Origin of the sequence: Thiocapsa sp. C2-2m, from assembly GCF_041903745.1 — a bacterium.
Taxonomy (GTDB): domain Bacteria; phylum Pseudomonadota; class Gammaproteobacteria; order Chromatiales; family Chromatiaceae; genus Thiocapsa; species Thiocapsa roseilacustris.
Genome location: NZ_JBBWVD010000029.1, coordinates 1 through 56,705, shown reverse-complemented (window position 1 = coordinate 56,705; position 56,705 = coordinate 1). Strand labels below are relative to the sequence as shown.

General features: G+C 63.8%; 53 protein-coding genes and 1 rRNA gene (1 of these 54 running past the window's edge). 23 read left to right on the top strand and 31 right to left on the bottom strand.

Translation table 11 applies throughout. From position 1 onward, the window contains the following. Positions 1-3,370, top strand: the end of a protein-coding gene (locus tag AADX97_RS20645) for a GH36-type glycosyl hydrolase domain-containing protein (RefSeq protein ID WP_374233698.1). Its footprint begins 5,303 nt before the window's first position; only the last 3,370 of its 8,673 coding nucleotides appear in the window; its start codon lies beyond the left edge, outside the window; its stop codon occupies positions 3,368-3,370. A gap of 111 nt (positions 3,371-3,481) precedes the next feature. Here AADX97_RS20645 and AADX97_RS20640 read toward each other — a convergent pair whose 3' ends face one another. From AADX97_RS20640 to AADX97_RS20630, 3 genes are all read right to left on the bottom strand, one after another. After that, positions 3,482-3,835 carry a type II toxin-antitoxin system HicB family antitoxin gene (locus AADX97_RS20640; protein WP_374233699.1) on the bottom strand — a complete coding sequence of 118 codons (354 nt, stop codon included), beginning with the start codon at positions 3,833-3,835 and terminating at the stop codon, positions 3,482-3,484. Beyond that, positions 3,832-4,086, bottom strand: a complete 255-nt coding sequence (locus tag AADX97_RS20635; protein ID WP_374233701.1) for a type II toxin-antitoxin system HicA family toxin — start codon at positions 4,084-4,086, stop codon at positions 3,832-3,834. Before AADX97_RS20635 ends, AADX97_RS20640 begins: the two co-directional genes overlap by 4 nt. Before the next feature lie 207 nt (positions 4,087-4,293). After that, entirely contained in the window at positions 4,294-4,419 is a 126-nt protein-coding gene (locus AADX97_RS20630) for a hypothetical protein (protein ID WP_374233702.1), read from the bottom strand. 178 nt (positions 4,420-4,597) lie between these two features. Between AADX97_RS20630 and AADX97_RS20625 the strand changes: the two genes are divergently transcribed. Then, positions 4,598-5,374 (top strand): L,D-transpeptidase, encoded by a 777-nt coding sequence (locus AADX97_RS20625; protein WP_374233703.1) that lies wholly within the window; start codon positions 4,598-4,600, stop codon positions 5,372-5,374. A 68-nt stretch (positions 5,375-5,442) separates the two neighbouring features. Here the strand turns inward: AADX97_RS20625 and AADX97_RS20620 are convergent, their stop codons facing one another. The 4 genes from AADX97_RS20620 to AADX97_RS20605 all read right to left on the bottom strand — a co-directional run bounded on the left by AADX97_RS20620 (position 5,443) and on the right by AADX97_RS20605 (position 12,422). Further along, a complete protein-coding gene (locus tag AADX97_RS20620) occupies positions 5,443-6,153 on the bottom strand; it encodes a hypothetical protein (RefSeq protein ID WP_374238745.1) in 711 nt (236 codons plus the stop codon). 179 nt (positions 6,154-6,332) lie between these two features. Then, positions 6,333-6,473, bottom strand: coding sequence for a hypothetical protein (locus tag AADX97_RS20615; protein ID WP_374233705.1), 141 nt, complete (start codon positions 6,471-6,473; stop codon positions 6,333-6,335). Between the two features lie 523 nt (positions 6,474-6,996). Continuing rightward, positions 6,997-9,363, bottom strand: a complete 2,367-nt coding sequence (locus AADX97_RS20610; protein WP_374233706.1) for a putative bifunctional diguanylate cyclase/phosphodiesterase — start codon at positions 9,361-9,363, stop codon at positions 6,997-6,999. Beyond that, positions 9,360-12,422, bottom strand: a complete 3,063-nt coding sequence (locus tag AADX97_RS20605; RefSeq protein WP_374233707.1) for a chemotaxis protein CheB — start codon at positions 12,420-12,422, stop codon at positions 9,360-9,362. Before AADX97_RS20605 ends, AADX97_RS20610 begins: the two co-directional genes overlap by 4 nt. 164 nt (positions 12,423-12,586) lie before the next feature. Here AADX97_RS20605 and AADX97_RS20600 point away from each other — a divergent pair, with 164 nt between their 5' ends. Beyond that, the gene (locus tag AADX97_RS20600) at positions 12,587-13,327 is read left to right on the top strand and encodes a Crp/Fnr family transcriptional regulator (RefSeq protein WP_374233708.1); all 741 of its coding nucleotides are present in this window, start codon (positions 12,587-12,589) and stop codon (positions 13,325-13,327) included. A gap of 92 nt (positions 13,328-13,419) precedes the next feature. Here AADX97_RS20600 and pdxA read toward each other — a convergent pair whose 3' ends face one another. Genes pdxA through lptD form a run of 3 tightly spaced genes read right to left on the bottom strand, consistent with a single transcriptional unit; the run spans position 13,420 to position 18,297 of the window. After that, a complete protein-coding gene (pdxA, locus tag AADX97_RS20595) occupies positions 13,420-14,391 on the bottom strand; it encodes a 4-hydroxythreonine-4-phosphate dehydrogenase PdxA (RefSeq protein WP_374233709.1) in 972 nt (323 codons plus the stop codon). A 2-nt stretch (positions 14,392-14,393) separates the two neighbouring features. Further along, positions 14,394-15,743, bottom strand: a complete 1,350-nt coding sequence (locus AADX97_RS20590) for a peptidylprolyl isomerase (RefSeq protein WP_374233710.1) — start codon at positions 15,741-15,743, stop codon at positions 14,394-14,396. Continuing rightward, positions 15,724-18,297 (bottom strand): LPS assembly protein LptD, encoded by a 2,574-nt coding sequence (gene lptD / locus AADX97_RS20585; protein WP_374238744.1) that lies wholly within the window; start codon positions 18,295-18,297, stop codon positions 15,724-15,726. The genes AADX97_RS20590 and lptD overlap by 20 nt, the downstream gene beginning before the upstream one ends. Positions 18,298-18,488: 191 nt before the next feature. On the opposite strand from lptD, the gene AADX97_RS20580 reads away from it, so the two are divergent. Then, complete coding sequence (locus tag AADX97_RS20580; RefSeq protein ID WP_374233712.1) at positions 18,489-19,484, top strand: aminoglycoside phosphotransferase family protein; 996 nt, start codon at positions 18,489-18,491, stop codon at positions 19,482-19,484. Positions 19,485-19,545: 61 nt separating this feature from the next. Here the strand turns inward: AADX97_RS20580 and AADX97_RS20575 are convergent, their stop codons facing one another. Further along, positions 19,546-20,703: a S1C family serine protease gene (locus AADX97_RS20575; protein ID WP_374233713.1), complete on the bottom strand. Its 1,158-nt coding sequence runs from the start codon at positions 20,701-20,703 to the stop codon at positions 19,546-19,548. Between the two features lie 82 nt (positions 20,704-20,785). Here AADX97_RS20575 and AADX97_RS20570 point away from each other — a divergent pair, with 82 nt between their 5' ends. From AADX97_RS20570 to AADX97_RS20545, 6 genes are all read left to right on the top strand, one after another. After that, a complete protein-coding gene (locus tag AADX97_RS20570; RefSeq protein ID WP_374233714.1) occupies positions 20,786-21,538 on the top strand; it encodes a Nif3-like dinuclear metal center hexameric protein in 753 nt (250 codons plus the stop codon). Between the two features lie 179 nt (positions 21,539-21,717). Next, positions 21,718-22,311: a ubiquinol-cytochrome c reductase iron-sulfur subunit gene (gene petA, locus AADX97_RS20565; RefSeq protein WP_374233716.1), complete on the top strand. Its 594-nt coding sequence runs from the start codon at positions 21,718-21,720 to the stop codon at positions 22,309-22,311. Beyond that, positions 22,311-23,555 carry a cytochrome bc complex cytochrome b subunit gene (locus AADX97_RS20560; RefSeq protein ID WP_374233717.1) on the top strand — a complete coding sequence of 415 codons (1,245 nt, stop codon included), beginning with the start codon at positions 22,311-22,313 and terminating at the stop codon, positions 23,553-23,555. Before petA ends, AADX97_RS20560 begins: the two co-directional genes overlap by 1 nt. Then, positions 23,552-24,280, top strand: coding sequence for a cytochrome c1 (locus tag AADX97_RS20555; protein WP_374233718.1), 729 nt, complete (start codon positions 23,552-23,554; stop codon positions 24,278-24,280). Before AADX97_RS20560 ends, AADX97_RS20555 begins: the two co-directional genes overlap by 4 nt. Before the next feature lie 217 nt (positions 24,281-24,497). Further along, positions 24,498-25,133 carry a stringent starvation protein SspA gene (gene sspA, locus AADX97_RS20550; RefSeq protein WP_374233719.1) on the top strand — a complete coding sequence of 212 codons (636 nt, stop codon included), beginning with the start codon at positions 24,498-24,500 and terminating at the stop codon, positions 25,131-25,133. 11 nt (positions 25,134-25,144) lie between these two features. After that, a complete protein-coding gene (locus AADX97_RS20545; RefSeq protein ID WP_374233720.1) occupies positions 25,145-25,663 on the top strand; it encodes a ClpXP protease specificity-enhancing factor in 519 nt (172 codons plus the stop codon). Positions 25,664-25,840: 177 nt separating this feature from the next. On the opposite strand, the gene AADX97_RS20540 is transcribed toward AADX97_RS20545, so the two are convergent. Then, on the bottom strand, positions 25,841-26,155 hold the full coding sequence (locus tag AADX97_RS20540) for a DUF3301 domain-containing protein (RefSeq protein WP_374233721.1): 315 nt from the start codon (positions 26,153-26,155) through the stop codon (positions 25,841-25,843). Positions 26,156-26,478: 323 nt separating this feature from the next. Here AADX97_RS20540 and AADX97_RS20535 point away from each other — a divergent pair, with 323 nt between their 5' ends. Both AADX97_RS20535 and AADX97_RS20530 read left to right on the top strand, forming a co-directional pair. Then, positions 26,479-26,901, top strand: a complete 423-nt coding sequence (locus tag AADX97_RS20535) for a hypothetical protein (protein ID WP_374233722.1) — start codon at positions 26,479-26,481, stop codon at positions 26,899-26,901. A gap of 418 nt (positions 26,902-27,319) precedes the next feature. Next, positions 27,320-27,646, top strand: a complete 327-nt coding sequence (locus AADX97_RS20530) for a multidrug efflux SMR transporter (RefSeq protein WP_374233723.1) — start codon at positions 27,320-27,322, stop codon at positions 27,644-27,646. Positions 27,647-27,698: 52 nt separating this feature from the next. Here AADX97_RS20530 and AADX97_RS20525 read toward each other — a convergent pair whose 3' ends face one another. Both AADX97_RS20525 and AADX97_RS20520 read right to left on the bottom strand, forming a co-directional pair. After that, positions 27,699-28,766, bottom strand: a complete 1,068-nt coding sequence (locus AADX97_RS20525) for an AI-2E family transporter (RefSeq protein WP_374233724.1) — start codon at positions 28,764-28,766, stop codon at positions 27,699-27,701. Between the two features lie 8 nt (positions 28,767-28,774). Continuing rightward, a complete protein-coding gene (locus AADX97_RS20520) occupies positions 28,775-29,191 on the bottom strand; it encodes a hypothetical protein (protein WP_374238570.1) in 417 nt (138 codons plus the stop codon). A gap of 207 nt (positions 29,192-29,398) precedes the next feature. Here AADX97_RS20520 and AADX97_RS20515 point away from each other — a divergent pair, with 207 nt between their 5' ends. Further along, on the top strand, positions 29,399-30,604 hold the full coding sequence (locus AADX97_RS20515; protein WP_374233726.1) for a TraB/GumN family protein: 1,206 nt from the start codon (positions 29,399-29,401) through the stop codon (positions 30,602-30,604). A 38-nt stretch (positions 30,605-30,642) separates the two neighbouring features. Here AADX97_RS20515 and AADX97_RS20510 read toward each other — a convergent pair whose 3' ends face one another. Beyond that, entirely contained in the window at positions 30,643-31,269 is a 627-nt protein-coding gene (locus AADX97_RS20510; protein WP_374238571.1) for a YqiA/YcfP family alpha/beta fold hydrolase, read from the bottom strand. After that, entirely contained in the window at positions 31,266-32,258 is a 993-nt protein-coding gene (locus AADX97_RS20505) for a hypothetical protein (protein ID WP_374233729.1), read from the bottom strand. Before AADX97_RS20505 ends, AADX97_RS20510 begins: the two co-directional genes overlap by 4 nt. A 308-nt stretch (positions 32,259-32,566) precedes the next feature. Between AADX97_RS20505 and AADX97_RS20500 the strand changes: the two genes are divergently transcribed. Both AADX97_RS20500 and AADX97_RS20495 read left to right on the top strand, forming a co-directional pair. Next, on the top strand, positions 32,567-33,310 hold the full coding sequence (locus tag AADX97_RS20500) for a spermidine synthase (RefSeq protein WP_374233730.1): 744 nt from the start codon (positions 32,567-32,569) through the stop codon (positions 33,308-33,310). 137 nt (positions 33,311-33,447) lie between these two features. Further along, positions 33,448-33,582, top strand: coding sequence for a hypothetical protein (locus AADX97_RS20495; protein WP_374233731.1), 135 nt, complete (start codon positions 33,448-33,450; stop codon positions 33,580-33,582). A gap of 93 nt (positions 33,583-33,675) precedes the next feature. Here the strand turns inward: AADX97_RS20495 and AADX97_RS20490 are convergent, their stop codons facing one another. The 14 genes from AADX97_RS20490 to AADX97_RS20425 all read right to left on the bottom strand — a co-directional run bounded on the left by AADX97_RS20490 (position 33,676) and on the right by AADX97_RS20425 (position 50,401). Next, on the bottom strand, positions 33,676-34,416 hold the full coding sequence (locus AADX97_RS20490) for a sulfite exporter TauE/SafE family protein (protein ID WP_374233732.1): 741 nt from the start codon (positions 34,414-34,416) through the stop codon (positions 33,676-33,678). Between the two features lie 443 nt (positions 34,417-34,859). Further along, positions 34,860-36,062, bottom strand: coding sequence for a 2-methylaconitate cis-trans isomerase PrpF (gene prpF / locus AADX97_RS20485; protein WP_374238974.1), 1,203 nt, complete (start codon positions 36,060-36,062; stop codon positions 34,860-34,862). A 144-nt stretch (positions 36,063-36,206) separates the two neighbouring features. Continuing rightward, positions 36,207-36,584, bottom strand: a complete 378-nt coding sequence (locus tag AADX97_RS20480; RefSeq protein WP_374238973.1) for an endonuclease domain-containing protein — start codon at positions 36,582-36,584, stop codon at positions 36,207-36,209. Positions 36,585-36,794: 210 nt separating this feature from the next. Then, positions 36,795-39,401 (bottom strand): Fe/S-dependent 2-methylisocitrate dehydratase AcnD, encoded by a 2,607-nt coding sequence (gene acnD, locus AADX97_RS20475; RefSeq protein ID WP_374238669.1) that lies wholly within the window; start codon positions 39,399-39,401, stop codon positions 36,795-36,797. Positions 39,402-39,592: 191 nt separating this feature from the next. After that, entirely contained in the window at positions 39,593-40,747 is a 1,155-nt protein-coding gene (gene prpC / locus AADX97_RS20470) for a 2-methylcitrate synthase (protein ID WP_374237168.1), read from the bottom strand. Between the two features lie 207 nt (positions 40,748-40,954). After that, entirely contained in the window at positions 40,955-41,842 is an 888-nt protein-coding gene (gene prpB / locus AADX97_RS20465) for a methylisocitrate lyase (RefSeq protein WP_374237169.1), read from the bottom strand. Between the two features lie 149 nt (positions 41,843-41,991). Continuing rightward, entirely contained in the window at positions 41,992-42,675 is a 684-nt protein-coding gene (locus tag AADX97_RS20460) for a GntR family transcriptional regulator (protein WP_374237185.1), read from the bottom strand. A gap of 173 nt (positions 42,676-42,848) precedes the next feature. Beyond that, a complete protein-coding gene (locus AADX97_RS20455) occupies positions 42,849-43,463 on the bottom strand; it encodes a hypothetical protein (RefSeq protein WP_374237170.1) in 615 nt (204 codons plus the stop codon). Then, a complete protein-coding gene (locus AADX97_RS20450) occupies positions 43,441-44,073 on the bottom strand; it encodes a choice-of-anchor J domain-containing protein (RefSeq protein WP_374237171.1) in 633 nt (210 codons plus the stop codon). The genes AADX97_RS20455 and AADX97_RS20450 overlap by 23 nt, the downstream gene beginning before the upstream one ends. Before the next feature lie 27 nt (positions 44,074-44,100). Next, the gene (locus tag AADX97_RS20445; RefSeq protein ID WP_374237172.1) at positions 44,101-44,436 is read right to left on the bottom strand and encodes a hypothetical protein; all 336 of its coding nucleotides are present in this window, start codon (positions 44,434-44,436) and stop codon (positions 44,101-44,103) included. Positions 44,437-45,354: 918 nt separating this feature from the next. After that, positions 45,355-47,250 (bottom strand): propionyl-CoA synthetase, encoded by a 1,896-nt coding sequence (locus AADX97_RS20440; RefSeq protein ID WP_374237173.1) that lies wholly within the window; start codon positions 47,248-47,250, stop codon positions 45,355-45,357. A 447-nt stretch (positions 47,251-47,697) separates the two neighbouring features. Further along, positions 47,698-48,981, bottom strand: a complete 1,284-nt coding sequence (gene hemL, locus AADX97_RS20435; protein WP_374237174.1) for a glutamate-1-semialdehyde 2,1-aminomutase — start codon at positions 48,979-48,981, stop codon at positions 47,698-47,700. Then, positions 48,978-49,613 (bottom strand): thiamine phosphate synthase, encoded by a 636-nt coding sequence (gene thiE, locus AADX97_RS20430; protein ID WP_374237175.1) that lies wholly within the window; start codon positions 49,611-49,613, stop codon positions 48,978-48,980. The genes hemL and thiE overlap by 4 nt, the downstream gene beginning before the upstream one ends. Continuing rightward, positions 49,610-50,401, bottom strand: coding sequence for a hydroxymethylpyrimidine/phosphomethylpyrimidine kinase (locus AADX97_RS20425; RefSeq protein WP_374237176.1), 792 nt, complete (start codon positions 50,399-50,401; stop codon positions 49,610-49,612). Before AADX97_RS20425 ends, thiE begins: the two co-directional genes overlap by 4 nt. Positions 50,402-50,622: 221 nt before the next feature. On the opposite strand from AADX97_RS20425, the gene AADX97_RS20420 reads away from it, so the two are divergent. The 6 genes from AADX97_RS20420 (at position 50,623) to erpA (ending at position 54,341) form a co-directional block, all read left to right on the top strand. Beyond that, positions 50,623-50,787 carry a rubredoxin gene (locus AADX97_RS20420; protein WP_374237177.1) on the top strand — a complete coding sequence of 55 codons (165 nt, stop codon included), beginning with the start codon at positions 50,623-50,625 and terminating at the stop codon, positions 50,785-50,787. Positions 50,788-50,930: 143 nt separating this feature from the next. Beyond that, complete coding sequence (locus tag AADX97_RS20415) at positions 50,931-51,416, top strand: DUF5063 domain-containing protein (RefSeq protein WP_374237178.1); 486 nt, start codon at positions 50,931-50,933, stop codon at positions 51,414-51,416. Positions 51,417-51,497: 81 nt separating this feature from the next. Next, positions 51,498-51,875 carry a HesB/IscA family protein gene (locus tag AADX97_RS20410; protein ID WP_374237179.1) on the top strand — a complete coding sequence of 126 codons (378 nt, stop codon included), beginning with the start codon at positions 51,498-51,500 and terminating at the stop codon, positions 51,873-51,875. 109 nt (positions 51,876-51,984) lie between these two features. Continuing rightward, positions 51,985-53,016: an N-acetyl-gamma-glutamyl-phosphate reductase gene (gene argC, locus AADX97_RS20405; RefSeq protein ID WP_374237180.1), complete on the top strand. Its 1,032-nt coding sequence runs from the start codon at positions 51,985-51,987 to the stop codon at positions 53,014-53,016. A 92-nt stretch (positions 53,017-53,108) separates the two neighbouring features. Next, the gene (locus AADX97_RS20400; protein WP_374237181.1) at positions 53,109-53,864 is read left to right on the top strand and encodes a DUF6776 family protein; all 756 of its coding nucleotides are present in this window, start codon (positions 53,109-53,111) and stop codon (positions 53,862-53,864) included. Positions 53,865-53,990: 126 nt separating this feature from the next. After that, the gene (gene erpA, locus AADX97_RS20395) at positions 53,991-54,341 is read left to right on the top strand and encodes an iron-sulfur cluster insertion protein ErpA (RefSeq protein ID WP_374237182.1); all 351 of its coding nucleotides are present in this window, start codon (positions 53,991-53,993) and stop codon (positions 54,339-54,341) included. Here the strand turns inward: erpA and AADX97_RS20390 are convergent. Continuing rightward, positions 54,338-54,622 carry a hypothetical protein gene (locus AADX97_RS20390; RefSeq protein WP_374238774.1) on the bottom strand — a complete coding sequence of 95 codons (285 nt, stop codon included), beginning with the start codon at positions 54,620-54,622 and terminating at the stop codon, positions 54,338-54,340. The genes erpA and AADX97_RS20390 overlap by 4 nt on opposite strands. Positions 54,623-54,828: 206 nt before the next feature. Here AADX97_RS20390 and tyrS point away from each other — a divergent pair, with 206 nt between their 5' ends. Further along, complete coding sequence (gene tyrS / locus AADX97_RS20385; RefSeq protein WP_374237184.1) at positions 54,829-56,031, top strand: tyrosine--tRNA ligase; 1,203 nt, start codon at positions 54,829-54,831, stop codon at positions 56,029-56,031. A gap of 441 nt (positions 56,032-56,472) precedes the next feature. Next, positions 56,473-56,705: ribosomal RNA gene (locus AADX97_RS20380) — 16S ribosomal RNA — on the top strand; the annotation flags it as partial.

Here is a 56,705-nt window from a genome sequence, read left to right as displayed (position 1 = left end):
GGAGTCCTCGCCCTGGATGTTCCACCTGATGGTGGTGCGCGGGGCCGACTGCGGCGCGCCGTCCTACGAGACGGACCGGATGCGCTTTATCGGGCGCGATCGCACGGTTGCCGATCCGCAGGCGATGCACGGCGATGAGGCACTCTCTGGCAGCGCCGGCTCGGTGCTCGATCCCGTCGTCGTTATCCGCTACGCCATCACACTGGATCCGGATCAATCCGCCACGCTCGATCGAGTCACCGGTATCGGCGAGGATCGCGAGATGGCCGTGAGCCTGGTCGAGAAGTACCGGGATCAGCGACTCGCCGATCGCGTTTTCGATCTGGCTTGGACCCACAGCCAGGTGGTGCTGCGCCAGATCAATGCCAGCCAGTCCGACGTGCAGCTCTACGGACGCCTGGCCAGCTCGATCCTCTACGCCAATGCCTCGCTGCGTGCCGAGCCGAGCGTGCTGAGTCAGAATAGGCGCGGACAATCCGGGCTCTGGAGCCATGCGGTGTCCGGCGATGTGCCGATGGTGCTGGTGCAGATCGGCGACCCGGAGAACATCGAGCTGGTCCATCAGTTGGTCCAGGCGCATGCCTATTGGCGCCTGAAGGGACTGACCGTGGATCTGGTGATCTGGAACGAGGATCGCGCCGGTTACCGGCAGCAGCTCCAGGATCAGATCCTGGGTCTGATCGCCGCGGGCGCCGAGGCGCATGTGATCGATCGACCCGGCGGCATCTTTGTGCGCCCGGCCGATCAGATCTCCAACGAGGATCGCATCCTCTTCCAAACCGTGGCGCGAGCCATCCTCAGCGACGCTCGGGGCACCCTGGCGGAGCAGCTCGGTCGGCGCGCTCCGCGGCAAGCGCGTATCCCGCGCCTACGCCCGACCCGCGGCCGTTTTGCCGAATGGAGTCGCAGGGTCGAGCCCAAATGGGTCAGCGACGCGGAGCCGGCCGGCCGCCCGCTCCGTCTCTTCGACAACGGGCTGGGCGGCTTCGCCCCCGACGGGCGCGAGTACGTCGTCACGACCCAAGCCGGCCGGACGACGCCTGCACCCTGGGTCAATGTTCTGGCGAATGCGCACTTCGGGACGGTCGTCTCGGCGAGCGGCATGGCCTACACCTGGAGCGAGAATGCCCACGCCTTCCGCCTCACGCCCTGGCACAACGACCCGGTCGGCGACGCGAGCGGCGAGGCCTTCTATCTGCGCGACGAGGAGAGCGGACACCTGTGGTCGCCCACGCCGCTGCCCGTCGGCGGTGCGTCTGAGTACACCAGCCGGCACGGTTTCGGCTACAGCGTCTTCGAGCACAACGAGGACGGCATCGCCTCGGAACTGTGGGTCTATGTCGCGGTGGACGCACCGATCAAGTTCTCGGTGCTCAAGCTGCGCAACTGCTCCAATCAGGCGCGCCGGCTGTCCGCGACCGGCTATGTGGAGTGGGTGCTCGGGGATCTGCGGCCCAAATCGGCCCTCCACGTCATCACCGAGATCGACCCGATCTGCGGTGCACTCTTCGCGCATAACCCCTACAACACCGAGTTCGCGGATCGCCGCGCCTTTTTCGACGTGGACGATCCGACTCGGACCGTCAGCGGCGACCGGACCGAGTTCATCGGGCGCAACGGAACCCTGAGCGCGCCGACCGCGTTGACGCGCTTAAGGCTGTCCGGGAAGGTCGGTGCCGGGCTGGATGCCTGCGCCGCGCTTCAAGTCAACGTCGATCTGGCCGCCGGGCAAACGCATGAAATCGTCTTCCGTCTCGGTGTGGCCGGTCGGCGCGGCGCCGATGATGCCGGCACGCTGGTGAATCGCTACCGCGGGGCGTCCGCCGCCCGATCCGCGCTGGAGGCGATCCATGCACATTGGACACACACCCTGGGCGCCGTGCAGGTGGAGACCCCGGACCCCGCGCTCGACGTCCTGGCCAACGGCTGGCTCCTCTATCAAACCCTGGCCTGCCGCGTGTGGGCGCGCAGCGGTTACTACCAGTCGGGCGGCGCCTTCGGGTTCCGCGACCAGTTGCAGGACGCGATGGCGCTCGTCCATGCCGAGCCGTTACTGCTGCGCGAGCACCTGCTGCTCTGCTCGGGGCGTCAGTTTCCGGAAGGCGATGTCCAGCACTGGTGGCATCCGCCCTCCGGCCGTGGGGTGCGCACCCGCTGCTCCGACGACTATCTCTGGCTCCCCTTGGCGACCTGCCGCTATGTGCTGGCCACCGGGGATACCGGCGTGCTGGACGAAACGACCCGATTCCTGGAGGGCCGCCTGGTCAGCGGGCAGGACGACTCCTACTACGATCTCCCCGGTCAGTCCGAGGAATCGGCGAGTCTCTACCAGCACGGCGTGCGCGCCATCCTGCACGGTCTGCGGTTCGGCGAGCATGGACTGCCGCTGATGGGATCCGGCGACTGGAACGACGGCATGAACCTGGTCGGGATCCAGGGCCGGGGCGAGAGCATCTGGCTGGGCTGGTTCCTCTACGAGGTGCTCACACAGTTCGGCGAGGTGGCTCGTTCGCAGGGCGACGAGCCCTTCGTCGAACGCTGCCTGACGGAGGCCGCCCGGTTGCGCATGAACATCGAGGCGCATGGCTGGGACGGTGGCTGGTATCGGCGCGCCTATTTCGACGACGGCACCCCGTTGGGTTCGGCGAGTCTGGAGGAATGCCGGATCGATTCCATCGCGCAGAGCTGGTCGGTGCTCTCCGGGGCCGGCGACCCGAGCCGCGCACGCACGGCGATGGCGGCGTTGGACACGCGCCTGGTGCGCCGGGACGCCGGGCTGATTCAACTGCTGGATCCGCCTTTCGACACCTCCGAGTTGAATCCGGGTTATATCAAGGGGTACGTGCCGGGCGTGCGCGAGAACGGTGGGCAATACACCCACGCGGCCATCTGGGCAACGATGGCGTTCGCGCGCTTGGGCGATGCGGCGAAGGCCTGGGAACTCTTCGGCATGATCAACCCGATCAATCACGGGCGCTCGCCCGAGGACATCGCGACCTACAAGGTCGAGCCCTATGTGGTCGCCGCCGATGTCTACGGCGTGTCGCCGCATGTCGGGCGCGGGGGTTGGACCTGGTATACCGGCTCGGCGAGCTGGATGTATCGGTTGATCCTGGAGTCTCTGCTGGGGCTGCGGCTCGAGGTCGATACCCTGCATGTCGCGCCCTGTCTGCCCGCCGATTGGGACGGGTTCAAGCTGAGCTACCGCTATCGGGAGACGCTCTACCGGATCGCCGTGACGCAGAGCCGCGAGGGCGGGACGCGGATCACGTTGGACGGTGTCGTGCAGGATTCGCCGGGGATTCCGCTGGTGGACGACCGGCGGGAGCATCGGGTCGAGGTGGTTGTTCGGGGTGAGCGGTCGGGATAAGCGCCACGCGCCATGTTCCGAGGACTCTTCCTCTTCGCCGATGTTGGACTGCCGGCTCTTGGCGAATCCATAGACGAAGAAGGCGCGATGGACCTCAGACCACAGCGCCCGTCAGTCCGAGTGACCTTCACAAGCCGCCTTGGCCAGGACCCGCGCGGCCCATTGGTTGAGGTTGGTGCGGCTGCGCTTGGCGGCCTTGAGCGCGGCGGCATGAATCGCCGGATCGACACGCAGCATCAGCCGGCCCGAGGCGGGCTTGTCGGGCTCTTGTTCGAGCTTGGCGCAGGCTTCCAGGTAACTGTCGATCGATTCGCGAAAGGCTTGCTCGAATTCGCTGACCGATTCGCCATGAAAACCAATGATGTCGTCGATATCCAGTACGCGCCCGACGATGATCTTGTCGTCCGGGTCAAAGGTCATGCTGGCCTGATAACCGCGATAGTGCATCACGTTGGTTGCGCTCATGGAGTCATGCCGAGTTGTGTGAGGTATTCGCGCACCTGCTTGACGCGGTATTTGAGCGCCTCTTTGCGCGGATCCGGCCGATGAAAGTTGGCTTTACGGCCGACTTTCTCGAAGGTGACGCCCGATCCGCTGCCTTCGATCACCAGGCAGCCGACGGCGACCAGCAGCGCTTCGATCCGCGACCACTCCAGATTCCCGTTGACGGGCTCGGTGAAGATCGCCTCACGGGTCTTGCGGTGCCTGCTGTTCATGGGTAGAACGATAGCAAAAAATAGAACATATGCAATCAGTCGATGGGAGCGGCCAGGCTAGTGCAAGGGTTCAGAAATTCCGAGACCGTCCGAGATCATCTTCGTTGTCGTTGTCGTATCGATGGTCGATGGTCGATGACGACAACGACAACGAACGGTCCAGACACATCTGCCGTGCTGCACGAGGCTCAAACGGTCTCGGGATTTCTACAGCGGACCGAGCAGGGTGCAAAGCTCAGTGATGAACATTTGCAGGTTGGCGCGCTCATTGCCGCCGTAGCTGATCCCGCCGCCCCAGCGCTGGATGAATGTCTCGACGGCTTGGTCGACCATGCCCGCTGCTCCCTGAACGCGAAAAGACCGCCATTATAGGCCGGGCGTCCCTGGAAAGCCGCCCGTCGTCTCATCGGAGTCATAGACATAAGCCAAGCAGGGGATTCGCGACAAACTCATTGACCACCGGCACGACATCGCCGAGCATGGGGAGGATCTGCCGCAGGGGGAATCGAAAATGGGTGCAATAGAGCCACCAGTAGCCGGCGGCTGGCGCCAAGCGCGCGGTCGCAACAGGATTCAGGCATTCAGTCTGTGTTGCAGTCTGTTGATTGTCGGGTGCGGCCCGCGCCTGGCCACGAAGGCGGACGATGCCGCTCAGCTAGCCAACCCGATGCTCAATGCAAGCTATGCGCAAGAGGCCGAGGTTCCGTTCGTGATGGAACCGAAACCGGCCAGGCCATTGAGCTCCGGGCGGGCCAACTTTGGGTCGGAGAACGCATCGCGCAGGACACGGGAGACGGCGGATTGGGTTGTCGCTTCAAGAGACAATCTCAACATGCCGTTCGCGATCGTCGATAAGGTCAACGCCAAGGTCTATGTCTTTAGCGTGGACGGACAGCTCAAGGGCGCGGCCCCCGTGCTGCTGGGTATGGGGATCGGTGATCACGTCGCCCCCGGCATTAGCGACATGCGGATGTCACGCATCCCCCCCGAGGATCGTACAACGCCCGCGGGGCGCTTCCTGACGGCGATGGGGCGCAATTCCCATGGCAAGGAAATCCTCTGGCTGGACTACGAAAATGCCATCTCCATGCATCCGGTCGTGACGAGCATACCCGAGCAGCGCCGACCGCAACGCCTAGCCAGTCCAACGCCGCTCGATAACCGTATTTCCTATGGCTGCATCAATGTTCCACCGGAATTCTTTACGGACGTGATACATCGCCTGTTTGCGGGGACGGTCGGCATTGTCTATGTCATGCCGGAAACGAAACAGCGCCCGGCGCTTTAGGCGGTGTTCTTGGACTGGAGCAACCTCGGCAGCCTCCGTGACTGTCCGACCGGGCGCGGTTTCATCGATTAATCGATTAAAACGTGAAAATTCGTTTTGCAGAGCTCGTCGATTGAGTGCGGTGTCGAATTCAGACGTGCGAAAGGCGGGTTCCATGCCTTCTTCTTGTCGATCCAGCTCGCCAAGGGCATGACCATCGGCAGATGGCCGTTTGGACGATACCAGGAGTCAACGCTCCAAGGATGCCCGCTCTCGTTGTCGATGATGACGGCCGTCCAGTGAACCGCCGTGACATCGAAGAGACCGCGCACTTTGGGCGATGCGACCGTCCAGCCGGGCAATTCCCGAATATCCCGAAGAATATGCAGATACGTCGTGGTGTTGCTGGCGCTATCGACGCAATCCATCCTCCCCTCGACTCCCGCCTCGAAATCGTTAATGGCAAGGTCGTTCGCCAACAACGGCTGATACTTCTGTGCCAGCACCTCCATTTGCCAGATGCCGATACGCACATGCTGTAATCGATCGTGAAGACTTGTGCCCGGACAAACCGCCATATGCCTTTTTAGAAGAGCCATATCCGCGGGCGTGAAGGTCATGGTCTGTCTGCGCGCACATGACCAGTTAAAGCAAATTCGCAGCGTGACTGACCCGTCCGCGTCGATCACGTACTCTGGTGGAAGTGGTCTCGAAACCGACGATACCCGATCGTTATCCAAAATCGGCGATGACGAGGCGGCGCCAACCAAACCAGTCTGGACGACGAGTATCGTCAACACCCCGATCGCAGCGGGCCGGAAAAGCATCGATGTCGCTACACGAATCCCCAAAGGCTCTCGCCAACATGAAGCTGAAGGGCTTTATGCATCATCCGGGATTCCACCCTCGACGTTTGCTGCCAACTGGAGATCGTCGATCTCAAGGTTGACAGCAAATAGGATGGAAGACCGAGAGCGTATCAATTGCGATCGGGTTTTGGCTCATACATCGGCGCGGCGGCGGCCGGCGCCGGCTCGTGCTTCGAGGCCGTGCTGCAGGCCGAGAGCAGCAGCACCAACGTGATGGCGAGAAGAAGAGCGCTTGTCGAGATGTTGTTCATCTGTCGTTACCCATTTTGGTTTTTATTGGAAATTCACGCTACCGACAATACGGCGGCGATGTCGATGCTTGACTGCCGGCATCACCCACACACATCCGTTTGTCTGTACACGACCAGCCCAGCATCCAATCTCGATGCCTGGCGATCAGTCTAGCCGTCACGGCGCCGTTTGTCAGCGCCGGCATCACCGGGAGCTGTCGGGGACGCTGCGTTTTGCACAACCGACGTCCGATGCCGTTCACGCATCTGTACACCTGACCGGACAAAACGGGCGACCCCGCTGTCGTACACCGCGGACGACATCAGGCGAGCTTTCCGCCGGATTCACCCGGATTGCCCCTTTGTCGCGGAGCTGACTGATGGCCATCGACATCGATCCCAAGGGAAACCATCCAACTCTCGGGGTTGCCGGAGGCAGAACGGCAGCGTTAGCTGCCACGCCTGGAGCCGGTCGCGATGCCCTTGGGTCAGGTCCTCTCAGAATTTCGCCATGAGCCTCAAGGTGATCACGACGAAACCTTTCTCATGGCGGTGATCCGATCGGAGGGGACGGGTCGCTTCCGGTGGCGGGCGTGCGGCGGCGATACCAGTCGGCGAGCTCGCCACCGGTCATGGGTTCGCCCAGATAGAAACCCTGGGCCCGGTCGCAGCCCAGGTCGCGCACCGCACCGAGCTGGCCCTCGGTCTCGACGCCGATCGCGGTGACCTTGATCTGCAGTGCATGGCCGAGACGCACGATGGTCTCGACGATGGCCGGCGCGCGCACCCCGCCGTCCAAACCCTGGACCAGGGTCCGGTTGATCTCCAGAGCGTCCAAGGGCAGGTCTTCGATCTCGCCGAGGCAGGAGGGTCCGAGGCCGAAGTCGTCCAGCGCAACCCGCACTCCCAGCGCATGCAGATTATCCAGGAGGCGGCGCGATGCGGAGGTGTCCTGCAGCAGCGTGGCCTCGCCCAGGGCCAGCGACACCAGGGCCGGGTCGACCCCGCCGGTCCGAAGCGCGTCCGTGATGTGCCGCAGAAACGACTGATGACGGAACTGACGCGCCGAGACGTTCACCGTGACGGCGATCGGCGGCAATCCCTCGGCCAACCAAGCGCGATGCTGCCGCAAGACCTCCCGGAGCACCCAGGCACCGAGGTCGTGGATGAGGCCGATCGATTCGGCGATCGGCAAGAATACCAAGGGTGCGATCTCGCTGCCGTCGGCTTGCGGCCAGCGCAGCAGTGCTTCGACCCCGATGACGGCGCCGCTGCGCAGATCGAGCACCGGTTGGTAGAGGAGGCGAAACCCGTTGTGCGACATCGCCTCGCGCAGCCCGTCCTTCAGCGCCGCGACGGCGCTCGACTGCCGCTCGAGCGCGGCCGTGGCGAACTGAAACTGCCCCGGACTGAACTGTTTGGCATGGTACATGGCCAGATCAGCGCACTTGATCAGGGCGTCGAACGTCGCGGCGTCGTCCGGATAGAGGCTGATCCCGATGCTGGGCACACAGGTCAATGCCTGCTCGGCGACCGGGTAAGGGCGCGAGAGCGCGGCGATGGCGGTACCGGCGGCGGTCGCGGCGTCGTCTTCGTCCCGGATGTTGGCCAGGACGATCACGAACTCGTCTCCGCCGAGTCGGGCCACCAGGTCGTCGGCGCGGAACGACGCGCGCAGGCGTTGCGCGGTCTGCCGCAGCACCTCGTCGCCGACCGCGTTTCCGAAGTTGTCGTTGATGGTCTTGAACCGGTCCAGGTCGACGAACAAGACCGCCAGGAGTTTACCCGCGCGCCCGGCGCCGGCAAGCATCTGCGCGGCTATCGGCGCGAGCAGGCCGCGGCCCGGCAACCCGGTCAAGGGGTCGTGCTGCGCCAAGTGCAGTGCACGCTCCTCGGATTCCTTGCGTCGGGTCACATCCTGGTGAACGATCAGGACCCGATCGAGCCGGCCCCGATCATCCATGATCGGCTCCAGATAGGCCGCGAACCAGAGGAAGTCCCCGTTCTTGCTGTGTTGGCGATAGTGGATCTCGGGGGGCGCATCGCAGTCGGTGGCGAAGCGGGCGAAGGCGGCGCGGACCGGCTCGCGATCCTCCGGGTGCAGCCGGGCCAGCCAAGCGTCCAGGGTTTGCGGCGCCGCGGCGTTCTGCGCATTGCTCGTCGGCGAGTGCGCGGCGGGTGGCAGGGCGATGGCGCCGGTGCGCGGATCCCACTCCAGATAGCCGACATCGGCGATCCTCGCCACCCGTTTCAACCGCACTTGGGCGTCGAGCAGTCGCTGCTCGCCTTCTTTGCTCGCCGTGATGTCGGTCAGGGTGGCCCGCCAGTGGCCTTGACTGCCCATCCGAGACGGCTCGAGAGCGCTGTCGACACGGACCCAGCGCGCGACGCCCTGCGTCTTGCGCAGCCGCAGCTCGCAGGTCTGGGGCTCGCGCGTGTTGCGTAGCCGATGCAGGCAGCCATAGAGGATGTCCTGGTCTTCCGGAAGGATGAACCGGGTCAGTGGACGGCCGACCAGGCCGACACGTAGGGTTTCAAGCAGGGTGGCGGCGGCAAGGTTGGCCTCCCGGATCAAGCCCTCGTCGGTCAGGGTCACGTAGCCGATCGGCGCCAGATCGTAAAGATCGAAGTACCGTGACCGGGCGGTTTCCAGCGCCTCTTGGGTGCGCAGCAGCTCGTCGTTCTGCAGCTCGAGCTCGATCTGATGCACTTGCAGCTCGTGGATCAGGCGTTCGGCCTCCTCGGGTGCGAGTGCCGGGGGTGCCGGCTCGTCGGGTGTCGACAGGCGCGCTTCGGCCTCTCGACGCAGCCGTGCCGAGGTCTCCTCGCGGGAGGGCGCGCGCGGCGGGATGCCTGCGACGCCCCGCTCGCCCGGATCTTGGTTTGCTTCGAGATCATGCGGGGCGGTCATGACCGGTCCTCGGTCATCGGGGCATCGGTTGGTTCAGGTGCTCCGGGGGGGGGGGAGGTGACGTCCTCGAGTGCCAGCAGGATCATGCCGGGCTGACCCTCGCCGGGGTCGATGCGCCGGGCGTTGAGCCGCAGCGAGCGGGCTCCGATGTCCGCAAATTCCTGCTCCACCGCAAAGTCCTCGAAGCTGCCGCCTTGGGCTTGGATCCCCTGCAGGCGATCGCGCAGTGCCGGGATGTCCCAACGGTGATGGCTCAGCGTGAACAGCAGCCGGTCGCGGGTGTCCGCCTCGTTCAGTCGGAAGTGGCGGTAGAAGGCGCGGTTGGCCGAGACCACCCGTAGGTCCGAATCCAGAACGACCAGGGGCTCGCGTACCGCATCCACGATCGCCTCGGCGAAGGCTCGGGCAGCACGCATCGCGTCCTCGTTGCGCTTGCGCTCGGAGATGTCGACGAAGGTGATGACGGCGCCCTCGATGACGTTCTCCAGGGTGCGATAGGGTCCGATGCGCATCAGGTACCAGGCGCCCTGCCGGCTCTGCACCTCGTGCTCGCGAGGGATCAGATCGCTCAGAACGGCCTGCACGTCTTCGGTGAGATCGGTGTAGTTCGCCAGGTTGGAGACGATGTCGCTGACCGGTCGACCGACGTCGCTCTGGATCAGCTTGATCAGCCGGGTCGCCGTCGGCGTGAAGCGGGTGATCCGCAGTTGGTGGTCGACGAACAGGGTGGCCACGCCCGTGCCGGCGAGCAGGTTGTTCATGTCGTTGTTGGCGCGCGAGAGATCGGCGACCTTGGTCTGGAGCTCGGCGTTGACGGTGGCCAGTTCCTCGTTGACCGATTGCAGCTCCTCTTTGGAGGTCTCCAGCTCCTCGTTGGTGGATTGGATCTCCTCGTTGACCGACTGCATCTCCTCGTTGGTCGATTTCAGCTCCTCGTTGGAGGTCTCCATCTCTTCGCGTGTGGATTGCAGATAGTCATCCTTCGCACGCAGCTCGAGTTCCAGCTCGGCGATGCGTGCGTTAGGCTCCGGGTTGGCATCGGCGGTGTCCGGCGCAGTCGTACCCGGCGCGGCCGGCTGCGGTGAGGCCGTCTCCAGGACAATCAGGTAGAAGTCCGTCAGCAGGATCCCGTCCAGAAGCGTCTGCTCCGGGCGTACCGTCAGATCGACGCGGCTGAAGTCGCCGTTGGTCTTCACCCGGAGCCCGCTGCGACGCACCGGCTCGCGGTGCGTCACGGCGTGGTGCAGCGCGATCGTCAGATCGCGTCGCAAGCCATCGCGCGCCATCGCGAAGATGTTCATGGCGGCATCGCCGGGGGCGGGCTCCAGGTACTGCCCGGTGCGACCGTAGATGTGGAGGATCTCGCCGCGGCCGTTGACGAGGATGCCCGCCGGAGCACAGTGACGCAGCAGGGCTTGCTCGGTCAGCGCGAAGGCGCCGCGCGGTTGCTCCAGACGGTTGTAGAGCTTCCTTTTGCGGTCGAGCGGTGCGAACAGGGCAGGGACCTCGCCGACGGTCTCGGAGGTGCCCAGAAAGAGCACGCCGTTCGGATTCAGGGCATAGTGAAAGAGCGCGATCAGGCGCGCTTGCAGATCGCCGTTGAGATAGATCAATAGGTTGCGACAACTGATGAGGTCCATCCTGGAGAAGGGCGGGTCCTGCACCAGGTCCTGCTCGGAGAAGATCAGGAGATCGCGCACCACCTTTTGAACGCGGTAGCCCCCCTGCGGATCCTCCGAGAAGAAGCGGGCCAGCCGTTCCGCCGAGACGTCGGCGGAGATGCTGCTCGGATAGAGTCCGGTGCGGGCCTGCGCGATGGCGCGTGGATCGATGTCGGTCGCGAAGACCTGCACCTTGAACACCTGCTTGAGGGTTTCCAGATGCTCGCGCAGCAGGATGGCGATGGAGTAGGCCTCCTCCCCGGTCGAGCAACCGCAAACCCAGACCCTTACGGTCGCGCCCGCCGGCTTGCCGAAGAACAGACGCGGAATGACCTCCTCCTCCAGGGCGGCGAAGGCATCGGGATCGCGGAAGAAGTTGGTGACGCCGATCAGCAGGTCGCTGAACAGGGCCTCGATCTCCGCCGGGTCCTGCCGCAGGTAGCCGACGTAGTCGCCTTGGCAATCGATCCGATGCAGTGCCATGCGTCGCTCGATCCGACGTCGCAGGGTGGTCTCCTTGTACTGGGAGAAATCATGGCGGGTCTGGTCACGCAGCAGGATGCAGATCTTGGTCAGGGTATCCTCGGACGACGCCGACGGGGCGACCGGTCGGGTGGCTTGGCCGAAGGCCTGTGCGGCATAGGCGATGAGGTGCGCCGGCATCTCCGCCGGGGGCAGGACGTCATCGGCATGACCGCTGGCGATGAGGCTGCGCGGCATGCCGTCGTAGGCCGCCGTCTTAGGCGCCTGGGCAATGACCAGGCCGCCTTCGCCCTTGATCGCCCACGCGCCCAGGGTGCCGTCGCTGCCGGTACCCGAGAGCACGACACAGATGGCACGCTCGTGTTGGTCTTGGGCCAGGGACCGGAAGAAGAAGTCGATCGGCAGGCGCAACCCCCGCGGCGCCGTGGGCTCGAGCAGGCGCAGCGTGCCGTTGAACAGCGCCATGTCGTGGCTGGGCGGGATAATGTAGGCGCAGTCCGGCTCGACCCGCATGCCGTCCGCGACCTCCTGGACCTGCATGCGGGTGTAGCGCTTGACCAGCTCGGTCAGGATGCTCTTGTGATCCGGCGCGAGATGCTGCACCAGCACGAAGGCCATGCCGGTCTGGATATCGCGCGGAATGGCCGAAAAGAAGGCCTCGAACGCGGCCAAGCCGCCGGCGGAGGCACCGATGCCGACGACCGGGAAGGGCGGCGCGGCGCTCCGTTCGGGCGGCGGCCCCATGGCATTCGGATTCTCGGTCGTGTCGGTCGAGATCGGCGGTGCGGTGGCGGACGACGGCTCCGCGGGCTCCGTCGCATCGAGCGTTGCCGGCGACGGCTCCGTGATCTCCGGCTGCGCGACGGGAGACATGGCAGTGTGTGTACGGTTGCCCGGGGTCCTCGTCTTGGTCATGGCTTGTCTCCGCCGGATCTGATTCTCTGCTCTCGATCTTCTTGTCAAGCAGAGTAGCGGATACACCGTAAGCACTCTGTACGCTGTCGTACATAGGGCGGCGATGCCAAGTATGCTGTGCTATCTTTTCCCATGATCCAGAGTGAAGTCGCCGGAGAGCTCTCATGCCCATCGCCACTCCGAGCCCGCGCCAAAACCATCTGCTGGCCGCTCTGCCAGGGCCCGAATTTCGCAAGCTGTTGCCGCACTTGGAGATGGTTCAGCTGGATCTGGGGCAGACGCTCCACGAGTCCGGGGGGAAGTTGAATCACGTCTATTTCCCGACCACCGCCATCGTGTCCCTCCTGTATGTCATGGAGGATGGCGCATCCGCGGAGATCGCCGTGGTCGGCAATGACGGCATCGTCGGCATCGCCCTCTTCATGGGCGGGGGAACCATGCCGAATCGTGCCGTGGTGCAGAGCGCCGGGGAGGCCTATCGGCTTGGCGGCCCTCTGCTCAAGCAGGCATTCACGCGTACCGGGGGACGCCGCGCAGGGGTCTTGGCGCCGCTGTTGCTGCGTTACACCCTGGCTCTGCTGACCCAGATGGCGCAGACCGCCGTCTGCAATCGTCATCACACGGTGGACCAGCAGCTGTGTCGATGGCTGCTGCTCAGTCTCGACCGTCTGCCCTCAAACGAGCTTCACATGACCCAGGAGTTGATCGCCAACATGCTGGGTGTGCGGCGCGAGGGCGTGACCGAGGCGGCCGGAAGCCTGCAGCGTGCCGGGTTGATCGAGTACAGCCGGGGGCGGATCACCGTCCTGGATCGACCGGGCCTGGAAGCGCGGGTGTGCGAGTGCTACGAGGTGGTCAGGAAAGAATTTCAGCGCCTGCTTCCCGATGTGATTCCTCCACCCTAAGTGCGTCGCGGGGTCGCACCGCCGACGGTTGGTTGTGCCTCGCACGGCTCGGCACAACCTTCGCGCTCGGCAGAGCGGTTTCGGAATTCGCCTTACAATGAGGCCCTAACCAAAAATCGGGCCATGCCGACAGCAGCCCTCAAGCTCCCGAGATCCGCCCGATCCGTTCCGGCCAGATCCAGCGCGGTGCCGTGATCCACCGAGGTGCGGATGATCGGCAGGCCGAGCGTGATGTTCACCGCCTGACCGAAGCCCAGGTGCTTGAGCACCGGCAACCCCTGATCGTGGTACATCGCCAAGACCGCGTCGGCGTGGGCGAGCTTGTCGGGGACGAAGGCGGTGTCTGCCGGCAAGGGCCCGATCAGATGCCACCCCAGTCCGTGTAGCGTGTTCAAAACGGGCTCGATCACCTCGATCTCCTCGCGTCCCAGATGACCGCCTTCGCCCGCATGCGGGTTCAGCCCGCAGACCAGGATACGCGGCTCGGGGATCCCGAATCGGCTCGACAGGTCCCGGTGCAGGATCCGGATGACCCGGGTCAGATGCTCGCGGGTGATGGCGGCGCTCACCTCGCGCAGCGGCAGGTGTGTCGTGACCAGGGCGACGCGCAGACCGGGCGTGACAAGCATCATGACCGGCTCGGCGCCGCAGCGCTCGGCGAGAAACTCGGTATGACCGGTGAAGGGCAGCCCGGCGTCGTTGATGACGCCCTTGTGCACCGGGCCTGTCACCAAGGCCTTGAAGGTTCCCTCCAGGCAGGCGTCGCAGGCGATGCGCAGCGTGTCGAGCACGTAAGGCGCATTGGCGGGGTTCAGGCGGCCCGGGGAGACTGCGTGCCGCAAGGCGACCGGGAGGACGGCGAGATATCCGGGCTGTGCCGGAGGGAACGCATCACCGTCCTCGTAGCGCTCGATGTGCAGCGGAAGCCCGAGCCGCTGCGCACGTTCGGCCAGGAGATCCGGGTCTGCGATGGCGACCATCGGGGTGTCCGACGGCTCCTGCGCGAGACGCACGACCAGATCCGGTCCGATCCCGGCGGGCTCGCCGGGCGTGATCGCGATCACAGCTATGCGTCCTCGTCGAGTCGGATCTCCACATAGGCCTCGTCGCGAAGCTGACGCAGCCACTCCTCGGTCGCCTCCTCGGCCTTGCGCCGCTGCAGCGCCTCGCGGGCCTTGAGCCGCATGAACTCGCCCTCCTTGTCCTGGTTGCGTCGCTCGATCACCTGGACGATGTGCCAGCCGAAGGGGCTCTGGAACGGCTCGCTCACGCCGTTCGGAGGCAGCGCGTTCATGGCCTCCTCGAAGTCCGGGACGGTGTCGCCCGGATTGACCCAGCCGAGGTCGCCGCCCTTCAGGGCGGAGCCGGTGTCGTCCGAATTGGAACGGGCGAGGGTCGCGAAGTCTTCGCCGCCGACGATGCGCATGCGCAGTTGCTCCAAACGTCGTTTCGCGTCGTCGTCGGAGACCAGCTCGTTGGTCCGGACCAGGATGTGGCGGGCATTGGTCTGGACGACATCGTCCGGAGTGGCGGCCTTGATCTCGGTGAGCTTGATGATGTGATAGCCGCTGGGGCTGCTCAGTGGATCGCTGATCTCGCCCTCGGCCATGGTGAAGGCGAGCTCGCTGACCAGGCTCGGCACCGCGCCCATCTCGAACCAGCCCAGATCGCCGCCTTGCAGGGCGTTGCGTCCGTCGGACTCGGCGGCGGCGACCTTGGCGAAATCCTCGCCGCCGCGCAGCCGCGCGACCAAACGGGTGGCCTTGGCCTCGGCGGCCTGGACCTGCGCCGAGGTGGCATTCTCGGGCAAGGCGATCAGAATGTGTTGCAGTCTGACCTGCTCGCGCTCGATGAGACGGCTCGATTCGCGTTCGAGAAAACGGTCGATCTCCTGGTCGGTGATCTGGATCTTGTTGACCACCTCCTGGTTCTGGAGACGGCTGGTGACGATCTGGGAGCGGGTATCTTCGCGGAAATCGGCGAAGCGAATCCCCCCGGCCTCGAGTGTGGTCTGCAGCTCTTCGAGACTCAGCCCGTTGCGCTGGGCGATGTTGGTCAGTGCCTCGTTGAGCGTCGACTCCTCGATCTGGATCCCGAGCTCGCGCGCGCGCTGTGCTTGCAGGCGTTTGAGGATGAGCCGGTCGAGCACCTGTTTTTCGAGCTGAGGACGCGGCGGCGGGGCGGTGCCGGCCTTCTGCATCTGCGGGAGGACCAGGTCGATCTCGGTGTCGAGCTCGCTGCGCACGACGACATCGTCGTTCACTACGGCGATGATGGCGTCCAGCTCTTGAATGGGTGCCTGGCTCGACGCCGGCGCGGCCCCGATCAGCAGGCAGGCGAGGAGTGAGACGACGGTGATGCGGCGGCGCCAGGCGCTTGCTCGATGGTGCCCGCGTCTAGTTCGAGTGATAACCATAGATGCCTCGTTCCAGGAGTGTGTCGATCTGGTTTCCGAATGAGCCGAGTCCGGCAAGCTCGATCTGCAGCATCAGGCTGGTATTGCCGCTGTCGTTGCCGGTTTGCAGATGTTGGCCGAGTACCCGCAAACGCCAGCAGCAGCGGCCGAATTCGATGCCGGCGAAGGCCTCGACGGTCTCCTCGTTGAGCATCGAGTAAAGCCAGCGCCCGACCAGCTTCACCTGTGAGCCGATCGGCACCTGCAGTGAGAGGTCGGTGTCCTCGTAGCGCAGGTCCGGCTGGTCGCCGTAATTGAACCGGTAGGCGAGGTTCAACCGGCTGCCTTCGGTCGGCGCGTATCTCAGTTGCAGGACCCGTTTTTCCCAGGGTGCTTCGGTGTCGTTGGGGTTCCACTGCAGGCTCGCCCGCGCGCTCCAATCCTCGCTGATCCGGGCCGCGAGCTCGCCCGCGACGGAGGATCGGACATCCTCTTCCACCGAGTCGCCGGTCAACTGAACACGACGATCCTCGAAGTAATAGATCTGACCGAGGCTGGCTCGAAAGAGCTCCTGCCCGGTCTGATTGGCGATGGTGCGAGAGGTCAGGCCGAAGGTCAGCCGGTTCTCGTCGCCGATCCGGTCGTACCCGGTGAAACGGTTCGGACGAAACAGGCTGGCGAAGGTGAAGTCCAGCGGGGTGGTGTCGAACAAGGGTGCGTTGGACTGATCTTCAAACGAGGTCAGCACATAGTAGACCCGCGGCTCCAGGGTCTGGAGTGTCTGCGTGCCGAACCAGGCGGTGTCGCGCTCGAAGACCAGGGTGCCGTCCAGGTCGAAGCTCGGGATCGCGTAGGATTGGCGCGATGGCAGGCCCTCGGCCTGCTCGAGCAAATCGTAGCCGGTGTAGTAGAGACGTGCCCTCGGGATGATGTGTCCGAAGCTGCGACGTAGCGGCATGCGCAGGGTCGGAACCGCGACCAGTCGATTGCCGTGGACGCGCGCCGAATTGTCGAAGAAGTCGTACTGACCCTTGAGGTCGTACTCGATCAGGTCGTTCCAGCGTCGGGGACGAAGGTCCAGCTCGACGTGGGGCAACTGTCCGTAAGGGCGGTTGGCCGGCGCGATTGCGGCGTCGATGGTTTGGAACTGCTGTACGCGGGCGAGTGCGCGCCAGCCCTTGCCGGCGTAGGAGACGTCGCCGCGCTGCACCAGGTTGCGCAGGCTTGTGGCATCGAGGCGATTGCCGAAATCCCGCAGATACTCATCATCCGAGACCGATGCGAAATCGATCGCGCTCGACCAGCGCGGGCCGAGCCGCCCCTTTTGCTCGATGCGCACCGCACCGCGCGTGCCGAGCTCGGTGGCCCGGCGGTCCTCGGGGAGGACCTCGGCGTTGATCTCCACCTGCTGAAAGCGATCGAGATAGCGCAGCTGGGTGCCCATCATCAGCCCGCGGGTGCTCATGATGCGCGGCGTGATGGTCGCGTCGATGTTCGGGGCGATGTTCCAGTAGTAAGGGATACTGATGTCGGTGCCGGTCGTATCGGACGAGCCGAAACTCGGGATCAAAAATCCGCTGCGGCGTCGATCGTCGATCGGGAAAAAGATGTAAGGCGTGTAGATCACCGGAACTTGGCCGATGCGGATCCGGGCGTGATGGGCGTAGCCCATGCCGCTTTCCTGATCGAGCTTGAGATCGCGTGCCTTGATCGACCAGTCCGCGTTGCCGGGCGGGCAGGTTGTGTAGGTGATGTTGCGATAGCGGCTCTGCTGCTCGGAGAGGATCTCGGCCTCCTCGGCGGTGCCGAGCAGATTTGCACTGCCCGAGAGACGATAGCGTGCGGCGTCGATCGTGCCCTGTCGGGTCAGGACGTTGTAATCGGCTCGATCGCCTTGGATGCGCAGTCCACGGGTCTCCAGGAAGACATCTCCGCTGGCATCGAGCCGACCGCTGCGACGGTCGTAGGTCGATCGATCGGCCCGCAGCCGTTGCTCGGTCTGCACGACGTCGACCCCGCCGCGCAACTGGATGACCTCGGTGTTGCGATCATAGTCGACGCGATCGGCGACGATCTGGACCGGGATGCCTGCACTGCCCGTCGGGGCTGCGGGGCCGGTGAACCCGGCCGCGCCGGAGCGTGGTCCACAGAACTCCCAGGGGAGATCGGCGTGCAGTCGCGGGTCCCAGGCATCCGGGAGCTCGAGTGCGCGCGGTGCGAATTCGACGGCCGCTGCCTCGGCCGCCGGATCATCGGGGGACACGAGCAGCGGCAGGACGTTATCGGAGCTGCCCTGCGGATCCCGGCGGTCGAGGTCCTGCAGCACGCCGCCCGGCGCATCCGGTATCAGAGGCTGCAGCGGCGGCAGGGTCACGGGAACGGCGACGGTTGCACCGCTCGAGGTCGGCGCGTTCGGATCACCGATGTCGCCATCGGACTGGCCCGTCGGATCCGGGGCCGGCTGCGGGCTCGCGGCGACCTCCGGTCCAGCGGTCGTCTCGCCCGCCGGGCGGTCTTCGGCGCCCGCGGTCGCGGCGACGGCACAGAGGATAATGGCCAGTGAAACGATGCGCACGTTGGATGTCAGTTCCACTCAAGCCGGCGGCGGTCCAAGGTCGGGGTCTCGGATCGGTGGACGGGTTCGCATTAACCTGTAACCATGGCACATCTGTAGAATCTCAGCAATCTTGAACCTGTCGCGGGACCGGTCGGTCCGCGGCGCCGACGCGACTGATCGGGGTGTCCTTGTCTGATCGATATGAGTCTATGCGCCGCTGGGCGGCGGGGATCTTGGGGTCGGAGGACTTCGGGCTCGCGCCCGCCTCGTCGGACGCGAGTTTTCGGCGCTATTGGCGGCTCTTTCATGGCGGCATCACGTGGGTGCTGATGGACGCGCCACCCGATCTCGAGGACTGTGGCCGCTTCGCGGATCTGTCGCGACGGTTTCGCGCAGTGGGGCTGAACACGCCGGAGATCCACGCGGAGGATCGCGCCGCCGGTTTTCTCATGCTCACCGATTTCGGCGATCGGGTGTATCTCGGCGAGCTCACCGAGGAGACGGCCGACCGCCTCTACGGCGACGCGCTGGGCGCCTTGGCGATCATCCAGGCGAGCGGCCCGACGGATGGTCTGCCGAGCTACGACGATGCCTTCTTGCGCCGGGAGCTGGGTCTGTTTCGCGAGTGGTTTCTGACATCGCTGCCGGGTCTCGCGCTCTCGCCGGAAGAATCCGCCGCGCTCGCGCTCGTGGAGGATCGGCTCGTGGCGAGCGCCCTGGAGCAGCCGCGGGTCTGCGTTCATCGCGACTATCACTCGCGCAATCTGATGCTGACCGAAGCCGGCAACCCCGGCATCCTCGATTTTCAGGACGCGGTGGTGGGGCCCGTCACCTACGATCTGGTCTCGCTCCTGCGCGACTGCTACATCGCCTGGCCGGACGAGCAGGTCACCGACTGGGCCTCGGGCTATTTCCATCTCGCGCGTCAGCGCGGCGTGCTCCGCGAGGACGATCTCCCCCGCTTTCTGCGCTGGCTCGACCTCATGGGGGTTCAGCGTCACCTCAAGGTCTGCGGGATCTTCGCGCGGCTGAATCGTCGTGACGGGAAATCGCACTATCTCGCCGACATCCCGCGCACCCTCGGCTACGTCCGCGAGGTGTCGAGCCGTTATCCCGAGCTCGGCGCCCTGGCGCGCCTGCTCGACACGCGCGTGCTGCCGTTGTTGGACGCCGTGGTGGCCGCGGCTGCGCCGGCCGGGGTCTGACGCTCGCTCGTTCGCCCGCGCCCCGTTGGCCGTTGCTTCGGCGGCCGTTGCTCCGGGCTCATTACTCCTCGCGGGTCGGACGGCTTTCGGTGGTCGCTCGCGTGAGGATGCGCTCACTCCCGCGCCAGACCTCCAGATCCAAGGCGGCGTGAGGGCCGGCGCCGGCGATCGCGTCGAGCAGATCCTGCACGGTGGCGACGTCTCGGTCGTCGATCCGGGTCACCACGTCGCCCGGCCGGAGACCGGCTTGCGCTGCCGGGCTGTCGCGCAGGGTCGAGGCGACCAGTACCCCGCGCGGCGAGCGCAACCCGAACGACTCGGCCAGCTCCGGGGTCACGCTGCGCCCGCTCAGGCCGATCCATCCGCGCGTGACCTGACCCTGCGTGGCGAGGGCGCGCGCCACGTCGATCGCGATCTCGGTCGGGATGGCGAAGCCGATGCCTTGGGCGGTGCCGGTTTCGGTGAAGATCGCGGTGTTGATGCCGACGAGCTCGCCTTGCGCGTTGATCAATGCACCGCCCGAATTGCCGGGGTTGATGGCGGCGTCGGTCTGGATGAAGCGCTCGATGCCGGTAATGCCCAGCTCGCCGCGCCCGGTCGCGCCGACGATTCCCATGGTGACGGTTTGACCGACGCCGAAAGGATTGCCGATCGCCAGCGCCAGATCGCCGACACGCAGGGCCTGCGCGCTTCCGATCGGTGCCGTGGGCAGCCCTTGCGCATCGGCCTTGAGCACGGCGAGATCGGTATCCGCATCGACCCCGACGGGCGTGAGCGCAAGCGAGCGCCCGTCGGCAAGCACGGCGCGGATGCGATCGGCGCCATGCACGACATGGCGATTGGTCAGGATGAAACCGTCGGACGAGAGGATGACACCCGAGCCCAGCCCGGTGCGGGAGGCGGCTGCCCCCGGTGGTCCATGCCCAGGCAGCCCATGCCCAGGCAGCCCATCGAGGTGTCCCTGATAAGGCGGCAGGACCGGTCGCGTGGTGTCGGGCTCGGTCTGAGTCGCGAAGATGGTCACGACGGCGGGAGCGACCCGTGAAACCGCCGTTGCGAAGGTCGGCAGGTCGTCACGCCGAGCCGGTACCGCGGTTCCGGTCTCTGGTGGCGGCGACACGTCCGGTGCGGGCGGGGCCAGCGACAGCGTCAGCAGGGAACCGGAGGCCCCGCCGATGACGGCTGCAATCAGAATGGCGGTTGGACCTGTCTTGATCATCCGATTAAGCTAAGCGGGGTAGCCGGCGATGGAACTGATGGAACTAGAGAATCATCTGTTTGACCGAGCGCGATTCTAAACTATGGTCGACCCTTATGCATTGGTCGCCTACTGCGATCATTTTCTTGCCGCCGCCGATTTCGACGATTATTCCCCGAACGGCTTGCAGGTTGAAGGCGAACGTTCGATCAGGCGTCTGGTCAGCGGGGTGACGGCGAGCGCTGCCTTGATCGAGGCTGCGAGCGGATGGGGTGCGGATGCGATTCTGGTCCACCACGGATGGTTCTGGAAGAACGAGGCACCCTGTCTGACCGGGATAAGAGGACGGCGGGCAAGGCGATTATTCAAGGCCGGGGCCAGCCTGATCGCGTATCATCTTCCGCTCGACGCGCATCCGCTGGTGGGCAACAACGCAACCTTGGCTGCGTACCTCGGATGGGTCGATGCCGCGCCTGTCGCGGATCGTCATGGCGTCTTGTGGTCCGGGCGTTTAGCCATCGGATGCTCGCCCGAGGCCCTCGCTGCTCAGGTCTCGGAACGCCTGGTACGCCCCGCGACCTTGATCGCCGCAGGGCGCGAGCGGATCGAGCGGATCGCCTGGTGTACCGGCGGCGGACAGGGATACATCGAGCAGGCCGCCACACTGGGCGTCGATGCCTACGTGAGCGGAGAGATCTCGGAGCAGACGACCCACGCGGCCCGTGAGCTCGGGATCGCCTTCATCGCGGCCGGTCATCACGCGACCGAGCGCTACGGGGTTCAGGCTTTAGGCGAGCACCTGGCCGAACGGTTCGGGCTGGAGCATCGGTTCATCGAGATCGACAACCCGGCCTAGGCCGAGATTCGCTCGGGGTTCGGCTGCTTTACCTTGACCGATCCGACCGGAATACAAGACAATGCCCGGTCGATTATGTAGAGAATCGGCATATTCTGATCTTCCTTATCATGACCATGCGTGAGCCGCCAGCCGATGAGCTGGTCATGGGGCTCGCGCCAGCCGGGGGTTAGTGGCTTATGAGCGCACAAGGCGTGAACAAAACCAGGCGGCGTGTGCTTGTCGCCGCGACCAGCGTGGTCGGAGCCGTCGGAGCCGGCTTCGCCCTCGTCCCATTCATTGCGTCGATGAACCCGAGCGCCAAGGCGCGTGCCGCAGGTGCGCCGGTCGAGGCCGACATCAGCCAACTGGAACCGGGCGCGATTCTGCGCGTCAAATGGCGCGGTAAACCGGTTTGGGTCGTCAGCCGTACACCGGAGATGCTCGAGGCGCTGCCGACATTGGACGGCCTGATGGTCGATCCGGCGTCAGGCGTGCCGCAGCAGCCGGAGTATTGCCAGAACCCGATGCGCTCCATCAAGGATCAGTACTTCGTCGTGATCGGGATCTGTACGCACTTAGGCTGCTCTCCGACCTTTCGGCCGGAGTTTGCCGCCGAGGATCTCGGTGCCGATTGGCGCGGGGGGTTCTTCTGCCCTTGCCACGGCTCCAAATTCGACCTTGCCGGCCGGGTCTACAAGGGTGTTCCGGCCCCTACAAATCTGGTGATTCCCGTGCACACCTACATCAACGACACCACCATCTTGGTCGGTGAGGATCGAGGAGCGGCTTGATGAGCGCAGAAAAGTCCGAGAACCTCAGCTGGATCGATAAGCGATTCCCGCTGACGGAGACCTGGAAGGCACATCTTTCAGAGTATTACGCCCCGAAGAACCTCAACTTCTGGTCGTTTTTCGGCTCGCTGGCGATCTTGACGCTGGTGATCCAGATCGTCTCCGGCCTCTGGTTGGCGATGAGCTATAAGCCGTCGGCCGTTGACGCATTCGCGTCGGTTGAATACATCATGCGCGATGTCGAGTGGGGGTGGTTGATTCGCTACATCCATTCCACGGGCGCATCCGCCTTCTTTATCGTCATCTATCTGCACATGTTCCGTGCCTTGCTGTGGGGCTCCTACCGCAAGCCGCGCGAGCTGCTGTGGATTATCGGTGTCGTGATCTATCTGGCGATGATGGCGACTGCCTTCTTCGGCTATCTTCTGCCCTGGGGACAGATGTCGTTCTGGGGTGCGCAGGTCATCGTGAATCTGTTTGCGGCGGTTCCGGTCGTCGGCGAGGACCTTGCAGTCTGGGTGCGCGGTGACTACGTCATCTCGGATACGACGCTCAATCGCTTCTTCGCCTTCCATTTCCTCTTGCCGTTCGTCTTGGCAGCCTTGGTGTTCCTGCACATCGTGGCGCTGCACCATGTCGGCTCCAACAATCCGGACGGCGTCGAGATCAAGGAAGGCCCCAAGGGTAATCGCTGGAGCGACAAGGCACCGGCGGACGGGATCCCCTTCCACCCTTACTACACGGTGAAGGATCTGGTCGGCGTGGTCGTGTTCCTCGCGATCTTCTCGGCCATCGTCTTCTACGCCCCGACCATGGGCGGACTCTTCATCGAGGCGCCGAACTTCCAGCCGGCCAACCCCTTCCAGACCCCCGAGCATATCGCGCCGGTGTGGTACTTCACGCCGTTTTACGCGATGCTGCGAGCGGTGCCGCCGATGTTCGGATCCCAATTCCCGGGCGTGGTCGTGATGTTCGCGGCAATCCTGATCCTCTTCGCGCTGCCTTGGCTCGACCGCAGCAAGGTCAAGTCGATGCGCTACAAAGGCCCGATCTTCAAGGTCATGACGGGGCTGTTCGCGATCTCCTTCATCGTGCTGGCTTGGCTCGGACTGCAACCGGTCGATCCCTTCCTGACCCTGTTGTCGCAGATCTTCACGGCCATCTATTTCGCCTTTTTCCTGCTGATGCCGATCTACAGCTCGATCGACAAGACCAAGCCCGTTCCGGAGAGGGTCACCTCATGAGAAAGCTGCTTATTGCCACCTTGGTTCTGTTGCTGCCCGCCGTAGGCTTCGCAGCGGGCGGCCATGTCGAGTTGGAGAAAGCCAATATCGATCTGAACGATCAGGCTTCACTGCAGCGCGGGGCCAAGTATTACGTCAACTATTGCATGGCGTGTCATTCGCTCAGCCATATGCGCTATTCACGCATGGCGGACGATCTGGGCATCGACGATACATCACTGCGCGAGAACCTCCTGTTCGGCGACGCCCAGCCGACCGACATGATGAAGAACTCGATGCGGCCCGCCGACGGGGAGGCCTGGTTCGGCACGGCGGTCCCCGACCTCACGTTGGTGACGCGCTGGCGCAGTCCGGACTGGGTCTACACCTACCTGAAGAGCTACTACGCTGATCCTTCGCGGCCCTATGGGGTGAACAACGTGATCTTCCCGCTGGTGGGTATGCCTCACGTCCTCGGGGATCTGCAAGGTGTGCAGGAGGCGATCGTCGAAGAGCATGCCGGTCACGAGCCGACCATTGCCGGCGTGCAGCTGACGCAACCCGGAAGCTTGGCCCCTGAGGAATACGACAATATGGTTCGGGACATCACCGCGTTTCTCACCTACGCGGGCGAGCCGAGCCAGATGGAGCGGCGCAGGATGGGTATCTACGTCCTGCTGTTCCTCGGTCTCTTCTTCATCGTGGCCTTTGCGCTGAAGAAGGAATACTGGAAAGACGTCCACTAAAGGTCGTCGAGAATCGCATCGGTTTCGATCCATTCGAGGCCGATGCGGGTCCCCATGCCTGTTGAAGGTCCGGCGGGACACACCTTCTTGCCGGCCGCTGACTCCCGCCGCACCCTTTACTCATGAGCGCAATGCTCAAGGCAGCTGACCCGGATGGTCGGCGATACCTGTTCCTCGGGCCCGGCCGGGCTTTGTCCACACGCTGACGAAGGGAAGAATGGCTGTGGCTGCGAGTAGACGATCCGTGATGACGCTATTTTCCGATCCCACCTGTCCCTACTGCCACCGAGTTCGCATGGTGCTCGCCGAGAAGGGTATCGCAGTCGACGTGGTCGACGTCGATGCGAATGACCTGCCGGACGAGGTGATGGACTTCAACCCTTACGGGACAGTGCCGACGCTAGTCGATCGGGATCTGCGGCTCTACGAGTCGCGGATTATCATGGAGTATCTCGACGAGCGCTTCCCTCACCCCCCGTTGCTGCCTGTGGACCCCGTCTCGCGCGCCAGCGCCCGGCTGTTCATGTACCGCATCGATCGCGATTGGTACACCCTGATGGGTCGGATCCGAAAGGGGAGTCCGGATGAAGCGGAGCAAGCTCGCAAGGAATTGCGCGAGAGCTTGGTGGTCACCGCGCCGGTCTTTGGCGCCCATACCTTCTTTATGAACGAAGAGTTTTCTCTGGTCGACTGCTGCATCGCACCACTCCTGTGGCGGCTTCCGGTCCTGCGTATCGAGCTACCGCCCCAGGCCGAGGCGCTGCGGGTCTACATGCGACGCATCTTTGCCTGCGATGCCTTCCGTAAGAGCCTTACCGAGGCCGAGAAGGAGATGATCGCGGACCTGTCCTGATGGATGCCCCGATGGAGAGCGAGACCGACACCATGACATCGACGAAGCCTTATCTGATCCGGGCCATCTACGAATGGATCCTGGACAACGATATGACGCCGCATTTGGTGGTGGATGTCCGCTATCCCGGCGTACAGGCACCGAAGGGGTTCGTCGAAGACGAGCGTCTAGTGCTCAATTTGTCGCCGAGCGCGGTGCGGGCTCTGGTCCTTGGAAACGAGCAGATCGAGTTCAACGCGCGTTTCGGCGGCGTGGCTCGCGACGTTTATTTTCCTGTCGAAGCGGTGCTGGGTATCTTCACACGTGAAAACGGTCAGGGAATGGTATTCCCCGAGTTGGCCTATCCGCTTCCCGGCGAGCCCGCGCCCGAGGCCGATTCGGCCGCGGAAGTCGAGCCCAAGCGAAGCAAACCAGGATCGGTCGGTCGGCCCCGGGGCATTCAGCGCCCCCAAGGATCCGAAGGTCCTAAATCGCCCTCGGGCAAAGGGAAAGGCAAGGGTGGCGGTCCGACGTTGAAGGTCGTCAAGTAAGCGCTGTTCCCGGCTTTTGCCCCTCGTTCGGGGGATCCGAATTCACACATCACCATCTTATTTACCGCGCATCTACCCGACAGACTCCAAATACTCTGAACCACGTCGGCTGCGACGTCTCGGGTGAATGCGAAGCGCAAATTCTGTGGTCGCGCGATGGGTCTCTACCGGCACGGTTCAGGCGTCCTGCGCCTGTGTCGGTAAACCGAAACTCAGATCCTCGAGCGTCATCCCCCGCATCACCAGGTAACCATTGCGGCGTCCGACGCCCTCTTCGCTGAAATCGAAACGATAGACGCGGCGCAGCCTCAAGCCTTCCGACCGCCAGGCGAGACCGAGACGCCGTATCGCGACCGTCTGATCCAGAAATTGCAGATTGCGTTGTTTGCAGGCGGTTTTGCAGACCTCCGTCGCGATCTCGCGCGCGCGCATGCTGTCGAGCCAGAACCAGCCGAGCAAGAGCAGAAAAAAGACGGCGAGCAGATTGCTCATTCAAACAGCTCCTCAAGTGTAACGGGTGGGCGGCCTCTGTGAAGACGGGTTCACGCAAGGGCGATGTTCTCCCGATGGCGGGACAGCACATGCGGTAACGTCTCCCGGCTCGGATTCCCGGCCGGGTTGCGTACGGAACCTGAACGCGTGCGCGATCCGCGCGGCCAGCGGTTCAAGCAGCTGTGCGCGCACCGGCAGGTTGAGTATACCGAGCGCGCGAGGGTTTTTCGGAAAGCAGGTTGCGCGGGACGTGCAATGCGGCGATGAAGTCAGCTGCGCTCGGTATATACTGTCGGCCCTGCGACAACCACGGAGTGACCGAGATGAAGAGACATATCCTGTCGGCCGTCGTTCTGTCATGCACGGCCATCGGGCTGGTCGCTTGCGGCCAGGACCAAGCACCGGTCGAGGAGTCCGTCGCGCCGCCCGCAGCTGAGTCGAGGATGCTCGACCAAGCGGGTGAAGTGGCCAAGGAGGCATCGGATCTTGTCGGCGAGATGGTAACCGAGGCCAAGGAGGCGTCCTCGGAAGCGGCGGCTGCGGCGATGGAGCAGGCCGAGGCGTTGCGAGATCGCGCCGAGACGGAGGCTAAGGAGATGATCGAGCAGATCAAAAGCTTCCTGGCGGAGGACAAGGAAGGGATGGCGCGTGAGTTGCTGGATAAGCTATCCGCCATGAAGGAATCGGTCTCCGACGCCTTGCGTGGCGAGATCGAGCGTCTGGAAGCCATGTTCTCGGACGCCTAAGGCGATTTCCGGGAATGATCATCCCGGCCGTGCGTGTTGCCAATGCTTACCGGGCGACAAAAGTCGCCCCTACATGTTGGTCGATGCTTTCCCGGAAATCACCTAAGCTGCGCCGCCGCGTCGCGGGAAGAGGGGTTTTGTTGTGCGGTGTTCGGGACCTCGGCTGAGCCATCCCCCCCCTCTCCCCAACCCCTCTCCCGCGAGGGGAGAGGGCTTTTTTGCGGTTAAGGGGTTCGGGCCGCTCTGCTGCACAGGTCGAGCGCCCAGGTCGGGTGTGTGTCTCGGGCTCGTGTCGTCGTCGCCGGTACGCGGCCTTGGTACCCGCCGCCGGGTTGCGGGCGGATTGTTTCATTCACACCATCATTTGAGGTTCGGCGATCGCTGTACCGTCGTGTGAAGGTGTCGGTCGGGATCGCTCATGGCTTGGCTTTATCTCGTCGTTGCCGGTATGTTCGAATGGGGTTGGCCCGTCGGCTTGAAGCTCGGGATGACGGATTCCGGCCTGCGCTGGGGCTGGATCGGATTCGCTGTCTTCTGCATCCTGGCGAGCGGTGCCTGCTTACTTATTGCGCAGAAGAGCATTCCGATGGGAACCGCGTATGCCGTCTGGACTGGCATCGGCGCCGTCGGGGCCTTTGCCATCGGGATCGTCCTCTTCGCCGAGCCGGCCACCCTGCTGCGTTTTCTCTTCGTGGGCATGATCGTGCTCGGCATCGTCGGGTTGAAACTGGTCTCCGGGCCTTAGGCCCAAGCCAGAACGGCGGCGGTGCGTGTGTGCGTGTGTGGGTCTCCGCGAATCAATCGGGAGGGCCGAGCGGGCGGTTTCGATGCGGCTCTCTGATCTCGGGCCCCAGCATGATGGCGATCGGGCGTGTCTGCGGGTTGGTGTCCAGCGCGATCTTGAGCGACATGGTCAGGGGGACCGACAGAAACATGCCGACCGGTCCCAGCACCCACCCCCAGAATACCAGCGAGACGAAGACCACCAGCGTGGAGAGCCCCAGACCGTATCCCATGATTTTCGGCTCCAGGATGCTCCCGATCAGGGTATTGACCACGACATAACCCAGCGCGACAAGCAGTGCACTCTGTAGGTCGATCTGAACGAGAGCAAGCAAGACGGCCGGAATCGAGGCCAGGATGGAGCCGATCGTGGGGACGAAATTCAGCAGAAAGGCGATCAAGGCCCAGAGTACCGCGTAGTCCACCCCGAGGATTGTCAACCAGGCCCACAGGAGTACGCCGGTTCCAAGGCTGGTGAGGCTTTTGATTCCCATGTAGCGGTTGATGCTGTCGAGGACGACATGCATCTGCCGGGTCGATGTGCCCGGCGATGTTAGAGCAGCCCGCAGCTTGGCCGGTAGCCCGGCGGCCTCGAGCAGGATGAAGACCACGGTCAGCAGGATGAGAAAGGCGTTGGCGAGCACCCCGCTGAGCCCGGACACCAGGTCTCCCGCCATTTGCAAGACGCGCGCGGGGTCGATATAGGTCTGCAGGGCCTCGCGCGAGGTATGGAAGCCGATGCCGTCGAGCCATCGCGCGAGGTCGTCGATCAGCAGCTTCAGGCGCTCCTGGTACTCCGGGAGGCTGGCCTTGAAACCGTCGAGCGATCCGGCGACCAGGATCGCAAGAATACTTCCGAGACCGGCGATCGCCAGGACGACCAGCAGCATCGCGGCCCAGTTCGGCACCCCCCGACTGCGCAGCGTGCGCAGCGGCGGCGTTGCGATGACGGCGATAAAGACGGCGAGCAGAAAGGGCGTGACCAAGGACGACGCCGCCCTCAGCCCCGCGACAATGACGATGAAGGCCGCTGCCGCGATCAGGAAGCGCGTGGCAGGGCTGAATACGGGAGTGGAGTCCATGCGTCGCGCTAGCGTGTCGCTCGCCCCGTTCCGACCGATGCGAACCTGGGTAGGCCCGAATACAGCCACCAGGTGTTCGTCACCTCGTCCCACCGCCAGACCTGTCGGTCGGTCAGTTGTTTGACGACCTGGGCGTCCTCGAACAGATAGTCGATGATGACCACCTGATTGGCGCTCCCGTCGGCCTGGATGACCGGCGGCTGGGTCACGTCATAGCCGGTCACGCGCAGCTCCGCGAATGCCTCCGGAAGCTCCCCGCTCTTGCGTTGATCCGGATGCATGAATCCGAACGCCGTATCGTAATAGCCCCAGCGCAGGGCAGATTGATAGCCGTTGGTGGCGGCCTGGAGTGCCACGGCGCGCCGGTCCTTCTCCACGACCGCACAGCCGACGCCCGACAGGCCTGTCAGGAGCACGGCAAACATCAGCAAGACGATCGAGCGCGGTATTTGCCCGGGCGCTCGCGGCCACTGCATTGATCCTTTCGGCTGAGCCATCGCGCCCTCGAAGATCGATCTCATGTCCGGACGCATGATAATCCAAGCCCCCGGCGCGACCAACGTCGGGACGAATCCGGATCTGCGGTATCATTCCGGACCGAACTTTTTGCCCCTAACCGATCTTGAAAAGCGATGCCTGAATCCATCGAGCCGAAACGCGAGATCGCCGTTGCCGATGTGCGGCTCACACTTCTCGGAACCGCCCACGTCTCGCGAGCCAGCGAGGAAGAGGTCCGCGTCCTGCTGCAGAGCGGGGAGTACGACGCGGTGGCCGTGGAGCTGTGTCGCAGTCGTTTCAGCGCCTTGATGGATCCCAAGTCGCTCTCGGAGATGGACCTCTTTTCGGTGATCCGCCAGCGGCGCGTCTACATGGTGGTCGCGAATCTCGCTTTGTCGGCCTATCAGCAGCGTCTGGCCGATCAGTTCGGGATCGAGCCCGGTGCCGAGCAGCGCACGGCGGTCCGCGTCGCCAAAGAGTTGGGCCTGCCGGTCCTGCTGATCGATCGTGAGATCGGCGTCACCCTGAAGCGCATCTCGGCCAATCTCGGCTGGTGGAAGCGCTACACCCTCTTCACGGGACTCCTGGCCGCCATGCTGACCTCCGAGAAGGTCAGCGAGGAGGAGATCGAGCGGCTCAAGGAGGGTGACGTCCTGGAGACGACATTTGCCGAGTTTGCCCATGATCGGCGGGATCTGTTCGTGCCCCTCATCGAGGAACGCGACCGTTACATGGCCGCAAAGCTGCGCAGCGAGCCTGCGCGGGCGGGCGTGAAGCGGGTCTTGGCCGTCGTGGGCGCCGGGCACCTGAAGGGTATCGCCGAGGCGTTGGAGACGGAGGCCGCCGACCCCGCCGCGGTCACGCGATCGCTCGAGGAGGTCCCCCCGCCGAGCCGTTGGCCGCGCTTCCTGTCATGGGGTCTGGTCGTATTGATCCTGAGCGGTTTCGCCTTCGGCTTTTCTCAGAGCACCAGTTTGGGGTGGGGCTTGGTCGCGGCCTGGATCGTCATCAACGGCGGGCTTTCCGCTTTGGGTGCCTTGCTCGCCGGCGGACACCCTTTGACGGTGGTGACGGCGTTTCTCGCCGCGCCGCTGACCTCGCTGAATCCGACCATCGGCGCAGGTATGGTCACGGGTGCGGTCGAGCTTTCGATGCGCAAGCCCCGAGTATCGGATTTCGGTCGGCTGCGTCTCGATGTCGTGACCTTGCGCGGCTGGTGGCACAACCGTGTCGCCCGGGTCTTTCTCGTGTTTCTCTTTAGTACCCTCGGTTCCGGAATCGGCACCTACGTTGCCGGCTTTCATATCGTGGATCAATTGTATAACGTCGGCGTTCCCTGATGGCTTGTCCGCGGCTTACGAAGACGCGACGACGGGAATCAGAATCCTGCCCGGCCGTCGAGATGGCCCCGGATCGTCTCGATCGCCTCGTCGAGGTGTTGAAATGCATGATCTCCGCCCTCCCAGACCAAGAGACGGCCGCAGCGTGCATAGATGCGCTCGGCGATACGCGCATCGATGACCTCGTCGCCGCGCTCCAGAAACAGGGTGCTCGGAGTGCCGTCGCAGGGTGCAGCGATGCCGTAGGGTCGGGTGCTCTCGATCAATGCCTCGCTGACCTGATAGCGTTCTCCGTCCGCCGTGGTCATGATCTCGCCGATGTGCTCTCGGAAGAGGCTCCAGGGCGTGAGTGCCGGGTTGATCAGGTACAGATGCGAGAACCGAAACCGGCGGGCCAGGTATTGGCCGTAGAAGCCGCCCATGGAGCTTCCGACCACGGCCGGCTCGATGCCCCCGTGCTGGCCGAGAAGCGTGGCGAAGAAGTCCGTGAGAACGGCGACGGCATCCCTCGGGCGGTGCGCCGGATAGTCGACGGCGACGACCGGATGCGGGGCCAAGCGCTCGCGAAGGCGCTGGGCCTTGGAGGATCGGCTCGAGCTGTTGAGTCCGTGGATGTAAACGAGCATGTCGTCCGGGCCCTCGCCTCGCCGGGTGCCCGGGGTCAAGGCGCTCGCTCTTGAAACTCGAGGTGGTCGTCTGGGCATGAGGCGAGCGGGGCGCGCGTCGTCTTTGACTCGATCGCGCCCGCTGGGGCATCGAAAAAAGTCAGTCGAAACACATTGCACCGATCGATAAACTCGCGGGTACTTTTGGGCATCGGCACCCGTGCGCGTACGACGGAGCCGATGAGCTCGGTCCCCTCGCGCAACAGTGCGACGGCGTCCATCGCCTCGCGCGTGGCCGCGGCGCTCGCGTTGCCGGGCAGCACCGGGGCCGTTCGCGCGAGTCGATCCATCGCGACCGCGAAGGTCGGCCAGACATCGAAAATGGCCGGGTCGGTGCGCAGGATCTCGCACTTGCGTTTGGCGGCGTCGGCCAACGCGTCGATCTTCGGATCGATGTCGGTCAGCTGGCGAGTGCCCGCAAAGGTGTCCTTCAGGATCGTCGCGATGCGATCGATGTCGCGCATGGTCATGGCGATCTTGAGATAACGGCTGTCGTAGAAGTCCTCGATCGACATGGAAAACGCCTTGAACGGCTCGCCCCAGAGCTCGTCGATCCCCTCGTCTCCGCTGCGATGCCGGACCATCTTTCCGAGCTCCAATGCTTCTACCAGGCCATCGCCGCATTCACGCATCAGACTATTGTCGGGTCCGATCGCGACCCCGGCGGATTGCAGGTCGACAAGACAGGTAAAGATATCCGCAGCCCGGTTGAAGAGCGCACCGGCCAGCATGGCCCCGTTGACCCGCTTACGCTCCGGATCGGTTTCCGAGGTGTAGGCCGCGCGTGCCTCCTCGAGCCGGGAGCCCGGGATGTTGATGCCGTGCTCGACGTGATTGAACAGACGTCGGGTGAGCGCTTGGATCAGGCGCCGTTTGGTCTCGAGGGTGTCGCGCGGCGGCTCGTAGGACTTGATCCAGTAGCCGTCGTAATACACGCGCTCCTCGTCGAGGATGATGCGCCGCGTGCCGTTCTTGGGTTGTGTGGGCATGCCTGGGTCGGGGTCCTGGGCGGGTAAGGCGAGTGATACCGGTTTTCCGCGGGGTACGCAATCTCGATCCTCGTCCCCCACGGTTGCGGGCCGAGATCGCATACCCTGCAGTGTCGGTTCGGCGGCATGCCTATGACATCGAGCGCCGCTGGACTATAGTGGCGTTCTGAGTCGCACACGCAACGACCGTATCGATTCAGGTGTCCTCCTCTCGGTCGACGCCGCGATGATGGGTCCTGCGTGATTTCAAGAACAGAACCGAGACGTTTCGCCGAGGGGATATGCGAGCGAAGGACAAGATTGCATCCATGATTACGACACTCTTTGTATGGGGTCTCGCGGGGGCGGTGTTCGGCGCGTTGTTCAGCGGTCTCTACAAGGTCCTCTCTATTCTCGGGGTCACGGGTTGGCAGCCTTTGGTCATCGCGGCGGCGGCAGCGGCGATGACGACATCGGCCTTTTACAGCGCCATGCCCTTGGCACTGATGGGCGCCATGGCCGGTATCCTGGCGTCAATCGGTTATTTGATCGTCAGCGGGCAGAGTGTCGAGCTCCTGTGGATCGCCGGGACGGCGGGCGCGGGCGGGGTTCTGGCCGGCGTTTTCTTTGCGTGGATGATCACCGGCGGAGGGCGGCCGCTCGCCGAGACCCTCACCGGCCTGATTGCGGGCGTGTTGGCCGGCGGCATCATGGCGTTCGTGTTTGCTTCCCTGGGTATCCGGTTCAGCATGTTCGTGCTGTCGGCTGGCGTCGTGGCATTGGTCGGGACCTTTTTCCAAGTCTCCGAGCGGTGGTTGGTTGCGCACAGCGCACGCTGGTTTCCGGCGGTCGTGTCGGCCCCCGTGGTCGCTGGACTGATCGCGGCCGTGGTCGGAGCCAGCGTTTGGATCGTCGGCGGTACGACCTCGAACCTGATGGGCAGCAACGCGCAGGATTCAGCGAATCAGATCCTGAGCGCTGTCCCGCCCGGGTTCCTCGGCGGAATGCTCGGCGGAGCCGTGACGGGCGTGCTGCTGCAGATCCTCGGTTTTCGTCCGGAGCAGCCGCACTGAGCTTGGTTGCGGTTGAAACTCGGAAGAAAAGTAGAGGGTATAAATCCACACAGTTTTTGTGATAATGGGTATGCAGCCTCATGCAGGAACGGGTTGTGTGGTTTTGACTTTCCATCAATCACGCTGGAGGAGACCAGATGTTCGCCGTTCTCATTGCACTCGCCATCGGTATCGTCGTCGGCTGGAATTGGCCGCAGCCGCCTTGGGCCAAGGATATTCAAGACCGAATCGTCGAGACATTCCAGTCCTTTACGAATAAGGGTCCCAAGTAGTCTGCCGAGCCGGATCGGCGCCGGTCTCGACCCAGGGCGACAGCGCATGCGGCTTCGATACCGTGGGCCTGTCGTTCGCCGGTGCCGTCGGCGTCAGACGGAGTCGAGAATCAGCAAACCGGCGATTACCCAAAGCGCCCTGTTCAACCAACGCCGGTAGGTCCCTTGATCGAGTCGGCGGCGCACCCGAATACCGATCCACAGCACGGCCAAAACGGCGGGCAGTGCCAGCAACGCCAGCTGGATGATTGTCGGATCCAGTGCGTCCTGGAGCGCGAATCCGGTCAGTTGACCGCTCTTGCTGGTGATGAAGCTCAGGTTGAAGGTCGCGACCATCAGACCCGGATGCATCCTGGTGTAGAGCGCGAAGGCGACCACGATGGGCGAGAAGACGTTCACCAGGCCGGCCAGGAGGCCCATCCCCAATCCCAGCACCGCGAGTCCCCAGTGCGGGATCCTTTGCTCGGGGCCATCGCCGTGCTTGCGTTGCAAAATGAGGAAGACGATCAACACCACCGCCAGCAGCAGCCGAAAGGGCTCGGGGTCGACGTTCAGCAGGATCCGCGTGCCGATCAGGCTGCCCACGGCCGTGAAGACCGGGATTGGCCAGAAGCGGCGCAGCGCTTCGAGCCAACGTCGCTCCGTCGCGATGCTGACCAGGTTGATGGCAATGGTCGGGATGAGTGTCAGGAGCACGGCCGCGCGCATGTCCATCAGCAAAACCAGCAGTGGCGTTGCGACCAGCGGGAAGCCGAACCCGAAGGCACCGTGCACGAAGGCAGCGATCAGCAGGATCCCGATCGCTGCCAGATCGATCAATGCGAATGTATCCAAGATTCCGTTCGTCTCCTGCGGTATCCGCCTTGGCGTGCAGCTGAGATCCGGTCGCCTGATGTCCCGGGAAAAAAAGCCCGGCGGGTGCCGGGCGCATCGTTTCATAAGAGACGAGGAGGACATCGGTGTCGGCGTCCGCCTCGCAGGGGCGGACGCTCGCGAATGAACCGGATCGGTTTACGAAGCGGACAATTGCCTGATCCAGTTGATACTCAATACGCGCCGGTACTACGGTCGCTACGTAACCTGTCAGAAATAAGTTGAGCACCAAACCTAATCGTCGTCGTTGTCGATCACGACAACGACAACGATAACGATAACGATAACGACGTATGTGGCAAGATCGCTCGTCGAGTTGTTTTACTTATTTTTTGAACGGTTCCTAAGTCACTGTTCAAGAATAATTTCCGAACCCCGAACCCCGAACCCCGAACCCCGAACCCCTAACCACTATAAAAGGCGTCTCCCGGCACCCGCACCCAGCCTTCCATCAGCACCCGGGCGCTGCGGCTCATGATGGCCTTAGTCACGGTCCAGTCGCCATTGACAAGGGTTGCTTCCGCGCCGACCCTCAGGGTACCCGAGGGATGACCGAAGCGCACCGAGGTGCGCTCCCCGCCGCCGGCGGCCAGGTTGACCAGGGTGCCAGGGATGGCTGCGGCGGTGCCAATCGCCACGGCGGCCGTGCCCATCATGGCGTGGTGCAGCTTGCCCATGGAGAGTGCGCGTACGCACAGATCGATGTCGCCGGCGTTGACCTGCTTACCGCTGGAGGAGACGTAGACGGCGGGCGGGGCGACGAAGGCGACCTTCGGGGTGTGCTGGCGGGACGCGGCCTCGGCGACATCCTTGATGAGGCCCATCCGCAGCGCGCCATAGGCACGGATGGTCTCGAACATCTGTAAGGCATCGGCATCGCCGTTGACGGCGTCCTGCAGCTCCGTGCCGGTGTAGCCGATCGCCGCCGCGTTCACGAAGACGGTCGGGATACCGGCATTGATCATAGTCGCCTCGAGCGTACCGACACCGGGGACGTCGAGGTCGTCGACCAGGTTGCCGGTCGGGAACATGGAGCCGCCGCCCTCGCCATCACCCTCGTCGGCGGGGTCCAGGAACTCCAACTGCACCTCGGCGGCGGGAAAGGTCACGCCGTCGAGCTCGAAATCACCCGTCTCCTGCACGGCGCCGTCGGTCATGGGTACATGCGCGATGATGGTCTTGCCGATGTTGGCCTGCCAGACGCGCACTCTCGCCATGCCGTCCCGCGGCATCCGGTCGGGATCGACCAGGCTGCTGCTGATGGCAAAGGAGCCGACCGCGGCCGAGAGGTTGCCGCAGTTGCCGCTCCAGTCGACGAAGGCCGTGTCGATGGAGACCTGTCCGAACAGATAATCGATGTCGTGATCGGGTCTGCCGCTCTTGGAGAGGATGACGGTCTTGCTGGTGCTCGAGGTCGCCCCGCCCATGCCGTCGATCTGCTTGCCGTAGGGGTCCGGGCTGCCGATGACCCGCAGCAGCAGGGCATCGCGTGCCGGCCCCGGTACCTGGGCGGCCACGGGCAGGTCTTGTAGGCGGAAGAAGACACCCTTGCTGGTGCCGCCGCGCATGTAGGTGGCGGGAATACGGATCTGAGGGACGTTGGGCATACGATTGATAGAGTGGTGAGTGGTGAGTGGTGAGTGGTGAGTGGTGAGTGGTGAGTGGCTAGAAATACATTCGCGAACAGTGACTTAGCGGCTGGAAGGCCGAAAAACCGGCGCGTCATGGGTAAATCTCTAAAAACGCTCGATTCACTCCCCTCTCCCCTCGCGGGAGAGGGGCCGGGGGAGAGGGGGCGCAGGCTGCTCCAGCGCCTCAAGGATACTCGACAACAGCCCCTCCGGATTCTGCAGGATGTCATGGTTCCAGAACCGCACGACCCTGAAGCCTTGCGCCATGAGCCATGCATCACGCACGGAATCACGATCGCTCCCGTGATGCTGCCCACCGTCGGCCTCGACGATCAACCGGGCGCCAAAGTGCACGAAATCGACGATATAGGGGCCGATCGGTTGCTGGCGACGGAACTTCTGCCCATTCAGGCGATGGGCGCGCAGATGGCGCCAGAGCAGTTGCTCGGCGTCTGTCATGGTTTGGCGCAGGGTCTTGGCGAATTGGCGTTGGTCCACTCTCACCCCCTCTCCCCAACCCCTCTCCCGCGGGGGGAGAGGGGCTTTTGTGCGCGGTTATCCTGGGGCCTTGGCTTGAGCCTTCTCCCCCTCTCCCCAACCCCTCTCCCGCGGGGGGAGAGGGGCTTTTGTGTGCGGCTATCCTGGGGCCTTGGCTTGAGCCTTCCCCCCTCTCCCCAACCCCTCTCCCGCGAGTGGAGAGGGGCTTTTTTAGGCGGCCTTGCGGGATTCCAGGAAGTCTTGGGCGAAGCGCTGCAGGACGCCGCCGGCCTCGTAGATCGCGAGCTCTTCGGCGGTGTCGATGCGACAGGTGACCGGCACCTCGACAGGTTCGCCGTTCTTGCGCGTGATCACCAGGGTCAGGGTGGCGCGCGGTGTGCGCTCGCCGAGCACGTCGTAGGTCTCGCTGCCGTCGATCCCGAGTGTCTTGCGGTCGACGCCCGGTTTGAACTCCAGCGGCAGCACGCCCATGCCGACCAGGTTGGTGCGGTGGATGCGCTCGAAGCCCTCGGCCACGATCGCCTCCACCCCGGCCAGACGCACACCCTTGGCTGCCCAGTCGCGGGACGAGCCCTGGCCATAGTCGGCGCCGGCGATGATGATCAGCGGCTGCTTGCGGCCCATGTAGGTCTCGATCGCCTCCCACATGCGCATGACCTTGCCGTCTGGCTCGACGCGGGCCAGCGAGCCCTTCTTGACCTGGCCATCCACCACGGCCATCTCGTTGACCAGTTGCGGGTTGGCGAAGGTGGCGCGCTGAGCGGTGAGGTGGTCGCCGCGGTGCGTGGCGTAGGAGTTAAAGTCTTCCTCCGGCAGGCCCATCTTGGCCAGATACTCGCCGGCAGCGCTTTCGGCCATGATGGCGTTCGACGGGGACAGATGGTCGGTGGTGATGTTGTCCGGCAGGACCGCCAGCGGACGCATGCCCTTCAGCGTCCGCTCACCGGCCAGCGCGCCTTCCCAGTAGGGTGGACGGCGTATGTAGGTGCTCTGCGGGCGCCAGTCGTACAGCGGACTCTTGGCCTCTTCCACGATGCCCAGATCGAACATCGGGATATAGACCTGCTTGAACTGCTCCGGCTTCACGCAGGCCGCGACGATCGCGTCGATCTCCTCGTCGCTCGGCCACAGGTCTTTGAGGGTGATGGGGTTGCCCTGCGGGTCATGGCCGAGCGCATCCTGCTCGATGTCGAACCGCACGGTACCGGCGATAGCGTAGGCCACCACCAGCGGCGGCGAGGCGAGGAAGGCCTGCTTGGCATAGGGGTGGATGCGGCCGTCGAAGTTGCGGTTGCCCGACAGCACGGCAGTGGCGAAGAGGTCGCGGTCGATGATCTCCTGCTGGATCTTCGGGTCCAGTGCACCGGACATGCCGTTGCAGGTGGTGCAGGCGTAGCCGACGATGCCGAAGCCGAGCTGCTCCATCTCGGCCAGAAGACCGGCCTCTTCCAGATACAGCTTGGCGACCTTGGAGCCCGGCGCAAAGGATGTCTTCACCCAGGGCTTGCGCGTCAGCCCCAGTGCGTTGGCCTTCTTGGCCACCAGACCGGCGGCCACCACGTTGCGCGGATTGCTGGTGTTGGTGCAACTGGTGATAGCGGCGATGATCACAGCGCCGTCCGGCATCAGGCCTTCCTGCTCTTCGGCCAGCGCCTTGTCCAGATCCACGGCGATGCCGCGCTCGTGCAGTGCGCTGGTCGGCAGGCGGCGGTGCGGGTTGGACGGGCCGGCCATGTTGCGCACGACGGTGGACAGATCGAACTCCAGCACGCGCTCGTACTCGGCGCTCTCCAGCGCATCGGCCCACAGTCCAGCGGTCTTGGCATAGGTCTCGACCAGTGCGACCTGCTCGGGCTCGCGGCCGGTCAGCACGAGGTAGTCGATGGTCTGCCGGTCGATGTAGAACATCGATGCGGTCGCGCCGTACTCCGGACACATGTTGGAGATGGTGGCACGGTCACCGATCGTCAGGCTGGCGGCACCCTCGCCGAAGAACTCGACATAGGCACCCACCACGCGCTCCGTGCGCAGGAGCTCGGTCAGGGCCAGCACGATGTCGGTGGCGGTGATGCCCGGCCGACGCTTGCCGTTCAGGCGCACGCCGACGATGTCGGGCAGGCGCATCATTGAGGCGCGACCCAGCATCACGGTCTCGGCCTCCAGCCCGCCGACGCCGATGGCGATCACGCCGAGCGCGTCGACGTGCGGGGTGTGGCTGTCGGTCCCGACGCAGGTATCGGGGAAGGCCACCCCGTCACGGGCCTGGATCACCGGGGACATCTTCTCCAGATTGATCTGGTGCATGATGCCGTTGCCGGCCGGGATCACGTCGACGTTCTTGAAGGCGGTCTTGGTCCACTCAATGAAGTGGAAGCGGTCTTCGTTGCGCCGGTCTTCGATGGCACGATTCTTTTCGAAGGCGTCCGAGTCGAATCCACCGTACTCCACCGCCAGCGAGTGATCGACGATCAACTGGGTCGGTACCACCGGGTTCACCTGTGCTGGATCGCCGCCCTTCTCTGCGATGGCGTCGCGCAGCCCCGCCAGATCGACCAGAGCGGTCTGGCCCAGAATGTCGTGGCAAACCACGCGGGCCGGGTACCAGGGGAAGTCCAGATCCTGGCGGCGCTCGATGAGCTGCCCGAGTGCATCGGCGAGGCCAGCCGGGTCGCAGCGGCGCACCAGGTTCTCCGCGAGCACGCGCGAGGTGTACGGCAGCCCGGCATAGGCGCCGGGCCGGATGGCATCGACGGCGGCCCGGGCGTCGAAGTAGTCCAGGGCGGTGCCGGGCAGGGGCTTGCGATGGGCGCTGTTCATGATCGATGCACTGTATTGAAAGTGAAGACGTCGCCGGACACGCCGTGGCGCTCGAGTGGCGATGTGATGTTGCGATAAAGACAGCCGGGCATGAACGCCGCTGAACCAAGGCGTTCTGACCTGGACCCTGGACCCTGGACCCTGGACCCTGGACCCTGGACCCTGGACCCTGGACCCGAACCCCCGTCCGCTCACCGCTTCTCGATCGGCACCCAGCTCAGATTCTCCGGCCCGACATAGTTGGCGCTCGGACGGATGATCTTGGCGTCGATGCGCTGCTCGATGACGTGCGCCACCCAACCGGTGGTGCGCGAGATGACGAAGATCGGCGTGAACAAGGGGGTCGGAATGCCCATCTGCGCGTAGGACACCGCCGAGAACCAGTCGAGGTTCGGGAACATCTGCTTGATGTCCCACATGACGGTTTCGAGGCGGTCGGCGACCTCGAACATGCGCATGTTCTTGTTGGATTCGGACAGGCGACGTGCGACCGTCTTGATGACCTCGTTGCGCGGGTCGCCGGTCGTGTAAACCGGGTGACCAAAGCCGATGATGATCTCTTTGCGTCCGACCCGCTCGCGGATGTCCGTCTCGGCCTCGTCGGCACTGAAGTAGCGGCTCTGGATCTCGCAGGCGGCCTCGTTCGCGCCACCGTGCTTGGGTCCGCGCAGTGCGCCGATCGCGCCGGTGACGGCTGAGTAGATGTCCGAGTTGGTGCCGGCGACCACGCGTGCGGCGAAGGTCGAGGCGTTGAACTCATGCTCGGCGTAGAGGATCAGCGAGGTGTGCATGGCGCGCACCCACTCCGCCGACGGGGACTTGCCGTGCAGCAGGTTGAGGAAGTGTCCGCCGACCGACTCGTCGTCGGTCTCGACCTCGATGCGCCGGCCGTTGTGGGCGAAGTGGTACCAATAGAGGAGCATGGAGCCGAAGCTGGCGACCAGGCGATCGCCGATGTCGCGTGCCGCGGCGACCGGCATGTCGTCCTTCTCCGGCTCCAGCGTGCCGAGCAAGGATGCGCCGGTGCGCATCACGTCCATCGGGTGCGCCGAGGGCGGGATCTGCTCCAGAGCCGTCTTGAGTGCGGCGGGCAGGCCGCGCAGCGCGCGCAGCTTGCGCTTGTAGGCGGCAAGCTCGGCGGATGTCGGCAAGTGCCCGTGGATCAGCAGATAGGCGATCTCTTCGAACTCGGCCTGATCGGCGAAGTCGAGGATATCGTAGCCGCGATAATGCAGATCGTTGCCGGTGCGCCCGACGGTGCAGACGGCGGTGTTACCCGCTACGGTGCCGGACAGGGCGACCGACTTCTTGGGTTTCGGCAGTTGGCTCTCTTGGTTTTCGGCCATCTTGTTCTCCTCGATCGGTGTGATGCGGTTGTCTTTGTTCGGTCCTTAAGCTATCAGCTATCAGCTATCAGCTATCAGCTATCAGCTATCAGCTATCAGCTATCAGCTATCAGCTATCAGCGTCCAGCCTTCCGCTGTCGGCCTAGCCATCGCTGCCTGCTCGCTGACAGCTAACAGCTAACAGCTAACAGCTCTCCCCGGGGCGGCTCAATCAGACTTGCCGTGCGCAAACAGCTCATCGAGCTTCTGCTCGAAGCCGTGGTAGTTCAGGAAATCGTAGAGGTCCATGCGGGTCTGCATGGTGTCGACCACGGCGGCCTGGGTGCCGTCGCGGCGGATCGCCTCGTAGACCTTGAGTGCGGCGAGGTTCATGGCACGGAAGGCGGATAACGGGTAGAGCACGAGCGACACGCCGACTTCGCCCAACTCGGATGTCGTGAAGTACGGCGTGGAGCCGAACTCGGTGATGTTCGCCAGGACCGGGACCTTCACCGCGGCGATGAACTGCTCGTACTGGGCCAGCTCGGTCATGGCCTCGGGAAAGATCATGTCCGCGCCGGCCTCGACACAGGCGACAGCGCGCTCGATGGCCGAGTCGATCCCCTCGACGGCCAGCGCGTCGGTGCGGGCCATGATGACGAAGTCGTCGGTGCGTGCATCGACGGCGGCCTTGATCCGGTCGACCATCTCCTCCTTGGAGACGATCGCCTTGCCGGGACGATGACCGCAGCGCTTGGCCGCGACCTGGTCCTCGATATGGCAGCCGGCCGCGCCGGCCTGGTTCATCAACCGCACGGTGCGGGCGATGTTGAAGGCGCCGCCCCAGCCGGTGTCGGCGTCGACCAACAGCGGGAGGTCGGTCGCGTCGGTGATCCGTCGTACATCTTCCAAGACGTTGTCCAGGCTGGTCATGCCCAGATCCGGGATTCCGAAGGAGCAGGCCGCCACGCCGCCGCCCGAGAGATAAAGCGCCCGATAACCGGTGCGCTCGGCCATCATGGCATGATAGGCGTTGACGGCGCCGACCACCTGAAGAGGATGCTCCTCTTGGACGGCAAGCCGAAGCCGGGCGCCGGGGGTGAGAGTTTCGGTCATGCGGGTCATCTCCTTCTAAACCGCGCCCGGCGCGGTATGCGGTGTTTTTGGATGGGATCGGCCCCGGCAGACTTGACGACCGCTGGAGCAGACGCGGTTTAGGTTATTAAAAAAATATATTATTAAGGGCTGGCGGCTCGCGGCGCCGCTCAACGCTCGCCCGCCAGCCGACGCTCGATCGCCCGTCGCGATGCACGGATATGCCGTCGCATCAGCCATTCGGCCAGCTCGCCATCGCGCTCGGCGATGGCGTCGGCCACCAGCTCATGTTCCTTGAGCGCATCCGCCGCCCGGTCGCTTTTCATCCCGAACTGGCAGCGGTACATGCGCGCCAAGTGGTAGAGGTCGTTGCAAAGAATGTCGATGAGGCGCCGGTTGCCGCTGCCCTGGACGATGCGGAAGTGGAAGTCGAGATCGCCTTCCTGCTGGAAATAGGTTTGCCAGTCGGCACGCGCGACCTCGTGCCTGTGCTGCTCCAAGAGGCCCTTCAGGTCTGCGATGGCTGCATCGGACATGCGTTCCGCGGCGATCCGCGCGGCCATGCCCTCAAGCGCCTCACGGATGACATAGATCTCGAGAAGCTCATCGTTCGACAGGGTGATGACCCGCGCGCCGAGATTCGGGCGGCGTTCGACGAGATTGGTGGATTCGAGCCGGCGCATGGCCTCGCGCAGCGGGCCGCGGCTGATCCCGTAGCGGGCTGCGAGTGCCGGCTCGCTGATCTTGCTGCCGGCGGGGATCTCGCCCTCGACAATCGCCTGGCGCACCTGACCGAAGACACGATCGGCGATCGTCGAGGTCTCAAGTTCCAGAATAGCGTCAACGCCTGGCATCATCTCTGTCGACAGTGTTGCGGAGTATGCGTCTAATTTAAGCTATAGACGGCATATGTCAAGACTATGTGTCGACAATAATGTTATCCAGCGGTAGGGATAGGCCGGTTGCGGCCATGATGCGGGGCGGTCGGAAGAAGCAGCGGTGGGCGCCGATAGTAAGAATGGGTCGGTTAGGCAAAGCGCAGCGTGCCCAACTGTGATGCCGGCGCGGGTTGGGCACTGGCTAACAAGAACTCTGTCGGACAGTCAACGGTCATCACGGCCTCATCGCTGTCGCTTGCGCCGAGATCGTCAGTCACCTCAAGTGGGACTTTGCACTGACTGCCTTCGGCTGCGTCCGCGTCGATCTGTACGCTCGCATCCACCCCGTTCGCCGCGCCGGCGATGCCGCAAGAACCCATCGTCGACCAGGCATAGCTCGCGATCTGGCCGTCGGGATCGGATGAGCCGGAACCGCTCAGCGCGACTAGGTCACCGGGGCTTACCTGGAGGGGCGCTCCGCTGATCTGCGCCTCGGGCGGCTGCTGTGGGCCGGTGGCGGCGTCGATCTCGATGTCGTCGATGTACCAGCCGGTGCTTTCGTACGGGTAGCTAGCCGTGTGGAACCAGGCGATCTTGACTAGCTGGCCAGCGTAGCGTGGCAACTCATCGTCATCACGCCAGAAGGACCATACCTCCGACACACCGGTGATGGTGCCGCCGAGCGGTTGCCAATCCGACCAAGCCGTACCATCGAAGACCGAGATCTGGATATAGCCCGCGTCATAGCTCGAAGCCCGCGTCATAGCTCGAAAAGGAGAACCAATGCCAAAAGTTGAGCGAGATATTCGGCTCATCGCGCAGTCGGATCGGCGGTGTCATGAAGCGACTGTCCGTATAAGCGGCGTAGTTGCCATCGAGCACGGTACCGGCGCATTGACTGCCGCCATGACATGCCGGGGGGCCGGCGGTCGGTGTGCCGACCTCCCAGAGTCCGCGGGTCGCCGACCAATCGCCCCAGCCTCCATCGAAGCCTTCCGGATTGGAAACGCTCGGGATTTTCTCGAGGATCGTGACCTCGTTGATGTACCAGCCAGTGCTTTCGTACGGGGCACTATGGTACCAGGCGAATTTTACGACCTTTCCGGCATAGGCAGTGAGGTCGTCCATGCGATATGACCAAACGGGACTGACGTCGCCTGCTTCCAATCGCTCGCCGAGCTGCGCCCATTCCGACCATTGCGCGGTATCCGGGTCGTAAAAACTCACCTGGACATAAGCATAGTCATACGAGGAGTATGACAATTGCTGCCAGAATCTGAGCAGGATGCGCTCGTCACCCGAGACGCTCGGCAGGCTGATCTGCGGGCTGATCAATCGCGAGTCGGTATAAGCGGGATAGTTGCCACCGAGCACGGTGCCCGCGCATTTTGCGCCTGCCTTTCATGCCGCTGGACCGGCCGTCGGCGTACCGACCTCCCAAACACCATTGTCCGCAAACCAGCTCCCCCACCCGGATTCGAACCCTTCTTGCAAGAGGGTCTGGGCACTGGCCGGCAGCGGGGTCAGGGCGAGCGCGCAGAGGATCGCCCCGATCCAGCCGCGCAGGCCCCGACGGGACCGGAGGCCGAGCCTTTGAGGTGTGGTGGCGTCTCTCGCGATGGCCGGTTCGGTGAATGCGATTCCTCGGTCGACGGTCTCTGTGTCCGGCAGGTGCCCGGCCTTGATCTGGACGGGCTGACGCGGCGCCCGCTCGAACCGCGATTGATGTGACAGCATGGTCCTCTCTGTTTGCAACGCTTGGTGGATTCTTGTGATCACCTTGTGCGACCGAGACCTCGAAAGGTCCGGGGGGCTGCGCCACGACCATGAGGGACCGACCGCGAAACGGTTCGGCTCTAGGAAGCACCGACGCCCGCGTAAAGCGTAAACGCGAAGAGTGCGGTCTGCAATCCATACCTAACGAATGGATATGTTCTCTTATAGTGTTCTAGGTTTCTGTTTTATATATTTTTTATTGGGGAGGAACTCCAATCGGAATGGATTGAGTCGGTATCAAAGCACTGTCATGCCGTGACGCCGATGCGGATCGGAGATTGTGCAATGCCAAGCTTAACCCTTTAGCCCCATTCCTTTACCCACATCTCAAAAAAAGAGTTTCTCTCACGGAGACACGGAGACACGGAGACAGGGAGACACAAAAAATTTTGAATAACAATTGATAAATCAATAGCGATGTGCCATCTCATCGTCGCGCTAAGGACCGCCCGACCGACTTCCGGCCTTGGTCTCGGGTCGATAAGGCTCTGGTGTCGCGCGCGTCTTCTCCGTGCCTCCGTGTCTCCGTGAGAGAATCTCAGAAATATGGGTAACGGCATGCTTTAGACCCCCTCCCCCGGCCCCTCCCGCGAGGGGAGGGGAGACGCTTGTGTCTCGTTTAGACGGTCTCCCTCCTCCCTTGCAGGGAGCTTGCCGCCTATCCGTCAACACCCTGGTTCCAACCCAAAATGCTTCTCGTGTCGATGCGGAGGGCACGTAGAATCCGAGATGTTTCCTCCGTGTCTCCGTGGCTCCGTGAGAGATTGTTCAAAAACGGATCCGTGCTACGCGGGGGATGGCTGGGAGCGAGGAATGTTTGCTGCCGAGCGGATGTCGCACCCATGTCCGCGTCCGGCTCGGCTTGAAGAATATGCCCGATCAGCCGTGCTGTGCGTAGCCGATCTTGCCCAGTGCCGTCTCGATCTCTTCCAGGATGGCGGGATCGTCGATCGTGGCGGGCACGCGGTAATCCTTGCCGTCGGCGATCGACTTCATGGTGCCGCGCAGGATCTTGCCGGAGCGGGTCTTGGGCAAGCGCTGCACGATGGCCACGGTCTTGAAGGCGGCAACGGGTCCGATCTGATCGCGGACCAGATTCACCAGCTCTTTCATGATGACGGCATCGTTGCGCGAGACGCCCGATTTGAGCACGACCAGGCCCAGCGGCAGCTCGCCCTTGAGTTGATCGTGCGCCCCGATCACGGCGCACTCGGCCACATCCGGATGGGAGGCGAGTACCCCTTCCATCGCCCCCGTGGAGAGTCGGTGACCGGCGACATTGATGATGTCGTCGATGCGGCTCATGACGAACAGGTAGCCGTCCTCGTCCAGATAGCCGGCGTCGCCGGTCAGGTAGTAGCCGGGTTGCGCCGAGAGATAGGACTGGATGAAGCGAGGGTCGTTGCCCCAGAGCGTAGGTAGACAACCCGGTGGCAGCGGTAACTTGATCATGATGCGTCCGATATTGCCGGGCGTGACCGAGCGCCCCTCGTCGTCCAGGACCTGAATGTCGTAACCGGGTACAGCGCGCGTTGGCGAGCCGGGTTTGACCGGGAGCTGCTCGATGCCGAGACAGTTCGCAGCGATCGCCCAGCCGGTCTCAGTCTGCCACCAATGGTCGATGACCGGGATGCCCAGGATCTTTTGCGCCCAACCGAGCGTATCCGGGTCGCACCGCTCGCCCGCGAGGAAGAGCGCACGCAGGTTGCCGAGATCGTACCGCCCGAGATGCTCGGCGTTCGGATCGTCGCGCTTGATGGCGCGGAAGGCGGTGGGCGCGGTAAAGAGCACGGAGACACGGTGCTCGGAGATCACGCGCCAGAAGGCTCCGGCGTCGGGTGTGCCGACCGGTTTGCCCTCGTAGACGATCGTGGTGCAACCCGCCAGCAAGGGCGCATAGACGATGTAGGAATGTCCGACCACCCAGCCCACGTCGGATGCGGCCCAGAAGACCTCGCCGGGCTTGACGTTGTAGACGTTCTCCATGCTCCAGGCCATGGCGACCGCGTGTCCGCCGTTATCGCGTACCACGCCCTTGGGCTGGCCGGTGGTGCCGGAGGTGTAGAGGATATAGAGCGGGTCGGTCGCGGCGACCGAGACACAGGCGGCCGGCTCGGCGGCGGCGAGCGCCTCGGTCCAGCCGAGGTCGCGCCCCGCGATCAGGGTGCCGGGCTCCTGCTCGCGTTGCAGGATGATGCAGTGCTCGGGCTTGTGCTCGGCCAGATTGATGGCCGAGTCGAGCAGCGGCTTGTAATGGACGACGCGATTGGGCTCGATGCCGCAGGATCCGGCGACCATGACCTTGGGCTTGGCGTCGTCGATCCGGGTGGCCAGCTCGCGCGCGGAGAAACCGCCGAACACTACCGAATGGATGGCGCCGATCCGGGCGCAGCCGAGCATGGCGACGGCGGCTTCCGGCACCATCGGCATGTAGACGATAACCCGATCGCCCTTGGTCACGCCGAGCGCCAGCAAGGCCCCGGCGAAGCGCGCGACCTGATCCTGCAGCTCCGCATAGGTGATCACCGTCTTGGTGCCGGTGACGGGGCTGTCGTGGATGATGGCAGGCTGATCGCCCCGTCCGGCGGTCACGTGCCGATCCACGGCGTTGTAACAGGTGTTCAACATCCCGCCTGCGAACCAGCGATGAAATGGCGCATTGGCGCTGTCCAGGACCTTGTCCCACGGCCGATCCCAGTCGATAAGCTCGGCGGCCTCGGCCCAGAACGACTCCGGATCCTTCATCGACCGCTCGTAGACGGCTTGATAACCCATGGTGATTTCCTCGGTAGTTAAACCGCGCCCGGCGCGATACGCGATGTTATTGGATGGGATCGGCTCTGGAAAACTTGACGACCGCTGGAGTTGACGCGGTTTAAGATCGGAAGGCTTCTGCGCATTTGCTGCGATGCAACATTAAACCGCGCCCGTTGCGGTATGCGATTTTTTTGGATGGGATCGGCTCCGGCAGACTTAACGACCGTTGGAGTCGGCGCGGTTTAAGAGATCAAAAAATCGTAAACTCTAAACCGCGTCTCCGCAAAGGTCGGAAAATCCTTGAGCCCGACACACAATGAAAACCACGCATTTCACTCTGAACGCGGTTTAAACACAATGTTCTTAAACACCTAAACCGCGCCGACTCCGGCGCTGGTGGGCCGCACCAGCGCCGAGCCGAGTCACGAACGGCGCATGTCGCGCCGGGCGCGGTTTAGCAGCGGTTTAGAAGGCGATTTGGGCAAAGCTCTCCTCGGCCGCATCCAGCGTCGCCTGGATCTCGGCCTCGCCGTGCGCCATCGAGACGAAACCGGCCTCGAACGCGGACGGCGCCAGGTAGACCCCGCGCTCGAGCATGGCGTGGAAGAAGGTCTTGAACTGGTCCTGATTGCAGGTGGTCGCCTGCTCGTAGTTGGTCACCTTCTCGCCGGTGAAGAAAAGCCCGAACATGCCGCCGGCCTGATTGGTGCTGAAGGGAATGCCCGCGGCATCGGCGCGTGCCTGCAGTCCCGCGAGCAGCTTTGAGGTGGTCGCGCTCAGGCGGTCGTAGAAGCCGGGCTCGCTGAGCAGCTCCAGGGTTTTGAGGCCGGCCGCCATTGCGATCGGGTTGCCCGAGAGTGTGCCGGCTTGATAGACCGGCCCGAGCGGGGAGATGCGGGACATGATCTCGCGCTTGCCGCCGAAGGCGCCGACCGGCATGCCGCCGCCGATGACCTTGCCGAGCGCGGTGAGGTCCGGTGTGACGCCGAATAGCTCCTGGGCGCCGCCGCGCGAGACGCGAAAGCCCGTCATCACCTCGTCGAAGATGAGCACGGCGCCGTATTGGTCGCAGATCTCACGCAGACCTTCGAGGAATCCCGGCACGGGCGGGATGCAGTTCATGTTGCCGGCGACCGGCTCGACGATGATGCAGGCGATCTCGCTGCCGATCTCGGCGAAGGTCTCGCGCACCTGCTCCAGGTCGTTGTAGGCCAGCGTGATGGTCAGCTCGGCCAGGGCCGCGGGCACGCCCGGCGAGCTCGGCTCGCCGAGCGTCAGTGCGCCCGAGCCGGCCTTCACCAGGAGCGAGTCGACATGGCCGTGGTAGCAGCCCTCGAATTTGATCACCTTGTCGCGACCCGTGTAGCCGCGGGCCAGGCGCAGGGCGCTCATGGTCGCCTCGGTGCCGGAGCTGACCATGCGGACCAGGTCCATGCTCGGGACCAGCGCGCAGACGCGGTCGGCCATGGTCGTCTCCAGCTCGGTCGGGGCGCCGAAGGAGAGCCCCTTCTGGATGCGCTCCTGCACGGCCGCGATGACCTGCGGATGCGCGTGCCCGAGGATCATGGGGCCCCAGGAGCCGACATAGTCGACATAGCGCTTGCCGTCGGCGTCGATCGCATAGGCCCCGGAGGCGCTTTCGAAGAAGACCGGATCGCCGCCGACGCCGCGAAACGCGCGCACCGGCGAGTTCACGCCGCCGGGGATATGGCGCTGCGCGGCTTGGAAGAGATCATGGGATCGGCTCATCGGGGGTCTCCGTCGACAAAAAGTGAGGCATAGGCGCGCGCCGCGGCGGCGAGGTCCGGCTGCGCAAAGACACCGGTCACGACCGCCAGCATCCGGGCGCCCGCCGCGATCAATAGCCCGCCATTTTGTGGCGTGATCCCGCCGATCGCAACCGCGGGAATGCGAAGGCTGTCGCGCGCGGCGCTCAGAAGCCCCACGGAGGCACGCACCGCATGCGGTTTGGTGGCCGAGGGGAAGAAGCTCCCAAAGGCGACATAGCTGGCCCCGGCCCGCTCGGCGGCCCGGGCGAGTTCGAAGTCGCCGTAGCAGGAGACGCCGACGATGGCGTCCGCGCCGAGGCGCCGACGGGCCGCGATGGGGTCGCCGTCGTCGCGGCCGAGGTGGACCCCGTCGGCGCCGATCTCCGCGGCGAGTGCGACATCGTCATTGATGACGAGGAGGACGTCCGCGGCACGGCAGACGCCGAGTAAGGCAATGGCCTGGTCGCGTCGAAGCCGTCGATCCGGTCCTTTGTGGCGATACTGGACGAGTCTGGCCCCGCCCGAGATGGCCTGCGCGACCTGCTCGGCGAGGACGCCGGGGGGCTCCGCGGTGTCCGGGGTGATCAGATAGAGTCCGTCGAGGTGTGTCATCGGTCGAGTGCGTAAAGGCGATTGGGTGTCAGTTGACAGCGGCCGGTTCGGAGTGCCCGATCGAGGCTTTCCCAGGTGTAGGCTTGGGCCTCGGCGACGGCCTCCGGCATCGCCGCCCCGAGCGCGAGGCGGGCGGCGATCGCGCTCGCCAGCGTGCAGCCCGAACCATGATACTCGCCGGCCAGGCGCGGCCAGTCCAGGCGTTGTTGAAGCCCCTCGGGATTGAACAGCCAATTGGTGACGTCGGCGGTGTCGTCGTGCGTGCCCGTGATCAGGACCCATCGTGCGCCGAGCGAGAGCAGGCGCGTCGCGCAGTCGGATGGACCGAGTGCGCCGGTCAAGGTTTGCGCCTCCGGCAGATTCGGCGTGACGAGCGTGCTGCGACGAATCAGGCTCACCCGCAAGCGATCCAGCATGGCGGCGTCCGCGACCCGTTGTCCGGCGCCGCTGCCCAGGACGGGGTCGAGGACCACCGGAAGGTCGGGGTTTTCGTCGATCAGCGTGCCGAGCAAGTCGATCAGCGGGGCGCTGCCGATCATCCCGATCTTGAGTGCGCCGGGGATGCAGTCGCGCAACAGGGCGCGGCACTGCCCCTCGACATGCTCGGGGGATTGCGGGTAGACGCGCGAAAGCCCGCAGGTGTTTTGCTCGGTCAGCGCGCTGATGACGGTGACCGGGAAGGCGCCCGCGGCCCGCACGGCCTCGGCGTCGGCGAGGATGCCGGCCCCGCCGCTCGGGTCGTGGCCGCCGACGCAGAGGACGACGGGTCGATCGTTGATCGTGCTCATGGGGAAGTCTCTTCTCTTCAGCCGGCGTGGCAGCTGGAATGGTCCGTTCGGCGCCGCCGCGGAGTGCGTTCCGCGGAATCTCGGAGATGATTCGCCCGAGTTTCGTTGAAATCCGAATCGATCCGCCCGACCATTTGAGGCCATTAAACCCGGACGTCATTATGGATGTCGATCCCGACACACCCTTGCGCCGGGGGCCGGAACCGCGACGGAGCGACCTGATGAAGACCTACATGTGTGTGATTTGCGGCTTGATCTACGACGAGGCCGAGGGCTGGCCCGACGACGATATCCCGCCCGGGACGCGTTGGGACGATGTCCCGCTCAATTGGAAGTGTCCCGAGTGCGGTGCCGGGAAGGATGATTTCGAGATGGTCGAGATCTAATGTACCGCGATCTTGACGAACCGGCGACGCCGAGCAGTGGGTCGGTAGGCGAATCCGAGCGGCTGCAAGGGCTCGGTAGTTCCCGCGCATTGCGGATTTTCTCGTCTACACTCCTTGACATGGACGCGATCGCGGAACGACAAGTGAGCGGACTCGAGGGCCTGGAGGTTGCCGGGCTGGCGAGGCGCTATTGCGACCTCATCGAGGCGTCGGCAGGCGACGTTCGGCGGCGCTGGCTGGGGGACGTGGCGAGTCTCCTGCCGCGTCTCCAAGCGGCGATCTCTTCGGTGTCGACCCCGGTCTCGGACATTGTCCCTACGAGCGCTCTGGATCTCGATGCGCGCTTCGAGCTGTTCTGGCAGTTGCGGCAGTTGCTCGCCGATCGCGACGGCTATTGGCTGGAGTTCGATCGGGCGAGCGAGGGTGCCGACGGGATGACCGGGAGCTTGGCGGACGACCTGACCGACATCTATTGCGAGCTGAAATCCGGACTCGCACTCTATGCTTGTCACCCCGAGCGCGCTTTGAGGGGCTGGGCCTTCGGGTTCGATCGTCACTGGGGCCGACACCTCGTCGATGCCGAGCGTCATCTCGCCTTGCTCGCCGCTCAAGGGCGGCTTGAGCTTTGACCCTTAATCTTGCGGTAGTATAATCGTCGGGTTTTCTGCTAACCTCCGCCATCAAATCGATTTGTCAAGAGGTCGAGACCTATGTCTGCGGTATTGAATGAAATGGAGCTGACGCTGACCGCGCCGGCTCAGGCGAAGATGGCCGATCTTTTCGGGCAAGTCGACGACAACGTTCAGGGCGTGCGTGTGTTTGCGACGCCTGGCGGATGCAGCGGCATCAGCTTCGGGATGACCTTCACCGACGCCATCAACGACGACGACGGCGTGTTGGCGTACGACGGCTTCAAGGTGGTGGTCGACGACGGTACGCTGCCCTATCTGCGCGGTGTGGAGATCGATTTCGTCGATCAAGGCGACGGCAACGCGACCTTCGTGTTCAACAACCTTCCGCAGGTCGGCAGTGGCGGAGGCTGCGGCTCTTGCGGGTCCTCGTCGTCCTCGGGCGGCGGCTGTTCCTGATCCCGAAGGCCTCGCGTCGCCTCGAAACGAGAAGCGGCTTATGCCGCTTTTTTCGTTGGGGCGATAGAGGATCGCATTCTGCTTTTCGCGCGTTTGGAGTCGAGTCGGTATGGTGAGGGTCGGAATCGTCGGCGGAACGGGATATACGGGTGCGGAGCTCTTGCGGATCTTGGCACGGCACCCCGCCGCCGAGCTGGCGGTCATCACGTCGCGGAGCGAGGCAGGGGTCCCCGTTGCCGAGATGTTTCCTCATCTGCGGGGGCGGCTGGATCTCGAGTTCACGGCGCCCGACGAGGGTGCGCTAACTGAGTGCGACCTCGTGTTCTTCGCAACGCCCAACGGAACAGCGATGAAGGCAGTGCCCGATCTACTCGCACGCGGTGTGCGTGTGGTTGATCTGGCCGCCGACTTTCGTTTGAAGGATCCCGTGCTCTGGGAGACCTGGTACGGGATGCCTCATGCCTGTCCCGAGCTTCTACCCGAGGCGGTCTACGGGTTGCCGGAGCTCAATCGGGATGCGGTGTGCGGAGCACGACTGGTGGCGAATCCGGGTTGCTATCCGACGGCGGTGACACTCGGGTTTGTGCCTCTGCTCGCCGCCGGAGTGGTCGATCCGAGCTGGTTGATTGCCGACGCAAAGTCCGGCGTCAGCGGTGCCGGGCGCAAGGCGACGACGGGTTTGTTGATGGCCGAGGTCGGCGAAAGCTTCAAGGCGTATTCCGTCCCCGGGCATCGGCATGCGCCAGAGATCGCTCAGAACCTCGAACGTTTCTCCGGTTCTGCCTTGAATCTGACCTTCGTTCCCCATCTGGTCCCGATGATCCGCGGGATTGAAGCCACGCTTTACGCGCGCTTGACCCGATCCGACGTCGATCTCGACGACCTCTTCTCGACCTATTATGCGCAAGAGCCTTTTGTCGATCCGATGCCGGGTGGGGCGCATCCGGATACCCGTTCGGTGCGCGGGTCAAACCTCTGCCGGATGGCGGCGACCCGTCAAGGTGACTCAGGTGTCGTCGTCGTCCAGTCCGTGATCGACAACTTGGTGAAGGGCGCAGCAGGGCAGGCGGTTCAGAACATGAATCTGATGTTCGGAATTGAAGAAACCGCCGGGCTGGACGCATTGGCTCTCCTGCCCTGAAGGCCGGGCCAGTTTGAGACCGATGGACTCGGGTGATCCGATGCGCAAGCGGTCCATGTACCGGAGTCTCGGTTCGGGTTCTCACCCACCTCATGTCTGATTCATCGCGACGCCTCTCCTACCGGCTGCTGGCGGGCGGTTTCTATGCCCTGCTCTTGGCCGCGGCGCTCTGGGCGGGGTTCGAGCTCGGCTGGGAGCGTGTAACATCGCTCCTGCAGCCGGATTTGGTTGCACTCGATGAGGAGCGGCTTGCCGTGGTGGAGGAGCGCGATGCGTTGCGAAGCGAGCTTGCGGCCGCGTTGCGCGAACGCGTCATTTCGGACCGAAGTCATCAGATCGACCGCGAGACGGTGCGCGCGCTGACCGATCAACTCAAGGAAGCGGAAGACGCTCGATTGGAATTGAGTCGAGAGCTTGTGTACCTGAAGCGACTGGTCCAAGAGGGCGACCGCGGCGCAATCCGGGTTCAAGACTTGCGCATCGTCTCCGAAGCTACCCCCAAGGTGTTCCGCTATACCTTCACCTTGACCCAAGTTAGCCCGGGGTTCGCGGAGTCCACCGGCTATGTTCGATTCGAGATCGAAGGGCGAACCCCAAGCGGTGCCGTGACGCTGTCGCTCGAGGATCTCCCGAGCGCGGAACCGCGAGCCCTGCCGATCGCGCTGGAGTATCTCCAAAGTCTGTCCGGATCTTTCGCATTACCCGATGATTTTGAGCCATCCAGCGTTCTGATCAAGATCGAGCCGTCCGACGATCGCTTAATGCCGACATCGGAATCCTTTCCGTGGTCCCCGACGACGGAGGCGCCGGTCGGGGCGCTCCCGGAGGCATGGCCTCGAGGTGCTTGATGCGACTCAATCTTCAAGTCGCCGAATCGCTCGTGCTACCTCGCCGACGGACCTACGCGCTTGAAAAAACCGACGAAGAGCATAGGATAAGTGTTCTGGAATCCTCAACCCGAGAGCCGACCTACCATGACGACCGCAGTTGCCGCTGATCTACCGCTGGTTTTCACCAATTCTGCCGCATCCAAGGTGGCCCAATTGATTTCCGAGGAAGGTAATCCCTCTTTGATGTTGCGCGTCTACATCCAGGGAGGTGGATGCTCGGGCTTCCAGTACGGGTTCACGTTCGATGAAGAGGTGCAGGACGGCGACACGGAGGTCGTCACCGACGGCGTCACCCTGTTGGTCGATCCGATGAGTCTGCAGTATCTGATGGGTTCGGAAATCGACTACACCGAGGGTCTCCAGGGTGCTCAGTTCGTGATCCGCAACCCCAACGCGACCACGACCTGCGGCTGCGGCTCGTCCTTCTCGACTTAGTTCTGCCCCGGCCGGATCGCCTGCGCCGGCGGGGTTGCAGATTCTTCCGACTCGGCCGGAGCGCTCGTCGAGTGCTTCGGCGGAATCGTAAGCGGGATGATGCGCCTATCGGGCGGTTTGGCCGCGCTGTCTTCGGCCGGCCGGGTCGAAAACCACTGCCAGGCGGCATATCCCAAGAGCGCAAGCGCAAGCACGGCCAACACCACTGCGATGACCCTGAGGGGTTTGCTGCGCGCCTTGCGTCTCGGCCATTCCGTTTGTCTAAATTTGTAGTCTCGCATCATCACTCGATCACAAGGCTCGGAAAATACGAAGTTTTCCAGGTATCTACTAGTGTAGACCCAAAAGAGGCCAAGCGACAAGCCGCGCCCGGGGCCATTCCTGGGCTAACTGAGTGACAGATGACCGGCGACTTGTGGGCATCTCGTCTCCGTCGTAACCTCGTCCGCTTTTAGCCAAAGCCCAACGGGTTGGACGATTGACGATCATGGAGCCACTCGAACGCACGCTCGCGCTCATCAAACGCGGGACCGACGAAATCCTCCTCGAAGATGCACTTCGCCGGAAGCTGGCCCTCGGGCGTCCGCTGCGGATCAAGGCGGGATTCGACCCGACGGCCCCCGACCTTCATCTCGGGCATACGGTTCTCCTCAACAAGCTGCGCCAATTCCAGGATCTCGGGCATGAGATCCTCTTTCTCATCGGTGATTTCACCGGGATGATCGGCGACCCCACGGGAAAGAGCGCAACACGCAAGCCCCTGTCCCGCGAGCAGATTCAAGACAACGCTAAGACCTATCAAGATCAGGTTTTCCGGATCCTCGACCCGGATCGCACGCGTGTCGTCTTCAACTCGTCATGGCTCGAAGGGCTCGGAGCGGCCGGCTTGGTTCAGCTGGCAGCCCGACACACCGTGGCTCGGATGCTCGAGCGTGACGATTTCGCCAAACGTTACAAGGGCGGGCAGCCGATCGCGATCCACGAATTTCTCTATCCCCTGATCCAGGGCTACGACTCCGTCGCGCTGCAGGCGGATGTCGAGCTGGGAGGAACCGATCAGAAGTTTAACCTTTTGGTCGGGCGCCAGCTCCAGGAGGCCTACGGCCAGGAGCCGCAGGTGGTCATTACGGTCCCGCTCCTCGAAGGGTTGGACGGCACCCAGAAGATGTCGAAGTCTTTGGGTAACTACATCGGCATCACGGATGCACCCGACGAGATGTTCGGCAAGATCATGTCGGTGTCGGATGACCTCATGTGGCGCTATTTCGAGCTCCTCAGCACGCGGGATCTCGCCGAGATTCAGGCGCGGCGGGACGCGGTGCGCGAAGGCGCCAATCCGCGGGACATCAAGTTCGAGCTCGGGCTGGAGCTAGTCACCCGTTTCCATGACGCCGAGTGTGCACGGCAAGCGCTCGACGGGTTCGTGGCACGGTTTCAGCGTGGCGCGATACCCGAGGATGTCCCCGAGGAGATCGTGTCGGCGGGCGAGGGCGGCGCGCTGCCGATTGCCAATCTACTCAAGGCGGCGGGTCTGGTCGGCAGTACCTCTGAGGCGATCCGCCTGATCGGACAGGGTGCCGTGCGTATCGACGGTGAGCGGATCGAAGATGCCCGCCTGTCCTGCGCTGCCGGCAGCCAGCACCTCTATCAGGTCGGTAAGCGGCGCATCGCGCGCGTGAGGGTCTCTTGAAGGGTGCCTGAAGCGCCTCGGCGGTCAGGTTGGCCGTTTTCCGGGACTTTCCGTAACCGCGTCGTCACACGGGCATTGACAGTGGTGCGCAGAGGTATAGAATGCGCGGCTCGCTGAGGGGAAACCGGAAGCGGTGGTGGTCCTGGAGGGGCTGCCGGAGCGAGGGAGGCGAGGTGTTGCGGGGTGAGGGAGCGCGAGGCGGGGGGTTGACAAGCTCCTCGGGAGCTGTAGAATTGTCGGTCTTGGCGGAGCGGAAGATCGGCGATGCCGGAACCGAGTCGAGCTGAGAGAGAGATCTTTAACATATCGGGTCATCAGATAATTTGTGCGGGTGCTCCGGTGTCGTTTGGATGATTCCAAAGAGACATCGGCAAGCACTTCGGTGACGAAGAGTTTGTTGAGCAAGGATAAATCATCTACTTCGGTAGATGATGACGGTTTGAACTGAAGAGTTTGATCCTGGCTCAGATTGAACGCTGGCGGCATGCCTAACACATGCAAGTCGAACGCGAAAGTCCTTCGGGGCGAGTAGAGTGGCGGACGGGTGAGTAATGCATGGGAATCCACCTCGACGTGGGGGATAACCCGGGGAAACTCGGGCTAATACCGCATACGACCTACGGGTGAAAGGGGGCTTCGGCTCTCGCGTCGAGACGAGCTCATGTCCGATTAGC

Bases quoted from the DNA above. Each gene is read 5' to 3' on its own strand.
- AADX97_RS20400 (WP_374237181.1), top strand. From the start codon at position 53,109: ATGTCTGATTCATCGCGACGCCTCTCCTACCGGCTGCTGGCGGGCGGT.
- AADX97_RS20615 (WP_374233705.1), bottom strand. From the start codon at position 6,473: ATGAACAACATCTCGACAAGCGCTCTTCTTCTCGCCATCACGTTGGTG.
- AADX97_RS20500 (WP_374233730.1), top strand. From the start codon at position 32,567: ATGATTACGACACTCTTTGTATGGGGTCTCGCGGGGGCGGTGTTCGGC.
- AADX97_RS20410 (WP_374237179.1), top strand. From the start codon at position 51,498: ATGTCTGCGGTATTGAATGAAATGGAGCTGACGCTGACCGCGCCGGCT.
- AADX97_RS20580 (WP_374233712.1), top strand. From the start codon at position 18,489: ATGCGCCGCTGGGCGGCGGGGATCTTGGGGTCGGAGGACTTCGGGCTC.
- AADX97_RS20495 (WP_374233731.1), top strand. From the start codon at position 33,448: ATGTTCGCCGTTCTCATTGCACTCGCCATCGGTATCGTCGTCGGCTGG.
- AADX97_RS20520 (WP_374238570.1), bottom strand. From the start codon at position 29,191: ATGTTTGCCGTGCTCCTGACAGGCCTGTCGGGCGTCGGCTGTGCGGTC.
- prpC (WP_374237168.1), bottom strand. From the start codon at position 40,747: ATGGCCGAAAACCAAGAGAGCCAACTGCCGAAACCCAAGAAGTCGGTC.
- AADX97_RS20460 (WP_374237185.1), bottom strand. From the start codon at position 42,675: ATGCCAGGCGTTGACGCTATTCTGGAACTTGAGACCTCGACGATCGCC.
- prpF (WP_374238974.1), bottom strand. From the start codon at position 36,062: ATGCCCAACGTCCCTCAGATCCGTATTCCCGCCACCTACATGCGCGGC.
- AADX97_RS20545 (WP_374233720.1), top strand. From the start codon at position 25,145: ATGGAGAGCGAGACCGACACCATGACATCGACGAAGCCTTATCTGATC.
- AADX97_RS20455 (WP_374237170.1), bottom strand. From the start codon at position 43,463: ATGACGCGGGCTTCGAGCTATGACGCGGGCTATATCCAGATCTCGGTC.
- AADX97_RS20425 (WP_374237176.1), bottom strand. From the start codon at position 50,401: ATGAGCACGATCAACGATCGACCCGTCGTCCTCTGCGTCGGCGGCCAC.
- prpB (WP_374237169.1), bottom strand. From the start codon at position 41,842: ATGACCGAAACTCTCACCCCCGGCGCCCGGCTTCGGCTTGCCGTCCAA.
- AADX97_RS20420 (WP_374237177.1), top strand. From the start codon at position 50,623: ATGAAGACCTACATGTGTGTGATTTGCGGCTTGATCTACGACGAGGCC.
- AADX97_RS20625 (WP_374233703.1), top strand. From the start codon at position 4,598: ATGGGTGCAATAGAGCCACCAGTAGCCGGCGGCTGGCGCCAAGCGCGC.
- AADX97_RS20440 (WP_374237173.1), bottom strand. From the start codon at position 47,250: ATGGGTTATCAAGCCGTCTACGAGCGGTCGATGAAGGATCCGGAGTCG.
- AADX97_RS20635 (WP_374233701.1), bottom strand. From the start codon at position 4,086: ATGAACAGCAGGCACCGCAAGACCCGTGAGGCGATCTTCACCGAGCCC.
- AADX97_RS20530 (WP_374233723.1), top strand. From the start codon at position 27,320: ATGGCTTGGCTTTATCTCGTCGTTGCCGGTATGTTCGAATGGGGTTGG.
- AADX97_RS20390 (WP_374238774.1), bottom strand. From the start codon at position 54,622: ATGCGAGACTACAAATTTAGACAAACGGAATGGCCGAGACGCAAGGCG.
- tyrS (WP_374237184.1), top strand. From the start codon at position 54,829: ATGGAGCCACTCGAACGCACGCTCGCGCTCATCAAACGCGGGACCGAC.
- AADX97_RS20515 (WP_374233726.1), top strand. From the start codon at position 29,399: ATGCCTGAATCCATCGAGCCGAAACGCGAGATCGCCGTTGCCGATGTG.
- AADX97_RS20540 (WP_374233721.1), bottom strand. From the start codon at position 26,155: ATGAGCAATCTGCTCGCCGTCTTTTTTCTGCTCTTGCTCGGCTGGTTC.
- thiE (WP_374237175.1), bottom strand. From the start codon at position 49,613: ATGACACACCTCGACGGACTCTATCTGATCACCCCGGACACCGCGGAG.
- AADX97_RS20555 (WP_374233718.1), top strand. From the start codon at position 23,552: ATGAGAAAGCTGCTTATTGCCACCTTGGTTCTGTTGCTGCCCGCCGTA.
- AADX97_RS20605 (WP_374233707.1), bottom strand. From the start codon at position 12,422: ATGACCAAGACGAGGACCCCGGGCAACCGTACACACACTGCCATGTCT.
- petA (WP_374233716.1), top strand. From the start codon at position 21,718: ATGAGCGCACAAGGCGTGAACAAAACCAGGCGGCGTGTGCTTGTCGCC.
- erpA (WP_374237182.1), top strand. From the start codon at position 53,991: ATGACGACCGCAGTTGCCGCTGATCTACCGCTGGTTTTCACCAATTCT.
- argC (WP_374237180.1), top strand. From the start codon at position 51,985: ATGGTGAGGGTCGGAATCGTCGGCGGAACGGGATATACGGGTGCGGAG.
- sspA (WP_374233719.1), top strand. From the start codon at position 24,498: ATGGCTGTGGCTGCGAGTAGACGATCCGTGATGACGCTATTTTCCGAT.
- AADX97_RS20590 (WP_374233710.1), bottom strand. From the start codon at position 15,743: ATGGTTATCACTCGAACTAGACGCGGGCACCATCGAGCAAGCGCCTGG.
- AADX97_RS20640 (WP_374233699.1), bottom strand. From the start codon at position 3,835: ATGAGCGCAACCAACGTGATGCACTATCGCGGTTATCAGGCCAGCATG.
- hemL (WP_374237174.1), bottom strand. From the start codon at position 48,981: ATGAGCCGATCCCATGATCTCTTCCAAGCCGCGCAGCGCCATATCCCC.
- AADX97_RS20560 (WP_374233717.1), top strand. From the start codon at position 22,311: ATGAGCGCAGAAAAGTCCGAGAACCTCAGCTGGATCGATAAGCGATTC.
- AADX97_RS20600 (WP_374233708.1), top strand. From the start codon at position 12,587: ATGCCCATCGCCACTCCGAGCCCGCGCCAAAACCATCTGCTGGCCGCT.
- AADX97_RS20610 (WP_374233706.1), bottom strand. From the start codon at position 9,363: ATGACCGCCCCGCATGATCTCGAAGCAAACCAAGATCCGGGCGAGCGG.
- acnD (WP_374238669.1), bottom strand. From the start codon at position 39,401: ATGAACAGCGCCCATCGCAAGCCCCTGCCCGGCACCGCCCTGGACTAC.
- AADX97_RS20630 (WP_374233702.1), bottom strand. From the start codon at position 4,419: ATGGTCGACCAAGCCGTCGAGACATTCATCCAGCGCTGGGGCGGCGGG.
- AADX97_RS20570 (WP_374233714.1), top strand. From the start codon at position 20,786: ATGGTCGACCCTTATGCATTGGTCGCCTACTGCGATCATTTTCTTGCC.
- AADX97_RS20505 (WP_374233729.1), bottom strand. From the start codon at position 32,258: ATGCCCACACAACCCAAGAACGGCACGCGGCGCATCATCCTCGACGAG.
- AADX97_RS20445 (WP_374237172.1), bottom strand. From the start codon at position 44,436: ATGCTGTCACATCAATCGCGGTTCGAGCGGGCGCCGCGTCAGCCCGTC.
- AADX97_RS20535 (WP_374233722.1), top strand. From the start codon at position 26,479: ATGAAGAGACATATCCTGTCGGCCGTCGTTCTGTCATGCACGGCCATC.
- AADX97_RS20575 (WP_374233713.1), bottom strand. From the start codon at position 20,703: ATGATCAAGACAGGTCCAACCGCCATTCTGATTGCAGCCGTCATCGGC.
- AADX97_RS20525 (WP_374233724.1), bottom strand. From the start codon at position 28,766: ATGGACTCCACTCCCGTATTCAGCCCTGCCACGCGCTTCCTGATCGCG.